Source organism: Nocardioides lentus (assembly GCF_039529515.1).
Classification (GTDB): Bacteria; Actinomycetota; Actinomycetes; order Propionibacteriales; family Nocardioidaceae; genus Nocardioides; species Nocardioides lentus.
Genome location: NZ_BAAAMY010000001.1, coordinates 642,577 through 699,994, shown reverse-complemented (window position 1 = coordinate 699,994; position 57,418 = coordinate 642,577). Strand labels below are relative to the sequence as shown.

The window sequence follows — 57,418 nt, the reverse complement described above, 5'->3', positions numbered from 1 at the left end:
CGCCTGGACGATCGCCGGGTCGACCGAGCCGAGCCCGTCCGCGGTGGTGCGCACCAGCAGCGCGAGGCCGTAGATCGTGAGGGCGATGACGACGTTGTTGGGGTCGAGGATGTTGGTCTGCACGATGCCCGGGATCACGAGGATCAGCGCGAGCGAGGGGATCGTGTAGAGGATGCTCGACAGCGTCAGCAGCGGCACCCGCAGCCAGGCGAAGCGGACCACCAGGAAGCCGAGCGGGAGCGACAGCACGAACGCGATCACGACCGGGACGAGACCGATGTAGAGGTGGTCGCGCAGGGCCTCGAGCACCACCGAGCCGTTGATCTCGAGGTACTCGACGAGGTCGGAGAAGAACTCCACGCCTCAGCCCTCGGCGCCGGCCGTCGAGCGGCCGTGGCTGCGCAGGCGCTCGAGCTGGCGGGTGCGCAGGTGCTCGGCGACGACCGCGTGGCGCACCAGGCCGTCGACCCGGCCGCTCGCGTCGACGCGGACCGCGGCGCCCGCCGGCGAGAGGATCGCGAGGTCGGTGACGCGGCGCATCGTGTCGGAGGCGGTGAAGGTGCCCTCGGTGGGCAGCCGGCCGCCGGTGGAGCCGTCGCCGTCCCAGCCGAGCGCCCGGCCGTCGCCGTCGAGGGCCAGGCGCAGGCCCTCCACCACGGTGTCGGCGGGCTCGACCGGCAGGTGCTCGGCGGAGGAGAAGGACAGGCCCCGGTAGCCGCGGTCGCGCCCGACGAAGCCGGAGACGAAGTCGTTGCCGGGGTCGGCGAGCAGCTGGTCGGGCGGGCAGAACTGCTCGAGCCGGCCGCCCTCCGCGAAGACCGCGACGTGGTCGCCCAGCTTGATGGCCTCGTCGATGTCGTGGGTGACCATCACGATGGTCTTGCCGAGCTCGCCCTGCAGCCGCAGGAACTCCTGCTGCAGCCCGTCGCGGACGACGGGGTCGACCGCGGAGAAGGGCTCGTCCATGAGCATGACCGGCGGGTCGGCGGCGAGCGCGCGGGCGACGCCCACGCGCTGCTGCTGGCCACCGGAGAGCTGGACCGGGTAGCGGTCGGCGAGGTGGGGGGCGAGGCCGACGCGGTCGAGCAGCTCACGGGCCTGCTCGCGGGCCTTCTTGCGCGACGTCCCGGCGAGCACCGGCACGGTGGCGACGTTGTCGACGACCGTGCGGTGCGGGAAGAGGCCGGCGGCCTGGATCACGTAGCCGATCCCGCGGCGCAGCTCGGCGGGGTCGGTGTCGCCGACCGGCTTGCCGTCGATGCGGATCGTGCCCGAGGTCGGGTCGATCATGCGGTTGATCATCCGCAGCGACGTGGTCTTGCCGCAGCCGGACGGGCCGACCAGCACCGTGATCGCGCCGTCGGGGATCGTCAGGTTGAGGTGGTCGACGGCGGTGGTGCCGTCGGGGAACGTCTTGACGACGTCGTCGAACTCGATCACTGCCGTCTCTCCTCGCGTGCACCTTGCTGGGTCACCCGACGAGCGGTCAGCCCGGGCCGGACGAACCGAAATCAAACCACGGTTGTGGTCAATCTAGGCTCGCGCCATGTCCCAGGCCGGTCACGATCCCGCCTCGGCGCGCCCGGCGCACCCGGTCACCGCGCCCGGTCTGACGCCGCGCATGGTCGCGACCTTCGCCCACGGCCTGGCCCACAGCGACACCGTCACCGCCGTCGACCTGACGCTCGACGAGCAGGCGCTCGCGCCGGCCGCCGCCGGCCACGCCGGCCTGCGCGCCGCTCGCGTCGCCGGGGCGGTCTACGGACTGACCACGGGCGTCGGCGCGCTGCGCCACGTCGCGGTCGCCCGCGACGCCGGGGTCGACCTGCCCGGCACCCCCGCCCCGATGACGGACGACGTCGCGCCGGGCGGGATCGGCGTACGCCCGCACGGGACGCACACCCTGCGCCTGTGGCGCAGCCACGCGGCCGGGCTGGGGCCCGAGCTCGACGACGCGACCGCGCGGGCGACGATGCTGATCCGGCTCCACCAGCTGCTCAAGGGCAGCTCGGGCGTCAACCCCGAGCTGATCCGCGGGCTCGGGGAGGCGCTGGCCGCCGGCGCCGTGCCGTCGATCCGGCCCCTGGGTGCGATCGGCACCTCCGACCTGTCCGGGCTGGCGCAGCTGGGCCTGACGCTGGTCGGCGAGCTGCCGTGGCGCTCGGTCGGCCAGGGGGGCGGCGTCGAGCCGGTGATGGCGGGCGACGGCGACGGGCTGCCGTTCCTGTCGTCGAGCGCGGTGACCACCGCCGCCGGGTCGCTGGCCGCGCGGCGGCTGCACGGGCTCTCGCGCACCGCCGAGGTGATCGCGGCGCTCTCGCACCTGGCGCTGCGCGGGGCGAGCGAGGCGTACGACGCCCGCGTCCACGCCGGCAAGGACGACCCGACCGCTGCCGCGGTCGCGGGCCGGATGCGGCGCCTGCTCGGACTCGACGACCCGGCGGTCGCACGACCGCCGAGCCGGCTGCAGGACCCGTTCAGCCTCCGCGCCCTGCCGCAGGTGCACGCGCCGCTGCAGGACGCGCTGACGACCGCGGACCGGGCCCTGGCCGCGGAGATCGGCGCGGCCGCCGAGAACCCGCTGCTGGTCGACGTCTCCGCCCTGCACCACGGGCAGTTCCACACCCAGCGGCTCGCGGCCGCCCTCGACGCGACCCGCGCCGCGGCGTACGGGGTGCTGGGGCTGTCGACCGCCCGCACCTCGGCCCTGCTCAATCCCGACCTGACCGGTCTGCGCGCCTTCCTCGCCGACGGGCCGGCGGATTCGTCGGGGCTGATGATCGTCGAGTACGTGGCCGCCGACCTGCTGGCCCGCGCCCGCGGGCTGACGCTGCCGACGAGCACCGGCCACGCCGTGGTCTCGCTGGGGCTCGAGGAGCACGCGAGCTTCTCCACCCAGGGCGCCATGGCCACCGACGACCTCTCCCGGCTGGCCTCGGACCTGCTCGGCGTCGAGCTGCTGACCGCCGTCCGCGCCCTGCGCACCGACCGCGCCCGCCTCGCCGACTGCCCCGCCCGCGAGCTCTTCGAGCTCGCCGACGACCTGCTCCCCGACGTCGCCGGCGACCACGTCCTCGGCCCCGGCCTCCGCGCCGCCGCCCAGCTCGTCCGCGACCACTCCGACGTCCTCGCCGACACCTGAGCCTCGACCCGGGCCCGCGTCGCCGGTAGTCCCTGACGTCCCGACCACACAACCCCCCGTACGACGGCCACACCGTCACGGACTATCCCCGCCGCCCGGCCCGCACACCCGGGGCGGGGTAGTCCCTGACGTTCCGACCACACAACCCCCCGTACGACGGCCACACCGTCACGGACTATCCCCGCCGCCCGGCCCGCACCCAGGCCCCGGTAGTCCCTGACGTTCCGACCACACAACCCCCCGTACGACGGCCACACCGTCAGGGACTACCCCCGCCGCCCGGCCCGCACGCCCGGGGCGGGGTAGTCCCTGACGTCCCGACCGCACAACCCGTCGTACGACGGCCACACCGTCACGGACTACCCCCGCCGCCCGGCCCGCACGGCGGCGGCGGCGGCGACGACGACGACGACGACGACGACGACGTCAGTCGACCGGGCGCAGCTCGTCGGCGTAGGAGACGGACCAGCGGCGCATGACGCCGTCGGGCGAGATGGCGTACTGGCCCATGCGCCACAGCGGGGGCGAGTAGGCGTGGATGGAGACCGAGCCGTCGACCGCGCCGGACATGCGGTGGATGTGGTCGGGGCCGAAGGCGAAGGAGCGGCCGGCGGGCACGGTCCGCGAGGCGGGGACGCCGCCGAGCCGGGGGCGCTGCTCCACGACCGCGCCGTCGACGACCACGACGGCGCCGGCGGAGGTGTCGTGGTCGTGCCAGCCGGTGTCGTCGGTGGTGTCCCAGCACAGCAGCCACACGTCGACGTCGGTGTCACGGTGCAGGCTCACGTAGTGGCGCCGGCCCGTGCCGTGCGCCACGTGGTCGCGCCACAGGGCGGGACGGGCGGCGAGCTCGGTGACCCAGGCGCGCAGCTCGGGCTCGCTGAGGGTGCGGCCCGGGAGCGGCGGCAGCGCCGCGGCGGGCAGGGTGCCCGACCCGTCGGCAGCAGCGGGGCGGGTCTCGGGGGCGAGGGTCATCGGGGGCCTCCGTTCAGCAGGTGGTGGGGGTTGGTGGCGCGCAGGGCGCGGCCGAAGGCCTCGCCGAGGCCGGGGTCCGTCGCGGTGGCGTAGGGCCGGTCCGACCCGAGGACCAGCGGGTCCACGCCGACCACGCGCGCCATCGCGTCGATCGCGCGCGGACCGTACGACGAGGTCTCGTAGTGGACGCCGGGGTCCACGGCGCCGAGTGCGCCGCCGCGCTGGGCGAGCCGCTCGTGGTGCAGCGGCGCGAGGCCGGCCAGGCCGACGAACGCGATCCGCAGCTCCGGCAGCAGCGCCCGGCCCGCGACGTGCCAGGCGTGCCACGCCGCCCCCTGCTGCCCGACGTACGACGTGAGCGCGGGCCACCAGCCCGGCAGCGGCCGGCCGTCGAGGCCTCCGGCACCGTGGCCCACGGGGGCGGCCGGTCCCGGGTGGACGAGCACGGGCAGGTCGGCGACCTCGGCCGTGCGCAGGACCGGCGCCAGCGCCTCGAGCGCGCCGGGCGTCGCCATCGCGCTCGCGGGGACCTGCAGGCCGGCCACGCGGGGGTGGGCCAGGAGTTCCGCGAGCTCGACGAGGTCGGGCTCGACGAGGCGGGGAGAGGCCCACAGCCCGTGGTGCGACGGGGCTCCCGCGGCCGCGGCCGCGGCCTCGAGGTCGTCGGCCAGCGCGTGCCAGGCCGCGAGCAGCGGGGTCGACTCCTCGGGCGGCATCGACTCGATGCCCAGCGGGGCCGACAGCGACAGCAGCGTCAGGTCGACGGCGTCCGCACGGTCGACGGCCTCGCGCCGGGCCAGGTCGTGGGCGGCCGGGTCGATCCACGTCGTGGGCTCACCGTCGAGGTGCAGCTCCCAGCCGACGAGACGCGGTGGGGCCGTCCGTCGTCGTAGCCCCTCGAGCAGGCCGACGGGCCACAGGTGCTGGTGGACGTCGGTCGTGACCGGGCGCGCGACGGTCTCGACGGGCCGGGTGGGGGACGATAGGAAGCGCTTCACAACATCTCCAGTGAAGCGCTTCACTCCACCCTGGTCAACTCTCGGGCGTGGGCCCCCGATCCGTCGCCCGCAGGTCGCCGTCCTCGATCGGCCCGCGGTCCCGCTCCCGGTCCCGACGCAGCGCCTCCCGCACCCGACGACGTCGGCGCGCGCCCCACCACCGCGCCACGGCCCCCCGCGGCCCGGGACGGTCTCGGTGACGCCAGCCCGCAGGTTCCATCCAGACGCCAACGACCTGCGGCGACACAGGTCACGGCCGCCGCGGCGCCCCTAGGCTGGGTGCGTGCCGAAGCGCCCGACCCTGCAGGACGTCGCCACCGCGGCGGGCGTCTCGCCGGCGACCGCGTCCTACGCCCTGCGCGGTGAGCGGGGCGCGGACGCCACGGTCGAGCGGGTCCGGGCGGCGGCCACGCGGCTCGGCTACGACGCCGACCCCATCGCGCGGGCCCTCGCGACCGGCTCCACGGGCACCGTGGGCGTGCTGTGCGGGTCCACCCGCGACCTGTGGCAGCAGCGGCTCGCCGCCGACCTGTCCCGGGCGCTGCTCGCCCGCGGCCGCCACGCCGTGGTCGCGGACGCCGACGGCGACCCGGACCGTGAGCGGACCCAGCTGGAGAAGCTGCGCGAGCAGCGACCCGACGGGCTCGTGGTCGCCCCGCTCGACCCCGGGGCCGACCACTGGCACGACGTCGCCGAGCGCTTCCCGGTCGTGTGCGTCGGCGAGCGTCTGCCCCGCGCGCCCTCGGCGGGCGCGGTGGTCTTCGACAACGACGCCGGGGCGGCGCTCGTGCTCGACCACCTCGCGGCCCTGGGCCACCGCCGCCTCGTGGTGGTGCTGCCCCCGCGTCCGAGCACGCCCGCCCGGCCGGCCGAGGACCTCGTGCGCCGCCACGCGGCCCGGGTCGGCGCCGAGGTCGTCCTGGTCCGCCCCCCGCCCGCGACCGCCGACGTCGCCGCCCAGCGCGATCACCTCGTCGCCGCGCTGGAGGGGCCGGGGCGCGACGCGACGGCGGTGTTCTGCCTCTCGGACTCCCTCGCGTTCGCCGCGCTGCGCGCCGCGTCCCGGCTCGGGCGGGGGGTGCCCGACGACCTCGCGGTCGTGGGCTTCGAGGACCTCGACCTCGGCGACCTCGTCGGTCCCGGTCTCACCACGGTGGGCTGGGGGCCTCCCACGGACGGCCCCGACCCCGCGGTGGCCGACGCGGTCGTGGACGCGGCCGTCGCCCAGCTGCTGACCAGCATCGAGGCCGGCACGCCGCCCACCCTGACGACCATCGCGCCTCGCCTCGTCGTGCGGGGCTCGACCGCCCGGCGCCGTGTCGGTCCGGACGAGTAGAAGACCCCACGACAGCCCCGATCCGGGGCTGATCGGGGCCTTCTACTCGTCCGGACCGACGGCCGGCGCCGTCAGGGCCGCCTCCAGCAGGGTCTGGAGGTCCTCGCCCCAGGGCCGGTCCAGGGTGGAGGCGGGCAGCAGCGCCGCGAGCCGGTCGAGCAGGCCGGCCAGGGGCGCAGGCGCCTCCGCCAGCAGGTGGGGAGCCAGCAGGCGCGCCTGGTGCACGGCGAGCAGCTCGCAGGCCACCACCTCGTGGGCGGCGGCGACCGTGAGCCGCAGCCGCTCGAGTGCCTCGAGGGCGAAGGTCTGCACGTCCTCCTGACCCCCGGAGGTCTCGGCCGCGCCGAGCGGCGTCGCGGACCAGCCCGAGACCGCGTGCACCGCGGCGACCGCGCGCTTGTGGACCGCCACCAAGCCGCCGTGGGGACCGGGGTCGGCCGAGAGCTGGGCCGGCAGGCCGGAGGTGCGGGGATCGAGCATCCGGTGCAGCCGCGCCGCCCCGACGGTGGCGGCGTGCGCGAGCGCGACCCGCAGGGTGTCCGCCCCGGCCGCGAGCTCCAGGCCGTGGAAGCCGGCGGTGCCCACGAAGACCCCGCCCTGGTAATCCTGGTCGTCCTCCTCGCCCTCGGAGCCGCCGGGCAGCCACGCGGGCGAGTCGCCGACCCCGTCCAGCACGCGGTCGACCGCGCCGTCGAGCGCAGCGACCGCGCGGCGCAGGTGGGCGTGCACGTGGCCGACCACGCGGAAGGACACGGGCGCCTGGAGCCGTCGTACGGGCGCGTCGTCGGTGACCCCGGGCAGCGCCGCGGCCAGGTCCGCGAGCACGCCCGCCAGCACGTCGTCGCCCCGGGCGAGCGCGGGCCGGTAGGGGTCGCGGCTCGCGCCGACGAGGCCGACCTCGGCGGCCGCGGTGGTGAGCCACAGCGTCTCGAGCCGGCGGACGTCGTCGGCGCGGAGCAGGGCCAGCGCCGCGGCGACCGGGGTGCCCTGGAGCAGCGAGAGACCCTCCTTGGGCCCGAGCGGTCCGGGGGCCTCGGGTGGGGCGTGCGTGAGCCACCGGCCCACGCCGGCGAGGTGGCCGAAGGCGTGGGACAGCGGGATGATCTCGCCCGCCGCCCCGGAGCCGGTGCGCGGCACGGCGGGCAGCGCGTCGCTCGCCAGCAGCCCGGCCAGCCAGGCGCAGAGCTCGGCGGACACCCCGGCGTCGCCGGCGAGGAAGGTGCGCAGGCGCACCGCGAGCAGCGCGCGGGTCTCCGTCCCGTCGAGGTACGGCGGGCCGCCGACGGCCCGGGCCAGCATCAGCCGCGCCGAGTGGTCGCCGCGGTCGGTCTCGGCCAGGGCCACGTCGCTCAGCGCCCCCATGCCCGTGGACACGCCGTACGCCGGGACGCCGCCGTCGAGCGCGGCCAGCACCTCGGCGCGGGTCGCGCCCAGGCGCCCGGCGAGCCCGTCGTCGAGCTCGACCGTCGCGCCGGCCGCGACCGCGCGGACGGCGGCCGCGTCGAGGTCCGCCGGGTGCGCGACCACCACGGCACGGGCCGTCATCGGCGACCCGCCGACGTCGTCCCCGTCGGTCGCGGACCCCTCGGCTCCGGTCGCATCAGTGGAAGCGCACCATCGTGCCGAGGTCGGCGGCCTCGGCGCGCTCCAGGAGCAGCTGGCCGACCGCGACGTCGAGGATCGACAGGCCGCGGTGCCAGAACAGGATCCGCTCGGTGTCGGACTCGCGCCCCGGACGCTCGCCGGTGACGACCTGGCCGAGCTCGGCGTGCAGGGACTCGGCGGTCACCGCGCCGGAGCGCAGGTGGGGCCGCAGCGCGCCGAACTCGCCGGACTGCGCCTCCCGCCAGTCGTCGACGACGACCTTGTCGATGACGTCGATCAGGTCGGGCGCGAGCGCCGAGACGGTGCCGTAGGGCACCAGCAGCGCGCCCTCCTTCACCAGGTCGGTGGTGACCAGCGGCGTCGGCTCCGTCAGCCGGGTGGCCTCGACGGCGATGTCGGCGCCGTCGAGGGTGGCCTCGGTGGAGTCCGTGACCACGACGGGGGTGTCGAGCTCGGCGCGCAGCCGCTCGGCGAACGCCTCGCGGGACTCGGGCCGCTTGCTCGTCACCCGGATCTCGTCGAGGTCGAACATCGCGTCCAGCATCACGATGTTCGCGTACGCCGTCCCGCGCGCGCCGACGTGGCCGAGGACCTTGCTGTCGCCCCGCGCGAGGCGCCGGGCGCCGACGGCGGTCATCGCGCCGGTGCGGACCTCGGTGATCCAGGTGGCGTCGAGGATCGCGGCCGGGACGCCGGTGTGCGGGTCGTACAGCGTCAGCAGCGCCAGCTCGCTGGGCAGGCCGACGGTGTAGTTCGGGACGAAGTCGCCGACCACCTTGACCCCCGCGACGCCGTGGTCGCCGAGGCTGGTGACGGAGCCGCGGAGCACGTTGAAGTGGCCGCGCCCGTCGTTGTCGGGCAGCAGGTGGGTGCGCGGCTCGAAGACCGTCTCGCGCCGCCCGTGGGCCGCCACCACCCGCTCGCAGGCGTCGACGACCTCCGCGGGCGTCAGCCCGATCGCGTCGACGTCCGGTCCGCTCACGAACCTCAGCCACAGTCCGTCGCTCATGCCTGGTCCCGCCTCATCCCTGTCTCGTCCCCGGCCCGCGGGGCTGGTCCCCGACGTCCTGACCACGCTGCATCGATCCCACCGGTCAGGACGTCAGGGACTGTCCGACCGGCCAGCCCCATCCGACCAGCCCGACCTCAGCCCCGCGCCATGGGGATGCGCACGCCGCGCTCGTCGGCGACGCGGTCGGCCTCGTCGTACCCGGCGTCGACGTGACGGATGACGCCCATGCCGGGGTCGTTGGTCAGCACGCGCTCGAGGCGGGCGGCGGCCTCGGGGGTGCCGTCGGCGACGCAGACCTGGCCGGCGTGCAGCGAGCGGCCGATCCCGACGCCGCCGCCGTGGTGCAGCGAGACCCACGAGGCGCCCGACGCGGTGTTCACCAGCGCGTTGAGCAGCGGCCAGTCCGCGATCGCGTCGGAGCCGTCGAGCATCGCCTCGGTCTCGCGGTACGGCGAGGCGACGGAGCCGCAGTCGAGGTGGTCGCGGCCGATCACGACGGGCGCCTTCAGCTCGCCGGAGGCGACCATCTCGTTGAACTTGAGCCCGGCGAGGTGGCGCTCGCCGTAGCCCAGCCAGCAGATGCGGGCGGGCAGGCCCTGGAAGTGGACCTTCTCGCCGGCCATCGTCAGCCATCGGCGCAGCTTGTCGTCGTCGGGGAACAGCTCCAGCACGGCGCGGTCGGTCGCGGCGATGTCGGCCGGGTCGCCCGAGAGCGCCACCCAGCGGAACGGGCCGCGGCCGGCGCAGAACTGCGGCCGGATGTACGCCGGGACGAACCCGGGGAACTCGAAGGCCCGGTCGTAGCCGCCCTTGCGCGCCTCGTCGCGGATCGAGTTGCCGTAGTCGAAGACCTCGGCGCCGCCGGCCTGCATCTCGACCATCGCGCGCACGTGGGCGGCCATCGCCTCCTGCGCGCGCTTGGTGAACCCGACCGGGTCCTCGCCGCGCTCGGTGTCCCAGTCCTCGGGGGCGGTGCCGATCGGGAGGTAGGCCAGCGGGTCGTGCGCGGAGGTCTGGTCGGTGACGACGTCGATGGGCGCCTCGCGCTCGAGCAGCGCGGGGAACACCTCGGCGGCGTTGCCGAGCAGACCGATCGACAGCGGTCGACGCGCGTCGCGCGCCTCGATCGCCAGCGCGAGCGCGTGGTCCAGGTCGTCGGCCTGGACGTCGAGGTAGCGGTGCTCGATGCGGCGGGTGATGCGCGCCTGGTCGACCTCCACGCAGATCGCGACGCCCTCGTTCATGGTCACCGCGAGCGGCTGGGCGCCGCCCATGCCGCCGAGGCCCGCGGTCAGCGTGATCGTGCCGGCCAGGGTGCCCCCGAACGACTTCTCGGCCACCGCGGCGAAGGTCTCGAAGGTGCCCTGGAGGATCCCCTGGGTGCCGATGTAGATCCAGGACCCGGCGGTCATCTGGCCGTACATCGTCAGCCCCTCGGCCTCGAGCCGGCGGAACTCCTCCCAGGTCGCCCAGTCGCCGACCAGGTTGGAGTTCGCGATCAGCACGCGCGGCGCGTAGGGGTGGGTCCGCATGACGCCGACCGGCTTGCCGGACTGCACGAGCAGGGTCTCGTCGTCCTCGAGCTGCCGCAGCTCGCGCACCAGCGCGTCGTACGCCGCCCAGGAGCGCGCGGCGCGCCCGGTGCCGCCGTAGACGACGAGGTGGTCGGGGTCCTCGGCGACCTCGGGGTCGAGGTTGTTCATCAGCATCCGCAGCGCGGCCTCGGTCTCCCAGCTCTTGCAGGTGAGCGCGGGCCCGCGGTCGGCGCGCACGGGCCGGGCGCCCTCGGTCGAGAGGAGGCTGTTGACGGGGGGTGTCGCGGACGTGCTCATCGCAGTTCTCCGATCGTGGCGGTGACGGCCTCCAGGACGGCTCCGGAGGCGACGAGGTCGACGCAGGTCTCGATCTCGGGTGACAGGTGGCGGTCGGTGCCGGGGCCCTCGACGCCGGCCTCGCGCAGCAGCCGGACGACGGCGCCGGAGGCCGGGGAGGGCTCGAGCGGGGCTCGCAGGTCGAGCGCCCGGGCGGCGGTCATGACCTCGATCGCGACGACGCGGCCGAGGCCGTCGACGGCGCGCCGCAGCTTGCGGGCAGCGCCCCAGCCCATCGACACGTGGTCCTCCTGCATGGCCGAGGAGGGGATGGAGTCCACGCTGGCCGGCACGGCGAGGCGCTTCATCTCGGAGACGACGGCGGCCTGGGTGTACTGCGCGATCATCAGGCCGGAGTCCACGCCGGGGTCGGCGGCGAGGAACGGCGGCAGCCCGTGGCTGCGGTGGCGGTCGAGGAACCGGTCGGTGCGCCGCTCGGAGATCCCCGCGACGTCCGCGGCGGAGATCGCGAGGAAGTCGAGGACGTGCGCGACGGGGGCGCCGTGGAAGTTGCCGTTGGACTCGACGCGACCCGGCTCGTCGCCCTCCGCGAACAGCACCACCGGGTTGTCGACGACGCTGGCGAGCTCGAAGCCGGCGATCCGCCCGGCGTGGTCGACGGTGTCGCGGGCGGCGCCGTGGACCTGCGGGCTGCAGCGCAGGGAGTAGGCGTCCTGCACGCGGTGGCAGTCGGGCCCGCGGTGGGAGGCGACGACGCCGGAGTCGGCCAGGATCGCGACCAGGTTGGCCGCGCTGTCCGCCTGGCCGGGCTGCGGGCGGAGCCGCTGCAGCTCGGCGGCGAACACCCGGTCGGTGCCCAGCTGGCCCTCGACGCTCATCGCGGCGGCGACGTCGGCGGTGCGCAGCAGCATCCGCAGGTCGGCGAGCGCGAGCACCAGCATCGCGAGCATCCCGTCGGTGCCGTTGATGAGGGCCAGGCCCTCCTTCGCGGCGAGCTCGACCGGCTCCAGGCCGGCCGCGGCGAGGGCGTCGCCGGCGGGCATCGCCGTGCCGGCGGCGTCGCGGACCTCGCCCTCGCCGATCAGCGCCAGCGCGCAGTGGCTCAGCGGCGCGAGGTCGCCCGAGCAGCCGAGCGAGCCGTGCTCGCGCACCACCGGGGTGATGCCGTGGCTCAGCAGGTCGGCGAGCAGCTGCGCGGTCCCCCGTCGTACGCCGGTGTGGCCGGTCGCCAGCGTCGACAGGCGCAGCAGCATCAGGCCGCGCGTCACCTCGCGCTCGACCTCGGGCCCGGAGCCCGCGGCGTGGCTGCGGACCAGCGAGCGCTGAAGGCGGGCCCGCATGTCGGCCGGGATGTGGCGGGTGGCCAGCGCGCCGAAGCCCGTCGAGATCCCGTACGCCGGGGTCTCGCCCGCGGCGAGCTCGTCGACCACGGCGCGCCCGGCGTCGATCGCGGCGAGGGCCTCGTCGCTCAGCCGCACGCGGGCGCCGTGCCGGGCCACGGCGACGAGGTCCTCGGGGGTGACGGGACCGGGGCCGACCTCGACGGTCCCGACCGGGGTGGGGGTGCTCACCCGCCCATGGCACACCCGCGACCGTGCGACCCGCCAGCGATGCGAGCCCTCCTGCGTCTCGGATACGAGACCCGCCGGCCCCTCCCCCGTCGTCGGGGCCGGCGGGAGCGTCAGCGCCGCGGGGCGGGCGCGGCCGTCGGCCCCTCGACGTCGCCCTGCGCCACGCGCCACGCGAGCCGGGCCGCCAGCAGGACCACGACGACGGCGCCCACCACCAGGACCGGGGCGAGCGAGACCTCGAAGACCCACAGCCCGGCGACGACGACGCCGAGGAACGCGAGGTTCGCGAGGTCGGCGCGGACCTCCCGGGCGACGGTGGGCAGGGGCTTGATCCGGTTCATGTCGACGAGGAGGGAGTCCATGGCTCCACCGTCACCCGGTGCGCGCGGCTGCGGCAGGGCGTGGCGTCACCGGTCGGCCATGACGAACCGCACCCGTCGGGGATGCGCCGCGCACCGCCCGCCCGGTCCCCGGGACGGCTGCGCACACACCCGTTCCGCCGGTAGCGTGATCGGGATCACGCCAGGGGGTACCGATCGGTAACCCGTTGGTGTACAACTGATCACCGAACGCCTGAGGAGGCCGCGGGTGAGCGTCCCGAAGATCTTGACGAGAGTGCCCGAGCGGGTCGAGCGGACCGACTGGAAGCGGGTCCGCACGCTGGCCGACAAGCTCACCACGCCGCTGCACCCGGACGACTACCTCAAGCTGGTCAACCCGCTGTGGTCGGCCCGCGAGCTGCGCGGTCGGCTCGAGGACGTGGTCCAGGAGACCGACGACGCCTCGACCCTGGTCATCAAGCCCGGCTGGGGCTGGTCGTTCGACCACGAGGCGGGCCAGTACGTCGGGATCGGCATCGAGGTCGACGGCCGCATCCAGTGGCGCTCGTACTCGCTGACCTCGACCCCGCGCCGCCGCGGTCGCCGGATCACGATCACGGTCCGCGCCATGCCCGAGGGCCTGCTCTCGGGCCACCTGGTCTCCGGCATGCAGCCGGGCGCGATCGTGCGGCTCGCGGCGCCCGCGGGCGAGTTCGTGCTGCCGTCCCCGCCGCCCGAGAAGATCCTGTTCCTCGTCGCCGGCAGCGGCGTCACCCCGGTGATGTCGATGCTCAAGACGATGGACCGGCGCGGCACGATGACCGACGTCAAGGTCGTCTACTCCAGCCCCACCGCGGACCGGATGATCTTCCGCGACGCCCTGCTGGGCCTCGCCGAGAAGCACCCCTCCCTCGACCTGACCCTGCGCTACACCGACGACGAGGGCATGTTCTCCCTCGAGGACGACCTCGACGCGACCTGCCCCGACTGGACCGGGCGTCAGACCTGGGCCTGCGGCCCGGGCCCGATGCTCGACGCGGCGGAGGAGCACTTCCGCGCCCACGACGTCGAGGACCACCTGCACCTCGAGCGCTTCACCCTCGAGCTCGGCGAGAACACCGGCGAGGGCGGCACGGTCAGCTTCCAGAACTCCGGCCGGACCGCCGAGGTCGACGGCTCGACCACCATCCTCGAGGCCGGCGAGAAGGCCGGGATCGGGATGCCGTACGGCTGCCGGATGGGCATCTGCCACACCTGCACGCTGACGCTCGTGTCGGGCTCGGTGACCGACGTGCGCAACGGCGACCAGTTCGCCCAGCCCAACGAGCAGATCCAGACCTGCGTCACCGTCGCCAACGGCGACTGCACCCTCAACATCTGACGGCACCACACCCGCTCGGCCCAGCCCCACACCACCCGGAGGACACGTATGGCGATCGCCGACGTCAAGGAGTACACACACCTGTCGAAGGAGGACGTCGAGGCGCTCGGCGCCGAGTTCGACGCCATCCGCACGCGGATCGAGGAGTCCCGCAACGCCGACGACGCGGCGTACATCAAGCGGATGATCAAGATCCAGCGGGGCCTGGCCTTCGCGGGTCGCGTCACGCTGTTCGCCAGCCACAAGAAGCCCGCCTGGGCCGCCGGCGCCGCGCTCCTGGGGATCGCCAAGATCCTCGAGAACATGGAGATCGGCCACAACGTCATGCACGGCCAGTGGGACTGGATGAACGACCCGGAGATCCACTCCTCCAACTGGGAGTGGGACACGGCGCAGCCGGCCGAGCAGTGGAAGCACAGCCACAACTACGTGCACCACCAGTTCACCAACGTGCTGGGCTACGACAACGACATCGGCTACGGCATCCTCCGCATGGCCCGCGAGCAGAAGTGGTCGCCGGTCAACCTGGGCCAGCCGGTCTACAACGCGGCGCTGGCCACGCTGTTCCAGTGGGGTGTCGCCCTCCACGACCTCGACATCGAGCGGATCATGAAGGGCGAGAAGGACCCGAAGGAGATGAAGCGACAGCTCAAGCAGATCTTCCGCAAGGGCCGCAACCAGATCCTCAAGGACTACGTCGTCTACCCGGCGCTCGCGGGGCCGAACTGGAAGACGACGCTGAGCGCCAACGTCGCCGCCAACCTGACCCGCAACCTGTGGTCGTACGTGATCATCTTCTGCGGCCACTTCCCCGACGGTGCGATGCACTTCACCGAGGAGGAGCTCGAGGACGAGACGCGCGCCGAGTGGTACCTGCGCCAGGTGCTGGGCGCCGCCAACTTCGAGGGCGGCGAGCTGCTGCACATCATGTCGGGCAACCTCGGCTACCAGATCGAGCACCACCTCTTCCCGGACCTGCCGTCTAACCGGTACGGCGAGATCTCGGTCGAGGTCAAGGAGATCTGCCGGCGCTACGGGATCCCCTACACGATCGGCCCGCTGCACCGTCAGTACGGCCAGGCGCTGCGCACGATCATGAAGCTGTCGCTGCCCAACGGCTTCACGCAGCCCGACGGCACCCCGCCGCCCGACGAGCTCCCGCGCCAGCGCCGCAAGCGCCGGACGGACGCGGAGCGCGAGCCGCGCCGCGCCGAGCTCGGCAGCTGGTCCCGAGGTCGTACGGCGTGAGCTGGAGGCCGACCGTCGTGGACCCTTCGACGGGCTCAGGACGACGCGGCGGCCTCGCCCCTCGTGGAGCCGACGAGGTGACGTGGCCGACCGACCTGGCCGAGCGACGCCTCGACGAGGAGTCGGGGTTGCCGCTGCCGTTCGTGTGCGAGCACGACGACGGCAGCGGCGACCTCGCCCACCTGTCCAAGAAGCGGGTGCTGCAGTGCGCGCTGAGCCGGGTCTGCGCCGCCTGCGGCCTGTCCGGCCTGCCGAACCCGCTGCCCCTGCTCGGCACGGAGGACGAGGTCGAGGACAACGGCTTCCGGATCCCGCCGATGCACGACGCGTGCCTGGCCGCGGCCCTGGCCTGGACCCGGCTCGGCCGCCCCGTGCTCGGCCAGACCGTCGCCCGGCCCGCCTGGCGCGTCGTCCGCACCGGCGGCTTCGACCTCGACCGCCCCGACGGCACCGGCCACCCGGCGTACCCGACGTTCCGGCCGCACTCCGTCGTGTCCGTGCGCGAGGTCGTCTGAGGCCCGCCCGGCGCTCGCCCGGGTGTCGGCGTAGTCCCTGACGTTCCGACCACGGCGGCGTAGTCCCCGACGTTGCGACCACGGCGGCGTAGTCCCTGACGTTGCGACCACGAGATCACCGATCCGGTGGTCAGGACGTCAGGGACTATCCCGCCTGCCGTGCGTGCCGCGCCTACGCTGGACGCCGATGAGCCAGGTCCCCGCTGCGACGCGAGCGCTGCGGGTGCTCCGCTTCCTGGCCACGCAGCCCGGACCGGTCCCCGTCGACCGGGTGATGCGGGCCTGCGACCTGCCCCGCAGCTCGGCGTACCACCTGCTGCGGGCCATGGCGGACGAGGGATTCGTCGTGCACCTGCCCGAGGACCGCACCGTCGGGCTCGGGGTCGGGGCCTTCGAGGTCGGCAGCGGCTACGCCCGCTCCGTGCCCCTGGCGCGGCTGGCGCGGCGCCCGCTGGCCGACCTCGCCGACGGCACCGGCGCCAGCGCCCAGCTGGCCGTGCTGCACGGCCGCGACGTGCTGTACGTCGTGCAGGAGCGCGCCCCCGGCCGCCCCCCGCTCGTCACGGGCGTCGGCGTGCGGCTGCCCGCGCTCGGCACCGCCAGCGGGCGGGCGGTCCTGGCGGCGCTGCCCGGACCCCAGGTGCGGGCGCTGTACGCCGACGCCGAGGCGTTCCCCGTCACGGACGGCACCGGTCCCCGCAGCCTCAGCGAGCTGCGGACGGTGCTCGCCGAGACCCGGCAGCGCGGCCACGCCGTGGAGCACGAGGAGGTCAGCGAGGGCCTGGCCAGCGTCGCCGCCGCCGTCCTCGACCACACCGGCCACCCGGTCGCCGCCGTCGCGGTGACGCTCCCCGTCGGCGAGGACGTCGGCCCGGCCGTCGCCGGGGTGGTGCGGACGGCAGGCGTGCTCAGTGCCCGGATCGGCGGTCGCGGGTAGCCTCGGGCCCACACGACGAGGGGTACGGCGGCATGGACGCAGCGACACCGACCGCGGCACGCGGCACGGCGCTCGGCCTCGTGACCGCCGCGGGTGCCACCTGGGCCCACCACGCCGCGGGCGGCACCGTCGGCCCGGGCGCGTTCGGCCTCGCCGTCCTCGTCTCCGTCGCCGCCGGCCTCGCGCTGACCCCCACCCGCGGCACCTCGCCCCTGCGGGTGCTGGCCCTGGCCGCGGCCACGCAGGGCGCCTGGCACCTGCTCCTCGCCACCGGGCCGCCGACGTCCCACACGGGCGCCGCCCACGGCGAGCCCGGACCGATGCTGCTCGCCCACCTCGCGGTCGTGGTGGTCACGACCGCCCTCGCGCTCGGCGCCGACCGCGCGCTGCTCGCCCTCGCCCGCGAGGCGCTGGACCGGCTCCGCGTGCCCGCGCCCGGTCACCCGTCGTACGACGTGACGAGCGTCGCCCCGCCGGCACCCACCGTCGGCGCTCCCCGACCGCCCGCGCCGGGTACCGCTCCCGTGAGGGGCCCGCCGAGCACCCGAGCCCTCGTGCCCCTCGCCCCCGCAGCAGCCTGACCGGCGCGCCGCGGCGGCGCACCACCCAGCAGCTCGGAGGTAACCGTGACCACGTCCCACCCCACCCCTCAGGCCCCCGCGGCCCGGCGCCTGCGGCGTCCCGCCACCGCGCTCGCCGCGCTCGTCGTCGCCACCCTCGGCTCCTTCGTCGGCGGGACGCTCGCCCTCGGCGTGCCGACGGCCGCCGCCCACGCCTCGCTCGTCTCCGCCACCCCCGCCGACGGCGCCGTCGTCGACACCCCGCCCTCGGAGGTCGCGCTCACCTTCAGCGAGGAGGTCCGCGACCCTGCCTTCGTCTCCGTCAGCCACGACGGGCAGCGGGTCGGTGCGGACGGCCGGGCCGAGGTCGACGGCGCGACCGTCTCCGTGCCGCAGACCGGCACGGAGGCCGGTGCCTACACCGTCGCCTACCGCGTGGTCTCCGCCGACGGCCACCCGATCGAGGGCGAGTACACCTTCGAGGTCCGCAACGCCGCGCCGTCGCCGTCGCGCGCCGCGGAGCCCTCGACCGCCCCCGGGACGGCGGCCGACCCGGGGGCCGACGCCACCCCCGAGGCGGGCACCGACGCGGGCACCGACGAGACCGGCACCGACAGCACGAGCGACACCACCGAGGACACGACCGAGGCGGCCTCGCAGCAGTCCGAGGGCGGCTTCTGGGCCACCAACGGCACCGTCGTCGTCATCGGTGTCGGCGTCCTGCTGGCCGTCGTCGCGCTGCTGCTCGTCGGTCGCCGGAGGGGGAACGACGCCGGGTGACCGACACGCAGACGCCCCAACGGACCGACCCGCGCCCGCCCGATCCGGCGCCGGGTCCGTCGTCGACCCCGCAGCGGCGCGCCCAGGCCCTGGCCGCCGCGCTCGCCGCGGCCGGTGCGCTCGTCGTCCTGCTGGTGCTGGCCGGCGGGGCGCCGCGGCCGGCGCCGGCCGGCCTGCCCGACCCGGGGCCGTTCGTGGGCTGGGCCCTGCCCGCGCTCGACCTGGCCGGCCAGGTGCTGGCCGTGCTGGTCGTCGCCGGGCTGCTGGTGCCCCTGCTGACGATGCGGACCCTGCGCGACACCGTCGGCGGCCCGTCCGGGTCCCGCGGGGCGCTGCTGACGGTGGCCACCGCGGCCGGGCTGTGGGCGCTCGTCGCGCTCGTGCAGGTCGTGCTCACCTACGCCGACCAGGCCGCCGTGCCGCTCGGGGGCCTCGACGGCGGGGGCCTGCTCGACGCCCTCGGCTACTCCACCCAGGCGCAGGCCCTGCTGGCGCAGGCAGTCGTGGCGCTCGTCGTCGCGGCCGCCGCGACCCGCACCCGCACCGCCGGCGGCGCGGCCTGGCTGCTCGGCGCCGCCCTCCTGGCCGTCGTCCCACCGCTGCTGACCGGGCACGCCGCGTCCTCCGGCGGCGCCGGAGGTCACGGGCTCGGCGAGATCTCGCTGCTCTGGCACGTCCTCGGCGCCTCCGTCTGGGCGGGCGGGGTCGTCGCGCTGTGGTGGCACCTGGCCGACCGCCCCGAGCTGCGCGTCCGCGCCGCCCGCCGCTTCTCCGGTCTCGCGGCGTGGGCGTTCGGCGTGGTCGCGGTCTCCGGGGTCCTCACCGGCGTCGCGCGCCTCGGCGGGCTCGGCGAGCTGACGTCGCCGTACGGGCTCGGGGTGCTGACCAAGACCGTCGTCCTCGGGGCCGTGGGCCTGGTGGCGATCCGCCTGCGCCGGCTGGTGCGCGCGACCGGCTCCGGCGAGCTCGGCGCGGCCCGCTTCGCGGGGCTGACCGGGCTCGAGGTGACGCTCATGGGCCTGGCCTTCGGGCTGGGCGCCGCCCTGTCGCGCACCCCCACCCCGGCCGGGGAGCTGCAGACCCCGGCGGAGCTCCTCGTCGGCGGCGCGCTGCCGCCGGACCCGACGTTCGGCCGGCTGCTGTGGACCTGGCAGCTGTCCGGCGTGGGGCTGATGGTGGTGCTGCTCGGCGGCGTCGCGTACGCCGTGGGCGTGCTGCGGCTGCGTCGCCGCGGCGACCGGTGGTCGCCGTGGCGCACCGCGTCGTTCGCGTTCGGCCTGCTCGTCGTGCTGTACGCGACCTGCGGCGGGCTCGGGGTCTACTCCGAGGTGCTCTTCAGCGTCCACATGGTCGCCCACATGGCCCTCGCCATGCTCGCGCCGATCTTCCTGGTCCTCGGGGCCCCCACCACCCTCGCGCTGCGCGCGCTGCCCGGTGCCGACGTGCCCGGCGGCACCGGCCCGCGCCAGATGCTGTCCGCGGCGCTGCGCTCGCGGGTCGCCGGTGTCGTGACGCACCCCGTCGTCGCCGGCCTGCTGTTCGTCGGCAGCCTCTACGTCGTCTACCTCGGCGGTCTGTTCGGCGTCCTGATGGACCACCACCTCGGGCACGCCGCCATGGAGATCCACTTCCTGGCCTCGGGACTGCTGTTCTTCGAGATCATCATCGGCGACTCGCCCGTCCGGCGGCTGCCCCACATCGCCCGGCTCGGCCTGCTGATGGTCACGATCGCGTTCCACGCGTTCTTCGCCGTCGCGGTCATGTCGACCGAGGGCGTCATCGGCGCCCGCTACTACGAGACGCTCGCCTACGCCCGGGACCCGCTGGAGGACCAGTACCTCGCCGGCTCCGCGACCTGGGCGCTCGGTGAGGTGCCGATGGTGCTGCTCATCGTCGTCCTGCTGCTGCAGTGGTGGGGCGACGACAGCCGCGAGGCGAGGCGCCGCGACCGCGGTGGCACCGCCGAGGCCGAGCTCGCGGCGTACAACGAGATGCTGTCCCGCCGCTCCGCCGCCGACCGGGCCACCTCCGAGCGCTGAGCGTCGGCGCGGCGCCGGCTAGAGCGCGACCGTGCCGGCGACGACGGTGCGGGTGGCGCCGCCGACCCAGGTGGTGCGGCCCGAGCCGTCGGGGGCGTCCTCGGCGACGACGTGGACCCGGCCGTCCCGGCCCAGCGCGGTGCCCTGGCGGGCGGTGTACGCCGGGGGCAGGACGCCGGTCTCGACCAGCCACACGCCGAACCCGGCGTTGAGGCTGCCGGTGACCGGGTCCTCCGTGACGCCGAGGTCGCCGGCGAACGCGCGGACCTCGGCGTCCGCCGGGCCGCCCGGCTCGTGCAGGCCGATCACGCCCACGTCGCGCCCCGCGAGCGCGACCGGGTCGGGGCGCACCGCCAGCACGGCGTCCGCCGACACCAGCCGCAGGCCGAGCCAGCCCGGGCCGTTGTCGAGCCAGTGCGCGTCGAGGACCTGCTCGGGGAACAGCCGCAGCGCCCGGGTGGCCCACTCCCGGGTCTCGGCGTCGACCTCCCCGTAGCGCAGGAAGCCGGGTGCCGCGAAGGCGAGCGTCGCCTCGCCGCGTCGTACGACGACCGGTCCGGCGCCGCACTCCTGCACGACCACTCCGTCGGTCCGGGGCCGCCCGCCCGCCTCGAGCCAGGCGTGGGCCGAGCCGAGGGTGGGGTGGCCCGCGAAGGGCAGCTCGCGGTCCGGGGTGAAGATCCGCACCCGGTAGTCGGCGCCCGCCGCGACACCCTCGGCGCTCGGGGTCAGCAGGAAGGTCGTCTCCGACAGGTTGGTCCAGCGCGCGAACGCCTGGAGGGCGGGCTCGTCGAGGTCGTCGGCGTCGTGGACGACCGCGACCGGGTTGCCGGTCAGCGGGCCGGTGGTGAACACGTCGACCTGGGAGAAGCGCCGCTCCACCGGGCCCCGGGCGGTCGCGGCGGTCATCGCAGCCTCACGTCGAGGCCCATGGTCAGCACGCCGGTCGGCGCGACGCCGACCGCGCTGAGCAGGCGCGTGAGCAGCGGCGGCCCCTCGCCGAACGCCAGCCCGGCCGACGCCGCGGCGGGGACCTCGCTGTTCTCCGGCTGCTGCAGGGCGGCGAACGGGCTGACCCGCGGATAGGTCCGCACGTGCACGTCGCCGCGCTCGACGCCGCCCAGGCCGCAGGCCACGTCGACCGCGCGGGACAGGCCGCCGAGCTCGTCGACCAGACCCCGCTCGAGGGCGTCCGCGCCCGTCCAGACGCGGCCCTTCGCGACCTCGCGGAGGTCCCCCAGCCCCAGCCCCCGGTCGGTCGCGGCCTTCGCGGTGAAGTCGTCGTACACGCGGTCGAGCCAGCCCTCCAGGCGGGCCCACTCCTCGTCGTCGAAGGCCCGCTGGGTGTCGAACATGTCGGCGTAGCGGCCGACCGACACCGTCTCGCGGGCGATGCCGACCTTGTCGAGCAGCTCGCGCAGCACCTGCTTGCCGGCCAGCACCCCGATGGACCCGGTGATGGTGCCGGCGCTCGCCAGGACGCGGTCGCACGGCATGGCGATGAAGTAGCCGCCGGAGGCGGCGACCGAGCCCATCGAGGCCACGACGGGCGTGCCGGACTCCCGCAGGGCGTGGACCTCGCGTCGCACCGCGTCGGAGGCGGCGTAGGAGCCGCCCGGGCTGTCGACCCGCAGCACGACCGCCTTCACCGCGTCGTCGCGCCCGGCGGCGCGCAGCGCCGCGCCGAGGGTCTCCGAGCCCACGGAGGGCCCGCCGAGCGGGTTCGCGCCACCGGAGCGGCCGAGGTGGATCGCGCCGTGGGCGCCGACGACCGCGACGACCGGGGTGTCGGCCGTGCCGGGCACGCTGCCGGCGAGACCGCTCAGGACGCCGCCCAGGCCGCCGGTGCCGGCGTGCTTCTCGACGAAGCGCAGCGCCGGCGCGTCCGCGCGGTCCTGGTGGCCCGCGCCGACGCCGAGGTCGTCGTAGACCTCGTCGCGGTAGCCGAGCCGGTCCACCAGCCCGCGCTCCAGCGCCTCGTCGGCGGTGAGCGGGCCGGCCTCCAGGGCGGCGCGGACGGCCTCGCGGGTCAGCCCGCGCCCCTGGGCGACGTCCGCGACCAGCGTGTCGGTCGCCGAGGTGACCAGGCGGGTCAGCATCTCGCGCACCGGGTCGGTCATCGCGGAGCGCAGGAAGGTGTCCGCGGCCGACTTGAACTCGTGGCGCTGCGCGATCTGGGGCTCGACGCCGAGCTTGTCGAGGGCGCCGCGGAGGAAGGTCGCCCGGCCGGCCATGCCGACCAGCCCCACGTCGCCGCTCGGCTGCAGCCAGACCTCCTCGAACGCGCTCGCCAGGTGGTACGGCGTGTTGCCCGGACCGAGCTCGCCGTACGCCTCGGACCACACGACCGTCCGCGTGCCGGCCGCCCGCAGCCGGCCCACGGCCTCGCGCAGCTCCGCCGACTGCGCCAGCGTCGGCTCCCAGCCACCGACGTGGGCGACCAGGCCGACTACCTCCTCGTCGTCGCAGGCCTTCTCGAGCGCCTCCACGACCGTCCGCAGGGAGGGGCGGTTGAGTGACCGCACGGCCTCCAGCGGTGACGTGGGCGGCGCCTCCACCAGCCCGCGGCCCAGCTCCAGCTCGAGCACCACCCCTCCGCGCGGACCGGCGCCCACCAGCGTGCGCAGCCGGGCGGGCAGCCGTGAGGCCAGGGCGTGGGGCAACGTCGGGACCATGCGTCCACGCTAGCCGCGCCCGCCGACCACGTTTGGCGGTCGACCTGCCGGGCAGGGTCACCGCGTGTCCCGGTCCCGGCCCCTGCGCCTGCTGCTCACCGCCGCGCTGACGGCCGGCCTGGTGGGCGCGTGCGGAGCCGAGGAGGTGGACGCCGAGCTCGGCGTCGGCGACCTGCGGGGGCTGTACCCGGCGCCCGCCCCGCCGGTCGCGACGGCGACGGAGCTGCCCGGGGAGGCGGCGTACGCGTCGTCGGTCGGCCTGCTCGCGGGCGGCGGGAGCGTCAGCGCCGACGCCGACGCCGACGCCGACGGGACGACGCTGCTGGCGACCGACCGCGGCCTGGTGGCCTACGACCCGACCACGCACGAGGAGCGCTGGCGCACCGACGTCGCGGGCGGCGTGTGCGCGCTGTCCGAGGTCGTCGACGGCCGGGTGGCGCTGCTGCTGGACGCGCGCGGGACGTACGGCCGCTGCGACCGGGTCGGCGTCGTCGACGTCGACCGCGGAGCGCTGCGGTGGAGCCGACCCCTCGGCGACGCCGAGTACCTGTTCGACCGCTCCGTCGCCCTCGGCCGTGACCGCGTGTACGCCGGCGGCGAGTGCGGGGCGGTCCTCACCTTCGCCGTCGACTCGGGGGCGCCCCGCACCCCCCTCCTGGCGCGGGACGTGGTGTGCGGGCACGCCAACGCCATGGCCGGCGGGGTCGTCGCGCTCTACGAGGACGGGGAGACGCCGGACACCCCGGACGACGCCGGCACCGGCTGGATCCCGCCGTCCGACGGGGCGGCGCGGCTGCGCGTGCTGGACGCCGCCGACGGGTCCGAGCGGTGGTCGACCACCGTCGAGCGCCGCGGCGCCGACCTCCACGGCATCGTGTCGGCCGAGCCCCTCGTGCTCGACGTCAGCCAGCGGGGCCACCGGACCATGCGCCGCTACGGCCCGGGCGGCCGGTTCCTCGGCCACCTCGGCGCCCAGCTCGGCCCCTCCGACGGCTTCACCGTCGTCGCCCGCTCCGGCGACGTGCTGGTCGGGACCTACGAGGCGATCGGCGGCTACCGGGCCTACGACCTGCGCACGGGCCAGGAGCTCTGGCGGGTCCCGACCACCGACCGCTGGCTCGCCGGCGCCGACGACGACGGCCTGGTCTGGACGCAGCCCGCGCGGGTCCGGGGGGACCCCGACGGGCCGACGTGGGCGATCCAGTCCCAGGTGGTCCGCACCAGCGCCACCGACCCCGCCGACGCCGTGCTCGTGGGTGCGTTGCCCGGCGACGACGTCACCGCGGGCTCGGTGCTCGGCGACGACCTGCTCGTGCGCGACGCGGGCCGCACGGAGGTGCTCCCGCTCGGGGCCGGCGTCGGACCCGCGCCCGAGCCGTGGACGTACGCCGCGGGCGCCGTCCCCTGGGCGGACGGCGACGTCCGGCCCGACGGCCTCGCGGACGTGTGCGCCTCCGTCGGGCGCGGCGCGCTGGCGACGGTCGGCCTGCGCACCGACCTGCCCGCGCCGGTCGACTGCCACTGGCTCGAGACCGCCGACCCCGCCTACCTCGACGCCGAGCTGCAGGTCGACGTCGAGGCCGTGGCCCCCGAGGCCGGGATCGAGGGCTCCCAGGAGGCCGTGACGGCGGCGGACGCGGCCCGGGCCCGGTACGACGACACCCACCGCCGCTGGCCCGACCTGACCGGTCTCGGGGACGCCGCCCGGACCCGCACCACGCAGTCCGCCGACGCCCGACGGTCGTCGGCCGGCGTCGAGGTCCTCGCCGGCAACGTCGTCGTCCGCGTCGGCGCCCGGGTGGAGGCGCAGATCTCCGACACCCTCGACGGCGTCGTGCCCGCCGCCGACCTCCAGCGGGTCGTGACCCGGGTGGCCGAGGACGTGCTGGCCGACCTCGACCTGCCCGGCGCCACCCCCGACCTCCCCGGGCCCGGCGCGCCCGGCCCCGTGGGCGCCGCCCCGGACGTCTGCCGGCTCCTCGCCGACGCGCTGCCGGCGGCCGTGCCCGCGGACCGTCGTACGGACCTCTCGGCCGGCGAGGCGGTGTCGACCTGCCGCTGGGAGGTGCCGTCCGGTCGCAGCGGCACAAGCCTGACGGTGACCGCGTTCGCTGTGCCGGCGGCCCGCGTCGCCGACCGGCAGGGGCGGGTGAGATCGGCCGTCGCCGTGGCCCGGGGCCTGCCGGGGGCCGGCGAGCGCTATCCCGCCGGCGGCGCGGGGGCCTGGTTCAGCGACACCAGCGACCCGGGCGAGTACGTCTCCCAGGTGCTCACGCTGCGTCGCGCGAACCTCGTGGTGACCGTCGACGGCACGGCCTTCGAGGAGCCCCTCCCCACCGACCTCGGGGCGGACCTGGTGCGCGTGGGCCGCCGGGTCCTGGACGGCGCCTCCCGCGATGTGCCCGACGCCACGCGCCGCTGAAGTTACCCACGGGTAGGGTGTGCGGGTACCGGATCACCGCCTGACGCGTGCGTGAGCCGTCCCTAGGCTGCGCAGAGCCCGCACCGGGTCGTCCGGCGGGAGCAGAGGAGACCACCCCCATGCAGATCGCCGCCATCGTCATCTCGCTGGCCTTCACGGTCGTCGGCATCGCGCTGTTCGTCCGCGCGGTGAGCGAGATCCTCGGTGTCGTGCGGGCCGGTCAGCCGGCCTCGCGCACCGACGCGCCGGCCGCCCGCACCGTGACCCTGCTCAAGGAGTCACTGGGCCACACCCGGATGCTGCAGTGGGGCGTCGTCGGCGCGGCGCACTGGATCGTCTTCGTCGGCTTCGGGCTGCTGTTCTTCACGCTGCTCACGGCGTTCGGGCAGCTCTTCGACGCCCACTTCGCGCTGCCGCTCATCGGCCACTTCCCGCCGTACGAGTGGGCGAGCGAGGCCTTCACCTGGCTGATGACGTTCGCGATCCTCGGCTTCATCGGCTACCGCGCGACGCGACCCAAGGAGCGCGTCCGCGGCGCCCGCGGGCGCTTCTACAAGTCGACGATGTGGCAGGGCTACTTCGTCGAGGGCGTCATCCTCGGCGTCGGCCTGTGCATCATCACGCTGCGCGGCCTCGAGTACGCGCTGTTCACCACCGACGAGCCCGACCTGGCCTCCCCGCTGCACTTCCCGCTGACCTTCTGGCTCGGCGAGCTGTTCGCGGGCCTGTCGGTGCCGACCCTCGAGAACCTGATCTACCTCGTCGCCGCGCTGAAGATCGTCATCTCCTTCACGTGGATGATCGTGCTGTCGCTCAACACCACGATGGGCGTGGCGTGGCACCGTTTCACGGCGTTCTTCAACATCTGGTTCAAGCGCGAGAGCTCCGGCCGTACGGCGCTGGGCGCGGTGAAGCCGCTGACCAGCAAGGGCCAGCGTGTCAGCCTCGACGACATCGAGGAGCTGGACGAGGACGCGGCGCTCGGCGTGGGCCGGGTCGAGGACTTCTCGTGGAAGGGCATCCTCGACTTCACCTCCTGCACCGAGTGCGGCCGCTGCCAGAGCCAGTGCCCGGCCTGGAACACCGAGAAGCCGCTGAACCCCAAGCTGATCATCACCCAGCTCCGCGACCACGCCTACGCGCAGGCGCCGTACCTGCGCGCCGCCGAGGGCGACCGCGAGGCCCTCCTGGCCGGCAGCGACACCCTGACCAAGGAGGTCGAGCGGCCCCTCATCGGCGACGAGTCGGTGTACGGCGTGATCGACCCCGAGGCGCTGTGGTCCTGCACCTCCTGCGGCGCGTGCGTGCAGCAGTGCCCGGTCGACATCGAGCACGTCGACCACATCATCGACATGCGGCGTCACGCGATCCTGGTCGAGAACAACTTCCCGGCCGAGCTCAACCAGCTCTTCAAGGGCATGGAGAACAAGGGCAACCCCTGGAACCAGTCGCCCAAGGCGCGGATGGACTGGGCCAAGGGCCTGGACTTCGACGTGCCCGTGGTCGGCGAGGACATCGAGGACCTGGACTCCGTCGAGTGGCTGTTCTGGGTCGGCTGCGCCGGCGCCTACGAGGACCGCGCCAAGAAGACGACCCGCGCGGTCGCCGAGCTGCTCCACATGTCCGGCACCACCTTCGGCGTGCTCGGCAACGGCGAGACCTGCACCGGCGACCCCGCCCGGCGTGCCGGCAACGAGTTCGTCTTCCAGGGGCTGGCCACGCAGAACGCCGCGACCCTGACCGAGGCGAGGGCCAAGAAGGTCGTCTCCACCTGCGCCCACTGCTTCAACACGCTCAAGAACGAGTACGCCGAGTTCGGCGTCGAGCTCGAGGTCGTCCACCACACCCAGCTGCTCAACCGCCTCGTGCGCGAGGGCAAGCTGACCCCGGTCAAGGACGGCGTGGGCGCCGCGAAGCGCTCGATCACCTACCACGACCCCTGCTACATCGGTCGCCACAACGGCGTCTACTCGCCGCCGCGCGAGCTCCTGCAGGTGCTGCCCGGCGCGAAGATGGCCGAGATGGAGCGCAACTCCGAGCGTTCGTTCTGCTGCGGCGCCGGCGGCGCGCGCATGTGGATGGAGGAGAACACCGGCGAGCGGATCAACATGAACCGCACCGCCGAGGCCGTGGGCACGGGCGCCGACCAGATCGCCGTCGGCTGCCCCTTCTGCCGCGTGATGCTCTCCGACGGGCTGACGATGATGCAGTCCAAGGGCGAGGCCCGCGAGGAGGTCGAGATCCTCGACGTCGCGCAGATGCTGCTCGCGTCGGTCAAGGGCGAGTCGGCCACCAAGGCCATGGCCGGCACCACCGTCGGCGCCGCCCACTCCCCCGCCCCCGCCGCGCGCGCGGACGAGGCCACCCGTGACGAGCCCGCCGTCGGCGACGACACCCAGAGCGGCAGCACGATCACCGAGACCGCCGACGCGGGACCGCTCGCCAAGGCCTCGGGCGGCACCTCGCTGTTCGACGACCCGGCACCCGCCGAGAGGACGCCGACCACGTCGCAAGGCGACGCCCCCGCCGCCGAGGCGAGGGCCGCGACCCCGGCCTCCTCCGGCGGCTCGCTGTTCGACGTGAGCGACCCCGCCCCCGAGGCGAAGGCCTCCCCGGCGGCGTCGGGCGGCTCCCTCTTCGACACCCCGGCGCCCGAGCCGGCGGCCGAGCCCGAGCCCGAGCCGACCCCGGACGCCGGGTTCGGTGGCTCGATGTTCGACATCCCCGCGACGGAGCCGGCCACGAAGGCCGAGCCCGAGACGAAGGCCGAGACGAAGGCCGAGTCGACGACGGCGCCGACGGCCGAGCCCGGCGCCGGGTTCGGCGGCGGCTCGATGTTCGACATCCCCGCCGCCACCCCCGAGCCCGCCACGTCGGAGCCCGAGGCCGAGCCCGAGACGAAGGCCGAGTCGAAGGCCGAGTCGACGCCGGCGCCGACGGCCGAGCCCGAGCCGGCCCCGGGGCCGGCCGCGACGATCCCGTCGGGTGGCTCGCTGTTCGACATCGCCGCTCCGGAGCCGACGGCGACCACCCCGGTGGCGAAGGCCGAGACCGAGCCCTCCCCGGAGCCGGCGGCCGAGCCCGGGCCGACCCCGGAGCCCGGCCTGACACGGGCCACCGGCTCGGCGTCGACCCCGGCGGCGTCGATCCCGACGGGCGGGTCGCTGTTCGACATCCCGGCGCCGGAGCCGACCGTCGCCGCGATCGAGGAGGAGACGCCCGCCGCACGGTCGGACGGGGACACCCCGGCGCCCGCCGTGCCGTCCGGCGCGGAGGTCACCGCCGCCGCGACCGCCCTCACCGCGGACTCCGAGCCCTCGACCGCCGAGGAGTCGGCCGCGGACGTCGCGACCGAGGAGGCCGACGCGATCGTCGAGGAGACCCCCGCCGAGACCCCCGCCGAGACCCCCGCCGCGAGCGCCGGCGACGCGCCGGACGAGACGCCCGACGAGTCGCGGGCGCGGTCCCACGGCCAGGCCAACCGGCCCAAGACCGACGTCGACATCAGCGGCGCGGGCTCGTTGTTCGACCTCTGAGGCCCGACCTCGCACCCGCACGACGGAGGGTGCCGGTGTGACGGCCTGTGGAGGACCGTGTGGAGAACAGACCGGTGAGGGTCAGCCGCGCATGGCGACGCCCTCGCGCCAGTAGCCCATGAAGGCGACCTGGCCACGGTCGACGCCGAGGTCCTTCACGAGGTGGCGCCGCAGGCCGGTGACGACCTTCGCCTCGCCGGCGATCCACGCGTAGAGCCCGGAGTAGGGGCCTGCGTCGGGGGTGTGGGCGGACGCGGGGGTCTCCCAGACGAGGTCCTCGACCTCGTCGTCCGCGACCACCGGCGGCGCCTGTCGCCAGTCGTCCTCGCCGAGCCGCCGCAGGGTCGCCGTCCACAGCTTGGCGCCGCGGTCGGCGCCGTCGCGGGGCAGCCACTCGACGTCGACGCCCTCGGGGCCGCGGAGGTCGTCGAGCACGTCGCCGGCCGTCGGCACCTCCAGCAGCACGCAGCCGCGCGCGTCGGCCGGCAAGTCGCGCAGGATCCCGTACGCCGCGGGGACGGCCGTCTCGTCGCCGACGACGAGGACGCGCTCGGCGTCGCCGGGCCGGAACTCGATCCCGCCCCACCCGGTCCCGCGCCGCGGGCCGATCAGCACCACCCCGTCACCCGGCTGCGCGGTCAGCGCCCACGCGTTGCCGGGGCCGGTCGGCCCGTGCTCGTGGACCACGATGTCGATGACGACCTGGGTCCCGACCCCCGACCCGACGACGTCGCGGGGCGTGTAGGTGCGCATCGACCCGCGCCGCTCCTCCGGCAGCGCCAGCCAGTCGGCGTACCAGTCCCGGGCCGGGTCCAGCGGCGGCAGCGTGCCGTCCGCCGCGGGGAAGATCAGCTTCACCCGCTGGTCGAGCATCGGGCCGTCGGTGCCGAAGTCGGCGAGGCAGTCGCCGCCGAACCACAGCCGCACGAACGACGGCGCGACCCGCTCGACGCGTCGTACGACGATCTCGTCGACGACGCTGCGGGGCTCGGCTTCGACCGTCTCGGCGCTCATGTTAGGCAAGCCTAACTTAAGCGCGCCTCCCTGTCAGATGTGCGTGCGGTGGAAGTTGGCGGCGGAGCGCGACGGGGTCGGGCCGCGCTGCCCCTGGTAGCGCGAGCCGTACTTGTCCGAGCCGTAGGGGTGCTCGGCCGGCGAGGAGAGCCGGAAGAAGCACAGCTGCCCGATCTTCATGCCCGGCCACAGCTTGATCGGCAGGTTCGCGACGTTGGCCAGCTCGAGCGTGACGTGGCCGCGGAAGCCGGGGTCGATGAAGCCCGCGGTGGAGTGGGTGAGCAGGCCCAGCCGGCCCAGCGACGACTTGCCCTCGAGCCGTGCGGCGACGTCGTCGGGCAGCGCCACCGCCTCGTACGTCGAGCCGAGGACGAACTCGCCCGGGTGCAGGATGAACGGCTCGTCGCCGACGCAGCTGACCTCGCGGGTCAGGTCGGGCTGGTCCTCAGCCGGGTCGATGTGGGGGTAGCGGTGGTTCTCGAAGGTGCGGAAGATCCGGTCGAGGCGCACGTCGACCGAGGACGGCTGCACCATCGCCGGGTCCCAGGGGTCGAGCCCGATCCGCCCGGCGTCGGCCTCGGCGAGGATGTCGCGGTCGCTCAGCAGCACGAGCCGCACCCTATCCGTCCGAGCGACCCCCGGCTCCGTCCCGGGCCGGCCGCTCCTGCGTGGGCATCACCGGCATCCCCGCCACCTCGCTGAGCTCGGCGGCCAGCGCGGGCGAGGGCTCCGACCCCTCCCCGGCGAGACCGACGACGAGACCGGACCCGTCGGCGCAGCCGGCGGTGCCGGTGCCCGCGGGGCGGCCGTCCTCGGCGAGCCACGCGTCGACCGCGTCACCGGCGGCGGCGATCTCGTCGCGGGAGTAGCGGGTGCCCTGCACCACGACCCCCACGCCATCGGGCCGGACGCCGGCGAGCCGCGCCACCGACGCCGGCACCGGCTCCTGCCACTGCACGACCACGGCTCCGGCCTCGGCCCACACGACCCGGCCGACGTCGCCGTCGCGCTCCTCGTCGGCGACCGTCCCCGCGAGCGTGTCGTCGAGGTCGTCCACCACCGCGAGCAGGCGCGCCCCGACGACCTCCCGGGCCTGGGCGGCGGGCCCGAAGCCGGCGTCGGGCTGCGGCTCGCGCCACCGACCGACGAGGACGGGCACGTCGACCTGGTCCGCCAGCAGGCGCCGCGCCAGCCCGACGTCGCCGCGGACCAGCGCGACCACGCCGAGCGCGCTCGGCGCGGCGTACGCCACGGAGAACGGCGTGCGCCCGCCGGTGCGCCCCTGCAGCACCTCCGCGGCCGCCTCCTGCGCCGCGAGGTCCTCGATCGGCGGGGCGTCGTCGGCGCCCCAGGGCTCGAGACCCACCGGGCAGGCGAAGGAGTCCGTCACCTCGCCCGTGGGTCCCTCCGCCGTGGATCCGGACCCGCAGCCCGAGACCGTCGTCCCCAGGGCGACCAGGGCGAGGGCGGCGACGCGGCGGCGGGAGGTCCTCATGACGCTGCGACGCGGTCCGGCGCCGGGCGGTTCCGTCCGGGTCCGCGCGGGGCGGGAGGATGGCGCCGTGAGCTACCACCGCTACGTCGCGCTGGGCGACTCCTTCACCGAGGGCGTCGGCGACCCCGACCCCGACCGCCCCAACGGCCTGCGGGGCTGGGCCGACCAGGTCGCCGAGGTGCTGGCGGCGCGGACCGACGACTTCGCCCACGCCAACCTCGCGATCCGCGGCCGCAAGCTCGACCAGGTGATCGCCGAGCAGCTCGAGCCCGCGCTGGCGATGCGCCCCGACCTGGTGACGGTGTACGCCGGCGCCAACGACATCCTGCGGCCCTCCGTCGACCTCGACGCGCTGGCCCACCGCTACGAGGAGGCGATCGGGCGCCTCGTCGGTGTCGGCGCCCGGGTGCTGGTGTGGACGGCGTTCGACCCGGGCGGCTCGGCCGTCTACCGGCCCGTGCGGGGCCGGTTCGCGCTCTACAACGAGCTGGTCCGCGAGGCCGCCGACCGCCAGGGCGCCGACGTCGTCGACTTCTGGCGGCTGCGTGACTACCGCGACTGGCGGATGTGGGACACCGACCGGATGCACATGGGCCCCGCCGGTCACCGTCGGATGGCCGTCGAGGTGCTCTCCGTCCTCGGCGTGGAGCACGACCTGGCCGCGCTGGAGCTCCCCGAGCAGGCGTCCGCGACGCGCCGGCAGGCGGTGGCGGCGGACCTCGACTGGGCCCGCTCCTTCGCGCTGCCGTGGGTGCAGCGCCGCCTCACGGGCCGCTCCTCGGGGGACACGGTGAACCCGCGGCGCCCGACCCTCGGCCCCGTGACGTAGCATCTGCGTCGACCCACGGGTCACCTGCGGACGTAGCTCAGTTGGTAGAGCGCGACCTTCCCAAGGTCGATGTCGCGAGTTCGAGTCTCGTCGTCCGCTCCACGTTCACCGGTTTGGCCCGGTCCGCCGCCGGGTAGGCCCGGGCCATGACCCTCCGTCGACTCCTCGCCGCGGCCGTCGCCGTGCCCCTGATCGCCGTCACGCCGTACGGCGCCGCGACCGCCGCTCCCGCGGTCCGCACCGCCGACGGGCCCACCACCGAGGCGGTCCACCGCTCCGCCCGGGGCGCCCTGTTCAACGAGGCCGGCGAGACCGGCCTCCGCCGAGCGCTGCTGTCCAACGTGAACGCCGCCCCGCGCGGCAGCACCATCCGCGTCGTCACCATGAGCTACACGGACCCCAAGGCGACCGCCGCCCTCACCCGGGCCCACCGTCGCGGTGTCGACGTCCAGGTGCTCGTCTCGAAGCAGAAGACCGAGGGCGTCGGCACCGTCGCCGGTCTCGGGCAGGTGCTCAACCGCAGCTCGCGCGACGGCTCCTTCCTCGAGCGCATCGACCACTCCGCACGCGGCCCGTCGCGCTACCGGGGGAGGGGCACGACGCTGCACCAGAAGTCGTGGACCTTCTCCCGGACGGGGTCGTCGCGGTGGGTCACGATCATCACCTCCGCCAACATCACCAACGAGGCCGTCGACCTGCAGTACAACGACGGCTACGCCTGGGTCGGCGAGAAGGCCCGCTACGACGCGATGTCCGCGATCTTCCGCGCCCAGCGCCGCGACCGGCCGATCAGCTCGCCGTTCCGCTCCGCCCTCGGGGGTGCGCTGCTCTTCGGGCCCCACAACCCCGGGATGAGCGACCCCGTCGTCAACCGCATCGACGCCCTGCCGACCCGCGGACTGCAGATCCGGATCGGCGTCGCCGCCTGGTCGGGCGGGCGCGGGGAGGCCATCGCCCGCGCGCTGGCCGCCAAGGCACGCGCCGGCGCCTCGATCAACGTGCTCGTGCCCGACCCCCTCTCCGACAACGTCCGTGCCGTGCTCGAGAGCGCCGGGATCACGCTGCTGCGCGGGGACTGGACCCGGCCCGGCAACGGTGGCCAGTACCTGCACGCCAAGTTCATGACCGCGCAGTGGCGGACGGACGCTGGCCGCGTGACCCGCGTCTGGTTCGGCTCCGAGAACTGGGGCGACGCCCCGCGCGGCAGCGACGAGATCACGGCGCGGATCGACCGGCCCGCCGCGCACGACAGCTGGGTCCGCTGGTTCCGGGAGATTCGCCTCTGAGGGCTGCCTGGCAGGATCGTGGGCGTGAGCCGGACCGACACGCGCATCGACGCGACCCGACTGATCCCCGCCCCGGCCGCCGACGTCTTCGCCGTGCTGTGCGACCCGCAGGGCCACGTCGCGATCGACGCGACCGGCATGCTGCAGGACGCCACCGGGGAGCCGGTGTCCGCCGTCGGCGACGCGTTCGTCGTGCACATGGACCGCGAGGCCCTCGGCGACCGCCCCGACATGGGTCGCTACGACGTCGACGTCACCATCCACGACCTCGAGCCCGACCGCCGGATTTCCTGGACCATCGTCGGCACGGTCAGGCCCGGCATCGGGCACGTCTGGGGCTACGAGCTCGAGCCCGCCGAGGGCGGCACCCGCGTCACGTCGTACTGCGACTGGAGCGAGGCCCGCGAGGACTGGAAGCACGTGTTCCCGGTCGTCTCCGAGACCGCCCTGCGCGGCACGCTGGGGATCCTCGACCGCACCGTGCGGCGCGGCTACCCGCGGGCCGCCGACCGCCCGTGAGCTTCGCCGGCTTCCCCGTCGCCGCCCTCGACTTCTACGACGACCTCGAGGTCGAGAACACCCGCGCCTTCTGGGAGCAGCACCGCACGACCTACGAGGAGTCCGTGCGGGCGCCGATGACGGAGCTCTGCGCGGAGCTCGCCGACGAGTTCGGCGCCGCCAAGATCTTCCGGCCCTACCGCGACGTGCGGTTCGCGAAGGACAAGACGCCGTACAAGACCCACCAGGGGGCGTTCGTGGCCGCCGGGCCGTCGTGCGGGTGGTACGTGCAGGTCGGGGCCCCCGGCGTCCGCGTCGGCGCCGGTTTCTACCACGCCGAGCCGGGCGACCTGGCCCGGATCCGCGACGCCGTCGACCTCGACCACTCCGGCCGCGAGCTCGAACGGCTGCTCGCCGGGCTGGAGGCCGACGGCTTCGAGCGCGCGGGCGACCGGCTCAAGACCACGCCGCGCGGCTGGTCGAAGGACCACCCGCGCATCGATCTCCTGCGCCACCGCTCGCTGTCCATGGGCCGCTCCTACGGCTTCGAGCCGGTGATTCACTCCCCCGACCTGGTCGCGCGGGTGCGGGCCGACTGGCGCCGGCTGCGACCGCTCGTCGACTGGGTCGTGCCCCGCCTGGAGCAGCTGGCCTGATCCGACGGGCCCCCGCGTCGAGGACGCGGGGGCCCGTCGGCTCAGCGGGTGACGCGGATCGTCGTCCGGCCGCGGGAGGCCGCGAACCCGGTGGCCGGGTCGTAGACCGCCGCGACGGGGACCCGTCCCGTGCGCGCCCGCGCCGGCAACCGGAACCGCGCGACCCCGCGCTCGTCGAGGCGCAGGCCCTGCCGCACCACGCGCCCGGCGTAGCGGACCAGCACCGCGCCGCGAGGCGTCAGGGCGTCGGCGGCGACCCTGATCGTGGCCACCGGGCGACGACCCATGCGCACCGTCGGGGTCGTCGACACCGTGGTGCGGGTGGTCAGCGCCCGCACGGCCCGGCCCGTCGAGGTCGCCGTCCCCGGCGCGCTGCCCGGGACCGTGCCGGTCACGCGGACCGCCAGCCGCGCGCCCGCCTCCCGCGCGCTCACCCGGTACGTCGAAGAGGTCGCACCGTCGACCGGCTCACCGTCGAGGAGCCACTGGTAGGTCTCCTCGACGTCGGCGAGGTCCCACGCGGCGCCGTCGGTGCGCACGGTGCGGCCGGGCTCGACCGTGCCGATCACCCGGGGCGTCGCCGTGGCGACCGGGGCGTCGGCGAGGTCGACCGTCACCGCCGCGCTGCCGAGCGCGGTGCCGGTGGCCTCGGCGAGGTCGGACCCGACCTGCGCCAGCGACAGCGCCTCCACCTCGGTGGCACCGGCGCCCACGGCCTCGAAGGTGAGCGTCGCGAGCACCGCCTCCCCCGTCAGCGCCGGGGAGGAGCCCAGGCGGGTGTGGGCGACCTCCACGCCGGACTCACCGGCGCGGGCGTACGTCGCCCCGCCTTCGTCGGCGTCGACGCTGCCGTCGACGAGGCTCAGGACCTCGGGGTCGACACCGAGGTCGAGGTCGTAGGCGTAGAGGTCCGCCACGCTGTCGGCGGCGACGGTCACGGTGACCTCGTCGCCGACCTGCAGGGCGTCGTCGGAGACGCTCACGCTCACACCGGACACCTCCGGGTCGGCGGCCGACCGGGCGCCGCCCGCCGTCCCGCCCGCGGCGCGGGCCGGGGCGTCGTCAAGGGCGGGGTAGAGCGCCGGGGTGGTGCGGTGGCCGGTGGCCTGCTCGTAGTCGTAGGTCAGCCCGAGCAGGTCGCCCTCGCTGTAGTTGCGGCCCAGGAACTCGAGGTTGACCCCGGCGCCCGGGATCGCCTCGGTCGCGCTCGCCTGGCCCATCGGCACCGTCACCGACGGCATCCCGGTGTTGGGGCCGAGCCGCAGGTTGGTGCCCTGGGTGCCGTAGGGGTTGCCGCTGGGGTAGACCAACGCGTCGAGGTCGTTGTCGTCGAGCAGTCCCGTGGTGACCTGCTCCCCCGTCGCGATGGCGGCGGAGTGGCTCGTGATCCACGCGTCGTACTGCTCGGGGGTCACCGCGTCGCGGGTGCGGTAGGTCCCCTCACGTCCCGGCACCAGCCGGCCCGAGGCGATGATGTCGGCGAGGGTCCGGGTGGTCACGTCGGGGTCGAGGTGCGCGGCGACGTACTCCTGCAGGTCGTGCTTGAACTCGTTGGTGCTGCCGCTCGGCTCGGCGAGGGTCGGCCCGAGCACGGTCGTGTCGACCGGCACGACCGTCGCGCCCTGCGCGGTCAGGTCCGCGACCGCCGCCTCGAACAGCCGGACGGTGGTCGCGTTGGTGCCGACCATGCTCGGCACGTAGCCGATGCGGGCGCCCTCGAGCGCGTCGTCGTCGAGGAAGCGGGTGTAGGAGTCCGGCACCCGCCCGTCCTGCTCGGCGGTGACCGGGTCCGCCGGGTCGACCCCCACGACCTCGTCGAGGGCGATCGCGGCGTCGGAGACGCTGCGGGTGATCGGGCCGCCGGTGTCCTGGCTCAGCGCGAGCGGCACGATGCCGTCGCGGCTGGCGAGCCCGACGGTCGGGCGGACGCCGACGAGCTGGTTGTAGGAGGCCGGGACGCGGATCGAGCCGCCGGTGTCGGTGCCGAACCCGATGGCCCCGAGGTTGGAGGCGATCGAGGCGCCCGTGCCGCCGCTCGAGCCGCCCGCGGTCCGGGTGAGCGCGTAGGGGCTCGCGACGGGCTCGGAGGAGCCGGCCGCCACGCCGGTCGTGTACGCCGAGCTGAAGCCGAGCGCCCACTCGTCCATCGACGCCTTGCCGAGCAGCACCGCGCCGCCCTCGCGCAGGCCCTCGACCATGGACGCGTCGGTCGCGGTCTGGTTGGTCTCCCAGCTGCCGTGACCGGCGCTGGTGGGCATGTCGACGGTGTCGAAGTTGTCCTTCACCAGCACGGGGATGCCGTCGACCATGCTGCGCGGCCCGCCGTCCCGGGCGCGCAGGGCGTCGCTCTCGGCCGCCGCCGCCAGCGCGGCCTCGCCGCCGGTCGTGAGGACCGAGTTCAACGCCCGGGCGTGCGCCTCGTCGGCCAGCCCGTCGTACGCCGCGATGCGGTCGAGGTAGGCCCGGGTGAGCTCGACCGACGTGACGGTGCCGGCGTTCATGGCCCGCTGCATGTCGAGCGCGGTGGCCTCCACCAGCTCGAAGGGCCCGTCGTCGTAGAGCACCCGCTGGGCGAGGTCGGCGAGGTCGCGCAGCTCCAGCTCCCCGTCGGCGTCGAGGTCGGCGGGCGCGAGGCCGGACCATCCCGCGTCGGTGTCGGTGGTCCCGAGCGCCGGACCCACCAGGTCGAGGTCGTCCAGCGAGACCGCCTCGTCGTCGGTCAGGTCGCCCTCGGTGAAGTACGGCGCGAGGTAGCCGCCGCCGGTCACCTCCGGCGCGGCGTCGCTCGCCGCCGCGGGCGCGGCGGCGCTCGGGGCGGCCTGGGTCGTGGTCAGCGCCGTGGCGCCGACGACGGCGGCGACGGCCGCGGCCACCCGTCGGCGTCGGTCCCGGGTCGGCCCACTCGGGGTCCGTGCACTCATGCGTTCCTGCTCTCTCGCGGGTCGGTCTGCGGTTCCGAGACGCGAGAAAGGTAGGAACGGCGTGTTTCGGGCCGGGGTCGGCGACCGACCCACGGCGTTACGTCGAGGTCTCTATTCGTGCTCGGGCAGCACGGGGCTCGACTGGCCGTGGTCGCGACCCAGCTGGGTGGCGCGCGCGACCGAGGCCTGGCCGTAGCGGTCGCGGACCGCGTCGAGGGCACTGTCGAGCTCGGCCCGACGGGGGCCGCGCTCGTCGCGGCGCGCCGGGTCGGCGGCCGGGCGGCGCCGGCCGGGGTCGCGGTCGGCCGCCCGGTCGTCGAGGGCCAGCTCGAGCTGCTCGCCGGCGCCGCGGGCGAGGTTGCCGAAGGAGACGCCGAGCAGCGTGAGCCCCCGCACGGTGATCTGCTCCTCCTCCGCGACGAGCAGGCCGCGGGCGACGTCGAGCAGCGCCGTCGTCCGACGGGTGGGCACGACGAGGGTGTGGGAGCGCGTGGCGCGGGTGAAGTCGCCGTACCGCAGCCGCAGGACGACGGTGCCCGCGTCGCGGTCGCCCGCGCGCAGCCGGTGGGCGAGCCGGTCGACGATCGTCGACAGGATGACGTCGAGCTCCTCGGGGCTCCGGCGCCGGCGCCCGAGCGCCCGCTGGGAGCCGATGGACCGACGCGCCGGGCCGCCGTCGACGGGACGCGGGTCCTGGTGGCGCGCGAGGGCGTGGAGGTGGCGCGCGGCGGCGGGCCCGACGATGCCGGCGAGCGCCGCCTCGTCCATCGCGACCACGTCGCCGACGGTGTCGATGCCGAGGCGGTGGAGCTTGGTGGCGGTCTTCTCCCCCACCCCCCACAGCCGCTCGACGCGCATCGGGCGCAGGAACGCGTCCTCGCCGTCGGGGGGCACCAGCAGCAGCCCGTCCGGCTTGGCGCTGCCGGAGGCGACCTTGGCGAGGAACTTCGTGCGCGCCACCCCGACGCTCACCGCCAGGCCCGCCTCCTCGTGGACCCGCCGCCGGAGCCGCTGCGCCACGGCGACCGGGGACCCGACGCTGCGCCGCAGCCCCCCGACCTCGAGGAACGCCTCGTCGATCGACACCGGCTCGACCATCGGCGTGACGTCGCGGAACACCGCGAACACCTCCGCGCTCGCCGCGCTGTAGGCGTCCATGCGGGCGGGCACGACCAGCGCCTCGGGGCACAGCCTCAGCGCCTCCCGGCCGCCCATCGCCGTGCGGACGCCCGCGCGGCGGGCCTCGTAGCTCGCCGCCAGCACCACCCCGCCCCCCACGATCACCGGCCGCCCGCGCAGGCGCGGGTCGTCCCGCTGCTCGACCGAGGCGTAGAACGCGTCGAGGTCGGCGTGCAGGATCGTCGCCTCCCCCACCGCCGCGTCCGCCACACCCCCAGGTTCCCACCCGGCGCCGACACCCGCCCTGCTCCGGCTCCGGCCTCCCGCGTCCCCCACCCCCTCCCGACCGCGCGGGGTAGTCCCTGACGTCCGGACCCTCCCGGGGCCCGATCGGGGGTCAGAACGTCAGGGACTACCCGTCGCGACGTCAGACCGCGTACGCCGTCAGTTCACCCGCGCCCGTCACGGTGGAGCCATGGCCCGCCGTACCGCGCACCTGTGCATCGGCCTCCCGGGCGCCCTGGGCGCCCGCACGACGGCCGACCTCCTCGCCGGTCACGCCGACACGCTCGCCGTGGCCGGGCACCACCTGCCCGCCTCCCCCGAGACCACCCGACGCGCCGCGTGGGAGATCACCCGCGACCGCGAGGCCCTCGCCGGGGCGGGACTGACCCGCCGGGACGTCGAGGGCACCTGGGAGGGGATCTGGCGCGACGCCTACCGCGCGCGGCCGCGCGACGTCGTCCTCGCCGAGGACGGGTTCGCCGGCGCCACGCCCGAGCAGGCGGCGCTCGCCCTCGACGCGCTCGCGGGCTTCCGCACCCACCTCGTCGTCGTGGCCGCGGACCCCGCCGACCTCCTCGCGCGGGCCTGGACCGACGCGGTCGTCCAGGGTCGCTCGATGCCCGTGCTGCGCTTCCGCGACCGCATGCAGGACGCCGGGCCCGGCCACGAGGCCGCGCGCCGCTGGTGGGCGGTGCAGCACCTCGAGGAGATCCTGGAGCGCTGGACCGTCCACGTCCCCGACCACTGGGTGCACGTGGTCGTCGTCTCCGGCGACGAGCAGGACCGCGCCGCCCAGGCCGGCCGCGCGCTCGGCACCATGCTCGGCACGCGCCCGCTCGTCGCCGCGCCCGAGACCGCTCCCCGCCCCGTCGCCGCCCGCGCGCTGCCCTCCACGGTCCACTCCGCCGTCCGCGACGAGGCCCGACGCTGGGCCGACCTGCTCCGCGCCTCGTCGTACGACGTGCACGGCGACCCCGACGACCTCGTGCCGCCGCTCGCCGCGGGCCCTGCGGGGGCCGAGGTCCCCGCCGAGCTCTCGCTCGACGACCGGCTCCGGCTCACCGGCGGCGCGCTCGCCGACGCCCTGGCGCAGCTCGAGGGCCTGCGCCGCGAGAACGCCCGCCTCCAGGACCGCGTCCCCCACCAGCCCACCCGCGCCCGCCGCGGACGCTTCGCCTTCGCCGGGCGCTCGTCGAGGTAGGGCGGGTCCCGGGTGCGTCGGGGTCGCCGCTCACCTCACCGGGTCTCGACCCGTTGGCGCGACCTCGGTCGCTCGGGGGGGGGAGGGTCGGCGCTCACCTCACCGGGTCTCGACCCGCTGACGCGACCTCGTTCCTCGGTCGCGTCGCTCGCTCGACCTCCCTGACGTCGCACCCTCGCTCCGCTCGGGTGCGGTCAGTGAGGCTGCCAGGCGTCCTCGTCGGCGGTGCGGGCGGTGACCGCCTTGGGCAGCCGGCCGGCCGCGAGCTGGTCGATGCTGACCTGCTCGAAGACGTCGCGCAGCGAGCGGCGCGCGGCGATCCAGACGTGCTGGAGCACCTCGGCGCTCTCGTTGTAGGTGACCGCCTCCGGCCGCAGGCCGTAGACCGAGACCAGGGGCCCGTCGACGGCGCGGATCACGTCCGCCACCGAGACGGTGTCCGGGGTGCGCGCCAGGCGCCAGCCGCCGGACTGGCCGCGCTGCGACATCACGACGCCCGCGCGGCGCAGGTCGGCCAGGATCGCCTGGAGGAACCCGTGGGGGATCTCCTGGCGGCGCCCCAGCTCCTCCGCGCTGACGGGGCGGCCGTCGTCGCTGCGCGTCATCTCGATCAGCGCCCGGAGGGCGTAGTCGGCCTTGGCGGAGACACGCATGTCCTCATCCTGTCAGAGAAGTCCACCGGACCCCTCGACCAACTCCCCCGGAGCGCCGGGGCGAGCCGTCAGGACGCGGCGTACGACTCCTCGAGACGGGCGACCTCGCGGGCGACCCGCTCCTGGCGGACGGCCCACACGATGCCGGTGATCCACAGCACCGCCAGGAAGGCGAGCACCGACCAGACGGTCGCGGGCGCGCCGCCGACCGCCTCGATCAGCGTCTTGACGTTGGTGATGACGATCAGGCCGCCGGCGGCGACGCCCAGCACGCGGGCCGCGAGGTGCTTGACCAGCCAGGCGGCGACCGGCGCGGCGATGACGCCACCGACGAGCAGCGCGGCGGCGTACTCCCACGGGATGCCCTGCGAGCCGAGCGCCAGGATGAAGCCGAGCGAGCCACCGACGGCGACCACGAACTCGGAGGTGTCGATCGAGCCGACGACCTTGCGGGGCTCCAGGCGCCCCGAGGACAGCAGGGTGCTCGTGCCGACCGGGCCCCAGCCACCGCCGCCGATGGAGTCCAGCGCCCCGCCGAACAGACCCATCGGGGCCAGGAAGAACGCCGAGGGCCGGGTCTTGAACTGCGGGCGCCGGCCACCGAGGGCCAGGAAGCGGTAGATCACGTAGACGCCGAGGCTGAACAGGATGATCGACACGAGCGGCTTCGCCGCGTCGCCGTCGAGGCTGGACAGGAACGTCGCGCCGGCGAACGCGCCGATGAAGCCGGGCGCGGCGAGGATGCCGACCGTGCGCCAGTCGACGTTGCCGAACTTGGCGTGCGAGACGCCCGAGACGAGCGAGGTGCCGATCTCGGAGAAGTGGACCGCGGCCGAGGCGGCGGCCGGGGCGATGCCCACCGCCAGCAGGATCGTGGTGGAGGTGACGCCGTACGCCATCCCCAGCGATCCGTCGACGAGCTGGGCGAGGAGGCCGACGACGGCCACCACGATGATCTTCCGCATGCGCGCTGCACCCTTCAGGAACGGGCCCGACCACCGGCGCTCGGCGCCAAAGTCGATCGGCTAGGTCAAAGTACTGACTTAGTAGAGATTAGCCGGATACGCGGTGTCAACTCTGACCGTGCGCGTCGCGCCTCGCACCGGGGTCGGCGGTCCCTCTTGCCGCGAAGTTACTCATGGGTAGACTCGTCGGTAACAAAGGCACGGCACGTGCGCACCACGAGGGAACGGGTGGACCGTTGAGTCACTACAAGAGCAACCTGCGCGACATCGAGTTCAACCTCTTCGAGGTCTTCGGCCGCGACGAGGTCCTGGGCACCGGGCCCTTCGGCGAGGTCGACGGCGAGACCGCGCGCACGATCCTGGCCGAGGTCGACCGGCTCTCCCGCGAGGACCTCGCCGCGTCGTACGTCGACTCCGACCGCAACCCGCCGGTCTTCGACCCGGCCACGAGCACCGCGCCGGTGCCGGCGAGCTTCGCGAAGAGCTACCACGCCTGGATGGACGCCGAGTGGTGGCGCCTCCAGCTGCCCGAGGAGCTCGGCGGCCAGCCCGCCCCCTCGTCGCTCAACTGGGCGCTGGGCGAGCTGATCCTGGGCGCCAACGCCCCGATCTGGATGTACTCGGCCGGCCCGAGCTTCGCCGCGGTCGTGCACCGCAACGGCACGGCCCGCGACAAGCGCATCGCCGAGATCATGGTCGAGCGCGGCTGGGGCGCCACGATGGTGCTGACCGAGCCCGACGCCGGCTCCGACGTCGGCGCGGGCCGCTCGAAGGCCACCCCGAACGAGGACGGCACCTGGAACATCCAGGGCGTCAAGCGCTTCATCACCTCGGCCGAGTCCGACCTGCAGGAGAACATCGTCCACCTGGTCCTCGCCCGCCCTGCGGGCGTCGAGGGCGTCGGCGGCCCGGGCACCAAGGGCCTGTCGATGTTCATCGTGCCGAAGCACCACTTCGACCCGGAGACCGGCGAGCTCACCGGCGAGCGCAACGGCGCCTACGTCACCGGCGTCGAGCACAAGATGGGCCTGAAGGTCTCCAACACCTGCGAGGTCACCTTCGGCGACCCCGGTGTCGGCGGCGGCGAGCCCGCCCGCGGCTGGCTGGTCGGCGAGGTCCACCAGGGCATCGCGCAGATGTTCCAGGTCATCGAGAACGCCCGGATGATGGTGGGCACCAAGGCCATCGCCACCCTCTCGGCGGGCTACCTCAACGCGCTGGACTACGCCAAGAGCCGCGTCCAGGGCGCCGACCTGACCCGCGCCGCGGACAAGACCGCGCCGCGCGTCACGATCACCCACCACCCCGACGTACGCCGCTCGCTGATGACGCAGAAGTCGTACGCCGAGGCGATGCGCGCGCTGGTGCTCTACACCGCGACGTGGCAGGACAAGGTGCAGGTCGCGGCCCACACCGGCGTGCGCGACGAGCTCGCCGAGGCGGTCAACGACCTGCTGCTGCCCGTGGTGAAGGGCTACGGCTCGGAGCGCTCGTGGGTCCTGCTCGGCACGGAGTCGCTGCAGACGCTCGGCGGCTCCGGGTTCCTGCAGGAGTACCCGATCGAGCAGTACGTGCGCGATGCCAAGATCGACACCCTCTACGAGGGCACCACGGCGATCCAGGGCCAGGACTTCTTCTTCCGCAAGATCGTCAAGGACCAGGGCCGCGCGCTGGGTCACGTGGCGACCGAGATCGGCGCCTTCGTCGCCTCCGAGGCCGGCAACGGCCGCCTCAAGGTCGAGCGTGGCCTGCTGGCCACGGCGCTCGACGACGCCAACGCGCTCGTCGGCCACATGATCAACGACCTCATGTCGGCCGACCCCAACGCCGAGGGCGGCGACCTGCGCAACGTCTACAAGGTCGGCCTCAACACCAGCCGTCTGCTGATGGTCCTCGGCGACGTCGTCTGCGCCTGGCTGCTCCTCCGCCAGGCCGACGTGGCCCTGGCGGCGCTGGGCGGCGACGTCTCGGCCAAGGACCGGGCGTTCTACGAGGGCAAGGTGGCGGCCGCGAAGTTCTTCGCGACCACCGTCCTGCCCAAGGTCTCCGCCGAGCGCGCCGTCGCCGAGTCGGTGGACCTCGACCTGATGGACCTCGACGAGGCCAGCTTCTGACGCAGGAGCGCCACGACGCACGACGGCCCCGGGCGCTCCGCCCGGGGCCGTCGTCGTCCCCGGAGCCGTCGTCCGGCGGGACGACGACCCACTGAGGATCCGTGCGCCGATGACGCCGCAGGATCCTGCTGCGGTGCCGGCACCACCGCGTGACACGGCGGGCAGCGGGCGACCGTCAGCCGGTGGACGCCGCCCGGAGGACCGCGGTGGTGAGGTCGTCGAGGAGCGGGGAGTCGACGCGCCAGCGCTGCCAGTGCAGCGGCACCAGGACGGGGTCGGGGCCGAGGCGGACGAGGCGGCCGGCCTCGAGGTCGTCGCCGAGCTGGCCGTCGAGGAGCATGCCCCAGCCGAGTCCGCAGCGGACGGCCTCGGCGAGGTCGGCGGTGGTGGGGACCCGGTGCACGACCTCGGGCACGGGGTGGCCGCGGGCGGCGAGCCAGTCGTGCTGGAGGGCGTCCGCGGCGTCGAAGTGCACGAGCGGCAGCCGCGACCAGTCCACGCGGCCCGCCGGTCCCGCCGGTCCCCGGGAGCCCGGGGACCCGCCGACGCGCTCGAGCAGCGGGCGCGCGACGACCGGGTGGTAGCGGATCGTCCCGAGGGGCCGCACCGCGCAGCCCTGCACCGGCGCCGGGTCGGAGGTCACCGCCGCCAGCACCCGGCCCTCGCGCAGCAGTCGTGTGGTCACGTCCTGGTCGCGCACGTGCAGCTCGAGCGCCACGTCCTCCCAGCGCGCCACCTCGGCCACCACCGCCCGGAACCACGTCGCCAGCGAGTCCGCATTGACCGCCACCGCGGCCCGGCGCACCCCTGTCCGCCCGCCGAGGCGCTGGGCCGTCTCGGCCGCGAGGAGTGCCGTCTGACGCCCCAGGGCCACGAGCACCTCGCCGCTGGCGGTCGCCCGGCACGGTGCCGCTCGGGTGACCAGCACTTGCCCGACCTGCGACTCCAGGGCGCGGACCCGCTGGCTCACCGCGGAGGGGGTGACGTGCAGGGCGCGGGCGGCGGCCTCGAAGGTGCCACCGTCGACGACGGCGACGAGCGCGGCGAGCTGCGCGGGGGCGTACACCCGGCCAGGCTAGTGAAGCATCGCTACGGCATCCACAGATTGTTTCGCTTCCCTGCACAGGCGCACGCTCCTAGCGTCGCCGCCGTGCTCCTCTCCCTCGCCACCGGCTACCTCGCGCTGCTCGCCCTCATCGTCGCCGTCGGGGCCCAGAACGCCTTCGTCCTGCGGCAGGGCGTGCTCGGTCGCCACGTCGGCGTGGTCGTCGTCGTCTGCGCCCTCTCCGACGCCCTGCTCATGATGCTCGGCGTCGCGGGCCTCGGCGCGGTGCTCACCTCGGCGCCGCTCGCCCTGCTCGCCGTGCAGTGGCTCGGCGTCGCGTTCCTGGCGACGTACGGCGTCCTGGCGCTGCGCCGCGCGGCCCGGGGCGACGCGCTCGACGCCGCCGAGCAGAGCGCCGTGTCACTGCGGGGCGTCGTGCTGACCACCCTCGCGCTGACCTGGCTCAACCCGCACGTCTACCTCGACACCGTGCTCCTGCTCGGCTCCCTCGCGCAGGCGCACGGACCGGAGGGCCGCTGGTGGTTCGGCGCCGGGGCGGCCCTCGGCAGCCTGACCTGGTTCACGGTGATCGGGTACGGCGCGGGCCGGCTGCGGTCGTTCCTGGCCCGGCCCGTCACCTGGCGCTGGGTCGAGACCGGCGTCGGCGTGGTGATGCTGGCGCTGGCCGCCGGCCTCGCCCTGCACGCCCCGGCCTGAGCCGCCTCCCCCGGTGGCCGGCGTCAGGCCTGGACGACCTGGGAGCGGTAGCTCTCGATGATCGCCATGAACTCGGAGCGCTCCGCGTCGGGCACCCCGAGGAAGTTCAGCGTCGCGTCGATCTCGGTCCACACGGCGTCGAACCCGGCCGTGTCGATGTGCAGGTGCTCGTGGCCGGTGACCATGTCCTTGCCCGGGTAGCACTTCGGCCCGCCCGCCGCCTCGATCGACCACCCGGTGACGAGGAACTTGTAGCCGGCCGCGTTGGCCGGGTCCCCGTGGTGTGCGTGGACCGCGGGGTTGGCGTTGACGGCGATGTTGTCGAAGAGCCGGTCGACGAGGATGTCGACGGCGCCGGCGATCCCGTAGGTGCCGCCGAGCCGCTCGTAGAGCGACGCGGCGTCCGACGCCTCGTGGGCCGCCTCGGCGAGGTTCGGCTCGGGCCGGGTGGTGGTCATCGGCTGCTCCTGTCACGGAAGTCGCGGGGTGGTGTGACCCAGGTCACGGAGGTGACGTCATCACGCGACGGATGCTCCGTCAAGGCTCCGCCCGCGTCCTGGACGTGACCGGCCGACCCGGTCAGGCGCGAGCCGATAGAGTTCGTCGTGCCGACCTCCCCTGCCCTCCGAGAGGCCGTCCGTTGCTCGCGATCGTCGTCGCCCACTTCGTAGCAGCGGCGTTCGCTCCGCTGCTCGTACGTCGTACGGGCCGCTGGACCTTCGCCGCTCTCGCCGTCGTGCCCGCCGTCGCCCTGGTGTGGGCCCTGCTCGGCTCGGGCACCGTCCTCGACGGCGGCGCGGTCACCCAGGAGGTCACCTGGATCCCGGCCCTCGGGATCGAGCTGGCCCTGTCGATGGGCCTCCTGCAGTGGGTGATGACGCTCGTCGTCGCCGGCATCGGCGTGCTGGTGCTGCTCTACTGCAGCTGGTACTTCCACACCGGCGAGGACGGTCTCGTCGCCTTCGCGACGGCGTTCATCGCCTTCGTCGGCGCGATGCTCGGCCTGGTGGTCGCGAACGACCTGCTGGTCCTGTTCGTGTTCTGGGAGCTCACGACGATCTTCTCCTACCTGCTGATCGGCTTCGACCCCCTGAAGCGGGCCAATCGCCTCGCGGCGATGGAGGCGCTGATCGTCACGACGCTCGGCGGGCTGGTGATGCTCGTCGGCATGCTGGTGCTCGGCGCCGAGGCGGGCACGCTGCGGATCAGCGAGATCCTCGCCGACCCGCCCGCGGCCTCGACCTCGCTGACGGTGGCCGTGCTGCTGATCCTGGTCGGCGCGCTGAGCAAGTCGGCGCTGTTCCCGTTCCAGTTCTGGCTGCCCGGCGCGATGGCCGCCCCCACTCCGGTCAGCGCCTACCTGCACGCCGCCTCGATGGTGAAGGCCGGCGTCTACCTCGTGGCGCTGCTCGCGCCGGCGTTCTCCGACGTCCCCGGCTGGCACCTCGTCGTCCTGGGCCTCGGCACCCTGACCATGCTGGTCGGCGGCTGGCGGGCGCTGCGCCAGATCGACGTCAAGCTCCTGCTGGCCTACGGCACCGTGAGCCAGCTGGGCTTCCTGATGGTGCTGTTCGGGATCGGTACCCGCACCGCCGCGCTCGCGGGCCTCGGCCTGCTGCTGTCCCACGCGCTGTTCAAGGCGACCCTGTTCCTCGTCGTCGGCATCGTCGACCACCAGACCGGCACCCGCGACCTGCGCGAGCTGTCCGGCGTCGGTCGCGCGATGCCGGTCGTGGCCGCCGCCGCCGTCCTCGCCGGGGCCTCGATGGCCGGGGTCCCGCCGCTGGTCGGCTTCGTGTCGAAGGAGACCGTGTGGGCCGCGGTCCTCGAGCTCACCGAGGGCGAGGTCGCCGGCATCCCGCCGTGGGCCGGCTGGCTGGTCACCCTGGGCCTGCTCGCGGGCTCGGCGTTCACCGCGGCGTACACGCTCCGCTTCCTGTGGGGCGCCTTCTGGCCCAAGCCCGGCGTCCCGCCCACCCCGGTCACCCCGGTGCCCGCGCCGTTCGCGGCGTCCCCCGTCGTGCTGGCCGTCCTCAGCCTCGGCTTCGGCTTCGCCGGCGCGGCCCTGACCAGCGCCTTCGACCTGTACGCCGGGGCGCTGCCGGGCCCCGCGGAGGAGTACCTCGCGCTGTGGCACGGCCTGGAGCTGCCGCTGGCGTTCTCGGCGTTCACGCTGCTCGCCGGCGTCGGGCTCTTCGCGGCCCGCGAGGCGGTCTGCCGCTTCGCGGCGCTGTTCGCGACCCGCTACTCCGCGGAGGCGGCGTACCGCGTCGCGATGCGCTTCGTCGACCGGGCCGCTGTCGAGACGACCGGCCAGTTCCAACGCGGCTCGGTGCCCGTCTACCTCGGGGTGATCCTGGTGGTCGTGCTGGCCGCGCCCGGCGCCGCGCTGGTCGTCAGCCTGGACCGCGACCTCGACGTCATCTGGTGGGACCGACCCGCGCAGGTGATCCTCGGCGCGATCTCGATCCTCTCCGCGCTCGCCGCCGCCCGCTCCCGACGCCGCCTGCGCGCCGTCGCGCTGGCCGGCGTGACCGGCTACGCGACGGGCGTGCTGTTCCTCGTGCACGGCGCCCCCGACATCGCCCTGACCCAGATCCTGGTCGAGACGGTGAGCCTGGTCGTCTTCGTGCTCGTGCTGCGCCGGCTCCCCCCGTTCTTCTCCGACCGCCCGCTCTCGCGCACCCGCTACTGGCGCGCGGCGCTCGGGGCGGGCGTGGGCACCGCCGTCGCGGGCTTCCTGGTCGTCGCGGCCAACGCCCGCTCCTCGACGCCGATCTCCGAGGCGTTCGCCGACGCGGCGTACGACTTCGGCTACGGCCGCAACGTCGTCAACATCACCCTCGTCGACATCCGCGCCTGGGACACGATGGGCGAGATCGCCGTGCTGGTGGCCGCCGCGACCGGCGTCGCCAGCCTGATCTTCCTCGACAGCCGCACCGCCGGGATCCGCCGCGTGCGCGACATCCCCTACCCCGAGGGCGTCGAGAAGCTGCCCTCCCAGCAGGGCCGGCGGGTCTGGCTCCCCGGTCCGCGGACCCTGAGCCCGGACCGCCGCTCGATCGTCTTCGAGGTCGTGACCCGCCTGATCTTCCACACGATCATGGTGTTCTCGATCTACCTGCTGATCGCGGGCCACAACCTGCCCGGCGGTGGCTTCGCCGCGGGCATGGTCACCGGGCTCGCGCTGATGGTGCGCTACCTGGCCGGTGGTCGCTACGAGCTCGACGAGGCCGCCCCGGTCGACGCCGGCGTGCTGATCGGCACCGGGCTGTTCATCGCGGCGCTGGCGAGCCTCGGACCCTTCGTCATCGGTGGCGAGGCGCAGCGGACCTACGACTTCTACCTCTACCCGCCGCTGATCGGCGAGATCCACGTGGTCACGTCGATCTTCTTCGACGTCGGGGTCTACCTCGTGGTCGTCGGCCTGATCCTCGACCTGCTGCGGACCTTCGGCTCGCGCCTGGACCGCCACATCCTCCGCGAGGAGCGCGGCGGCGACGTCGACGCCGAGCGCGGCGACCGGGAGCGGGTGGCCTTCCGATGAGCGTCAGCCTCACCCTCGTCGTCACCGCGGCCGTGCTGGTCGGCACCGGGGTCTACCTCATGCTCGAGCGCAGCCTGACCCGTGTGCTGGTGGGTCTCGTGCTGCTCTCGAACGGCGTCAACGTCGCGTTCCTCATCGCCTCCGGGCGGGCCGGCGAGGCCCCTCTGGTGGTCGACGGCCGCGACCCCGCCGACATGGCCGACCCGCTGCCGCAGGCGCTCGTCCTGACCGCCATCGTCATCACCCTCGGCACCACCGCCTTCCTGCTCGCGATGGCCCACCGCAGCTGGCAGCTCAACGGCAACGACGACGTCCAGGACGACATCGAGGACGCCACCATCCGGCGCCTCGCGCTCGCCGACGACGTCTCGGAGGGCTACGAGATCGAGGGCCACGGCGACGACGACGCCGACGCCGCCGACCACCCCGAGGAGGACCGCGGATGACCTCCCTCGGCCTGACCGCGCTCGTGCCCCTGCCCGTCCTGCTCTCGCTGCTCGGCGCGGGCGCCGCGCTCGCGCTGTCGGGCAAGCCCGCGCTGCAGCGGACCGTCAGCGTCGTCGTGCTGTCCTCGGTGGTCGTCATCGCCGGCGTGCTGCTGGTGGCGGCCGACCGCGAGGGCCCGCAGGTGATCACGCTCGGCGGCTGGCCCGCCGGCCTGGGCATCTCCCTCGTCGCGGACCGGCTGGCGGCGCTGATGCTGCTGGTCTCGGCCATCGTGACCCTCGCGGTGCTCCTGTACTCGCTGGGGCAGGGCATCACGGAGGAGGACCGGGAGGCCCCGGTCTCGATCTACCACCCGACGTTCCTGGTGCTGGTGGCCGGCGTCTCCAACGCGTTCCTGTCCGGCGACCTGTTCAACCTCTTCGTCAGCTTCGAGATGCTGCTGTTCGCCAGCTACGTGCTGCTGACCCTCGGCGGCACCGCGGCCCGGGTGCGGGCCGGCACGATCTACGTGGTCGTCAACCTCGTGTCCTCGATGCTGTTCCTGATCTCGATCGCCGCGGTGTACGCCGCGGTGGGCACCCTGAACCTGGCGCAGATCGCGCTGCGGATGGACCAGCTGCCCGACGACGTCTCACTGGTGCTGCAGCTGCTGCTGCTCGTGACCTTCTCGATCAAGGCCGCGGTCTTCCCGCTGTCGCTGTGGCTGCCCGACAGCTACCCGACCGCCCCCGCCCCGGTGACCGCCGTCTTCGCGGGCCTGCTCACCAAGGTCGGCGTCTACGCGATCCTGCGGATCCAGACGCTGGTGTTCCCCGACAGCCCGCTGACGGACCTCCTGCTGTGGGCCGCGCTGGCCACGATGCTGATCGGCATCCTCGGCGCCATCGCGCAGTCCGACATCAAGCGCATGCTGTCCTTCACGCTGGTGAGCCACATCGGCTACATGATCTTCGGGATCGGGCTCGCCTCGGCCGCCGGTCTGTCGGGCGCGATCTTCTACGTCGCGCACCACATCACGATCCAGACCTCGCTGTTCCTCGTCGTCGGTCTGATAGAGGCGCGGGCCGGGAGCACCGCGCTGCTGCGGATGGGCGGCCTCGCGCGCCTCGCTCCCGTCATCGGGGTGCTGTTCTTCATCCCCGCGATGAACCTCGCCGGCATCCCGCCGATGTCGGGGTTCATCGGCAAGGTGGGGCTGATGCAGGCCGGCCTGGCGGACGGGTCCTGGCTGGCGCTCGTGCTGGTCGCGGGCAGCGTGCTGTGCAGCCTGCTGACCCTGTACGCCGTGGCGAAGACCTGGGGCCTCGCCTTCTGGCGCAGCCCGGAGCAGGCCCACGCGATGGCCGCGGCGCTGCCCGACCCCGACGACACCACCGCCGTCCTGCCCGCGCCGGGCGGCGAGGCCCCCGGCGGGGAGCGGCCCACGATGGTCCACCACCGCGGCCACGTCCACGTCGGCCCCGCGACCTTCGGCGACCGCGACCTGGAGTCCGCCCGCGCGCTGCGCGACGACGACGACGCCGCCCGCGACCTCTTCCAGCTGCTCGAGGCCGACGCCCTGCCGAAGCGGCTGCCGGCGCTGATGGTCGCCCCGGCCGCCGCGCTGGTGGGCGTGAGCCTGCTGATCACCCTGGTGGGCGGGCCCCTCTACGGCTACACCGACCGCGCCGCGGTCGACCTGCTCGAGCGCACGCCGTACCTCTCGGCGGTGCTGGGCGACGAGGGGAACCGATGAGCACCCGGGACGACGCCGCGGGCGCGGCCGCCGACGTGCCGGTCGACGCCGGCGCCGCCGCCGCGGGCACCTCCGGTTCCGGCACCGCCTCGCGGCTCGGGCCGCTGCGGCTGCTGCAGTGGCCGATGATCCTGTGGCTCACGGTGGTCTGGACGGCCCTGTGGGGCAACCTGTCCGTGCTGGTGGTGCTGTCCGGCGTGCTGGTCGGCGTCGGGGTCTGCCTGGTCTTCCCCCTCCCACCGCTGCGCCTCGGGCTCGCGCTCCGGCCGTGGCCCGCGCTGGTCCTCGCGGCGCGCTTCCTCGCCGACATCGTGGTCGCGAGCCTGGAGGTCGCCTGGGTGACCCTGCGGCGCCGCCGTCCCACGAGCGCGGTCATCGAGGTCGACCTCGCCTCGGACTCCGACTTCGTCATGACCGTGGTGGCCGAGATCGTCTCGCTGATCCCCGGCAGCGTCATCGTCGAGGCGCGACGCTCGACCCACACCCTGTTCCTCCACGTGCTCGACGTCGACGACGACGCCGACGCCGAGAGCGCGCGTCGACGGGTCCTGGCCCAGGAACGGCGTGTCCTGCGGGCGTTCAGCCCCGACCCGGTCCCCGCCCCGCGCGAGAGCCGCGGGTCCACGACGCACGAGGAAGGTGACGCATGAGCTGGCTCCTCGCCGCGGCGGCGGTGCTGTTCGGGATCTCGGCGCTGCTGGTCGTCATCCGGGTCACGATCGGCCCGACCATGCTGGACCGGGCGATCTCCTTCGACGTGCTCGTGTCGATCGCGATCGGCGGCATCGCCGTCGACGCGGCGGTCGACCGCAACACCGAGTCGGTGCCGATCCTGCTCGTCGCCACCCTGCTCGGCTTCGTCGGGTCGGTGAGCATCGCGCGCTTCACCCCCGGCAGCGACGACGTGGACGACGAGCACTCCGCGGAGCCCCGCCGCGGCACCAGGACGGGAGGACGGCTGTGAGCTGGACCGACCCCGCCGCCTGGGCCGACCTCGCCGCCGGCGTCCTGATGGTCCTCGGCGCCCTCCTGAGCCTGGTCGCCGCGATCGGCGTCCTGCGCTTCCCCGACGTGCTGACCCGGATGCACTCGGCCACCAAGCCGCAGGTCTTGGGGCTGCTGCTCGTGGTGCTCGGGCTCGCGCTGCGGCTGCGGGACCCGTCCTCGATCGCGGTGCTCGGGCTGGTGGTGCTCTTCCAGATGACTACCGCGCCCGTCGCGAGCCACATGATCGGACGTGCGGCGTTCCGCGCCGGCCAGGTCCGCGACGACCTGCTGGTCACCGACGAGCTCAGCGACCGGCTGCCCAGGCTCGACGAGCCGCGCGGCGCCCCGTAGCCCCCTTCGTCGTACGCCCTCACTCCCCTGCCGCTACGGTCGGCACCAATTCACCACCTCGAAGGAGTCACCATGGGTATCGGACTGGGCATCGTCCTGCTCGTCCTCGGACTGATCCTCGTCACCGGCGCGGTGGACCTGGGCGTGCTCGACGGCTTCATCCTCGAGCCCGAGGCGCTCGGCTGGATCTTCATCCTGGTCGCCATCATCGCCATCGGCCTCAGCCTCGCGATGAACCGCCAGCGCTCCAAGACCACCCACGTCGAGGAGCGCCGCTACGACCGCTGAGGTCGTCGTGCCCCTCCGCGCCGGGATCGCGTCGTCGGGATGGTCCCCGACGTGGCGACCACGGCGGGGTAGTCCCTGACGTTCCGACCACGGCGGGGTAGTCCCTGACGTAGCGACCGTGATCCCGGCGGATCCGTGGTCAGAACGTCAGGGACTATCCCGGCTCGGCGCCCGGCGCCCGACCCCGGCCCCGGTCCGGGCCAGGCCCTGCTCAGCGCGTGCCGCGGGGCCGGTACGCCGGCTCGAGCCGCGCGGTGGCGGCCTTGCGGGCCACCTTCGTGTTGGCGCGGGTGAACAACCAGGCCTGCTCGAGCCGCTCGCGGGCGAAGGTGCGCCGCGGGCTCGACGTCCAGGTGGTCTCGAAGAGCCGCTTGGCGGCGGCGAGCTGGTCGGGCGAGCGGGTGCGCAGGGTCGCGACGAGCGCGTCGGCCGCGGCGAGGGGGTCCTCGACCGCCTCCGTGGCCAGGCCGAGGCGGGCGGCCTCGGTGCCGCTGATCGTCTCCGCCGTCATCGCGAGGCGCTTGGCGACGTCCATGCCGACCTGGTCGGCGAGCGCCCGGACACCGCTCATGTCGGGGATCAGCCCCCACTTGGCCTCGAGCACCGACCACTGCGCGTCGGGGGTCGTGAAGCGGAAGTCGGCGCCCAGCGCGATCTGCACACCGCCACCCAGGCAGTGACCGTGGACGGCCGCGACCACCGGCACCGGCAGGCGGCGCCACGCCCAGCACGCCTCCTGGAAGACGTTGGTGCCCGTCCACGGTCGCGGGACGAACGCCGCCGCGATCCGACGGGGCTCACGCCCCACGGTCGCGAAGTCGAGGCCCGCGCAGAACGAGCGCCCCTCCCCGCTGACGACCACCGCACGGAGGTCGCGGTCCGCCCGCAGGGCCCGCGCTGTACGGATCAGCGAGTCGAGGGTGTCCAGGGTCAGCGAGTTGAGCTTGTCGGGCCGCGACAGCACCACCCGCGCGACCCCGTCCTCGACCGTGCACCGCACCCGGCCGTCGGCCCGTGCCGGGGTGCCGTCGACCGCCTGCTGGACCGGCTTCTCCACTGCGCTCACCCGGGGATCGTACGGCGGGCCCCGCCGCCGTCGTCAGGCGTACAGCACGACCTGTGGCTCGCCGTCGACCTCCACCTCGACGAGCAGGCCGCCGTCCACGGTCCGCAGGCCGAGGACGTCGCCGACGACGACCAGCCGTCCGACCTGCCGGGCCGTGTCCCGGTCCAGGACGACCACCTCGTCCGTCCCGTCGTCCTCGTCGTCCTCGTCGTCCGCGTCGTCCGCGTCGTCCGCGTCGTCCTCGTCCGCCGGCCCCTCGCCGTCGTCGACGAGGGCGTACACCGCGCCGTCGCAGGTCGCCGCGTCGGCGAGCTCCAGGTCGTCGAGGAGGTCGTCGGCGTCGCCGAGGCGTTCCCGGAGCCGGCTCTCCAGGTCGTCGGGGTCGGACCCGACGGTCTCGGACCCGATCGGTCCGGTCCTGTCGTACACCGTCACGACCGCGCCGTCGTCGGTCGCCTCGTCCAGCGTCAGCGTGCCGTCGGGCCCGCGCCGACCGAGGCTCAGCGTGCCGCCGAGGCCCTGCTCGGTCCGCCACAGCTCGTCACCGTCGTCGAGGTCCAGGCCGACGACCGTGGGCAGGGCACCGGTCTCACCGAGGGCGAGCATGCCGTCGGTGAACAGCGCCGCGACGCCGGAGGAGACGTCGACCTCGGCGGGTCGCCGCACCCAGCGCTCGCTGCCGTCGAGGCCCACCAGCCGCACACCGTCGCCGTCCGCCGTCACCAGGACCAGGTCGTCGTCGGCACCGACGAAGCCGCCGTCGAGCTCGCGCTGCGTCTCGCCGGTGTCGGCGTCGACGACGGCCGCGGCCCCCTCGGCCGTCTCGACCACGAGCCGGCCGTCGTGCTCGTGACGCACGACGGCGCCGGGCGAGCGCCAGGACTCCCGGCCGTCGGCGTCCAGACGCACCAGGTCGCCGGCGTCGGCGGCGAACAGACCGTCCTCGTCCCCCGGGAGGCCCGGGACCAGGTCGAGGCCCGGTCGGCTCCACACGACCTCACCGCCGCGCACGCCCACCAGGTCGCCGTCGGTGCTCTCACCCTGCACGTCGGACCCGTCCACACCCGTCGCGACGGTGCGGAGGACGACCGTGGACCCCACCCGGGTCGCGGCGACCAGGCCGTCGTCGCCGTAGGCGCCCGACTCGCCGAGGGGCACCGCCCACCGCGCCTCCGCGCTCGGCCCCAGGCAGTCCTCGCCACCGTCGTCCCCGGCCCCGGCGCCACCGACCGCGATCAGGACGCCGCCACCGATCATGACGGCTGCTGCGGCTCCGAGGGCTGCCCGCACGGCGCGCGGGCGGTCGGGGGCGGTCATCCTCCGAGGTTTCCCGGCCCCGCGCCGGACCAAACCGACCCGTTCTCCGTGGGTGCCCGCACCTCCCTCGCGGAATGGTGACGTGTCAACTAGGGTTGGGTCACCATGAAGAAGAACATCGGGTTCCTGAACTTCGGCCACTGGACGCCCTCGCCGCACTCCCAGGTGCGCACGGCGTCCGACACGCTGCTGCAGACGATCGAGCTGGCCGTCGCGGCCGAGGAGCTCGGGGTCGACGGCGCGTACGTGCGGGTGCACCACTTCGCCCGCCAGCTCGCCTCGCCGTACCCGCTGCTGGCCGCCATGGGCGCCCGCACCTCGCGCATCGAGCTCGGGACCGGCGTCATCGACATGCGCTACGAGAACCCCCTGCGGATGGCCGAGGACGCGGGCGCCGCCGACCTGATCTCCGGCGGGCGCCTCCAGCTCGGCGTGAGCCGCGGATCACCGGAGCAGGTGATCGACGGCTACCGCCACTTCGGCTTCGAGCCCGCCGACGGCGACCACGCCGCCATGGCGCGCGAGCACACCCGCCGGTTCCTCGAGGTCATCGAGGGCGACGCGTTCGCCGAGCCCCACCCGCGCCCGATGTTCCCCAACCCGCCCGGCCTGCTGCGCGTCGAGCCCCAGTCCCCCGGCCTGCGCCGTCGGATCTGGTGGGGTGCCGGCACCCGCGCGACCGCCGAGTGGACCGCGCAGCAGGGCATGAACCTGATGAGCTCCACGCTGCTCACCGAGGACACCGGCGTGCCGTTCCACCAGCTCCAGGCCGAGCAGATCGCCCGCTTCCGCGACACCTGGGCCGCGGCGGGCCACGACTGGGAGCCGCGGGTCTCGGTGAGCCGCAGCATCTTCCCGATCACGAACGACACCGACCGCGCCTACTTCGGGACCGCCACCGGCGGGTCCGACCAGGTGGGCCGGATCGACGGCGGCATCGCCCGCTTCGGCAAGACGTACGCCGGGGAGCCCGACGCCCTGGTCCGCGAGCTCGCCGAGGACGAGGCGGTCGCCGCCGCCGACACGCTGCTGCTGACCGTGCCCAACCAGCTCGGCGTCGACTACAACGCCCACCTGCTGGAGTCCCTGGTCCGCGACGTGGCCCCGGGCCTCGGCTGGCGCTGACGCTCGGCGGGTCTCGTGGCTCGGGCCTGGCGGCCCTCGCACCTCGACCTCCGGGCGACCCCGGAGGTCGAGGTGCGCCCGGGCGAGGCACGAGCCGCGGCAACCGTCCCGGAGGTCGAGGTGCGCCGGGGCGAGGCACGAGCCGCGGCAACCGTCCCGGAGGTCGAGGTGCGCCGGGGCGAGGCACGAGCCGCGGCGCCACGAGACCCGGTGACCGACCCGGAGGTCGAGGTGCGCCGGGGCGAGGCACGAGCCGCGGCGCCACGAGACCCGGTGACCGACCCCGCAGGCCTGTGGAGAGTGCGTTGCCGGGTCGTGCCCGCGACCGCAGGATCGGGCGCATGCCCTACGCCTACATGCTCCGCTGCCGCGACGGCTCGTACTACGTCGGCAGCACCTGGGACCTCGACCGCCGTGTCGCCGACCACAACCTCGGCCAGGGCCTCGGGGCGGCCTACACGAGCTCGCGCCGGCCCGTCGTCCTCGTGTGGTCCCAGCACTTCGACCGCATCGAGGACGCCTTCGCCTTCGAGAAGCGGGTCCAGGGCTGGGGACGCGCCAAGCGGGAGGCCCTGATCCGCGGGGACTGGGACGCCATCTCCGCGCTGGCGCGACGACGGTCGGTCCGCGAGCGAGAGGCCGTCGACCCGGGGTGAGCGGCGCGCGTCATCGGGTCTCGTGGCTCGGGCCTAGCGGCCCTCGCACCTCGACCTCCGGGCGACCCCGGAGGTCGAGGTGCGCCGGGCGAGGCACGAGCCGCGGCGCCACGAGACCCGGCGACCGCCCCGGAGGTCGAGGTGCGCCGGGGCGAGGCACGAGCCGCGGCGCCACGAGACCCGGCGACCGGGCCTCGGACGCGACGACGGGCCGGCC

General features: G+C 74.9%; 49 protein-coding genes and 1 tRNA gene (1 of these 50 cut by a window edge). 28 read left to right on the top strand and 22 right to left on the bottom strand.

Annotated elements, in window-relative coordinates; translation table 11 throughout:
* On the bottom strand, positions 1 to 360 hold the 5' portion of the coding sequence (locus ABD158_RS03385; RefSeq protein WP_344003677.1) for an ABC transporter permease. It extends 309 nt beyond the left edge of the window; the window shows 360 of its 669 coding nt (coding positions 1-360); it begins with the start codon at positions 358 to 360; its stop codon lies off the left edge, out of view.
* A 3-nt stretch (positions 361 to 363) separates the two neighbouring features.
* Positions 364 to 1,440, bottom strand: coding sequence for an ABC transporter ATP-binding protein (locus ABD158_RS03380; protein ID WP_344003674.1), 1,077 nt, complete (start codon positions 1,438 to 1,440; stop codon positions 364 to 366).
* A gap of 106 nt (positions 1,441 to 1,546) precedes the next feature.
* On the opposite strand from ABD158_RS03380, the gene ABD158_RS03375 reads away from it, so the two are divergent.
* Entirely contained in the window at positions 1,547 to 3,142 is a 1,596-nt protein-coding gene (locus ABD158_RS03375) for an aromatic amino acid lyase (protein WP_344003671.1), read from the top strand.
* A gap of 426 nt (positions 3,143 to 3,568) precedes the next feature.
* Here the strand turns inward: ABD158_RS03375 and ABD158_RS03370 are convergent, their stop codons facing one another.
* Positions 3,569 to 4,117: a cupin domain-containing protein gene (locus ABD158_RS03370; RefSeq protein WP_344003668.1), complete on the bottom strand. Its 549-nt coding sequence runs from the start codon at positions 4,115 to 4,117 to the stop codon at positions 3,569 to 3,571.
* The gene (locus ABD158_RS03365; protein ID WP_344003665.1) at positions 4,114 to 5,139 is read right to left on the bottom strand and encodes an amidohydrolase family protein; all 1,026 of its coding nucleotides are present in this window, start codon (positions 5,137 to 5,139) and stop codon (positions 4,114 to 4,116) included. The genes ABD158_RS03370 and ABD158_RS03365 overlap by 4 nt, the downstream gene beginning before the upstream one ends.
* Positions 5,140 to 5,398: 259 nt before the next feature.
* Here ABD158_RS03365 and ABD158_RS03360 point away from each other — a divergent pair, with 259 nt between their 5' ends.
* A complete protein-coding gene (locus ABD158_RS03360; protein WP_344003662.1) occupies positions 5,399 to 6,451 on the top strand; it encodes a LacI family DNA-binding transcriptional regulator in 1,053 nt (350 codons plus the stop codon).
* Between the two features lie 42 nt (positions 6,452 to 6,493).
* Here ABD158_RS03360 and ABD158_RS03355 read toward each other — a convergent pair whose 3' ends face one another.
* The 5 genes from ABD158_RS03355 to ABD158_RS03335 form a co-directional block, all read right to left on the bottom strand.
* The gene (locus ABD158_RS03355) at positions 6,494 to 7,996 is read right to left on the bottom strand and encodes an aromatic amino acid lyase (protein ID WP_344003660.1); all 1,503 of its coding nucleotides are present in this window, start codon (positions 7,994 to 7,996) and stop codon (positions 6,494 to 6,496) included.
* Between the two features lie 55 nt (positions 7,997 to 8,051).
* Positions 8,052 to 9,065, bottom strand: a complete 1,014-nt coding sequence (locus tag ABD158_RS03350; protein ID WP_344003658.1) for an ornithine cyclodeaminase family protein — start codon at positions 9,063 to 9,065, stop codon at positions 8,052 to 8,054.
* A 137-nt stretch (positions 9,066 to 9,202) separates the two neighbouring features.
* Entirely contained in the window at positions 9,203 to 10,900 is a 1,698-nt protein-coding gene (hutU, locus tag ABD158_RS03345) for a urocanate hydratase (RefSeq protein WP_344003655.1), read from the bottom strand.
* Entirely contained in the window at positions 10,897 to 12,471 is a 1,575-nt protein-coding gene (hutH, locus tag ABD158_RS03340) for a histidine ammonia-lyase (protein WP_344003652.1), read from the bottom strand. The genes hutU and hutH overlap by 4 nt, the downstream gene beginning before the upstream one ends.
* Positions 12,472 to 12,581: 110 nt before the next feature.
* A complete protein-coding gene (locus tag ABD158_RS03335) occupies positions 12,582 to 12,833 on the bottom strand; it encodes a hypothetical protein (protein WP_344003649.1) in 252 nt (83 codons plus the stop codon).
* Between the two features lie 226 nt (positions 12,834 to 13,059).
* On the opposite strand from ABD158_RS03335, the gene ABD158_RS03330 reads away from it, so the two are divergent.
* From ABD158_RS03330 to ABD158_RS03300, 7 genes are all read left to right on the top strand, one after another.
* Complete coding sequence (locus tag ABD158_RS03330; RefSeq protein WP_344003646.1) at positions 13,060 to 14,172, top strand: ferredoxin reductase; 1,113 nt, start codon at positions 13,060 to 13,062, stop codon at positions 14,170 to 14,172.
* Between the two features lie 48 nt (positions 14,173 to 14,220).
* Positions 14,221 to 15,420 (top strand): fatty acid desaturase family protein, encoded by a 1,200-nt coding sequence (locus ABD158_RS03325; protein ID WP_344003644.1) that lies wholly within the window; start codon positions 14,221 to 14,223, stop codon positions 15,418 to 15,420.
* Positions 15,421 to 15,497: 77 nt separating this feature from the next.
* A complete protein-coding gene (locus ABD158_RS03320; protein ID WP_344003641.1) occupies positions 15,498 to 15,935 on the top strand; it encodes a hypothetical protein in 438 nt (145 codons plus the stop codon).
* Between the two features lie 187 nt (positions 15,936 to 16,122).
* Positions 16,123 to 16,872 (top strand): IclR family transcriptional regulator, encoded by a 750-nt coding sequence (locus ABD158_RS03315; protein ID WP_344003639.1) that lies wholly within the window; start codon positions 16,123 to 16,125, stop codon positions 16,870 to 16,872.
* Positions 16,873 to 16,904: 32 nt separating this feature from the next.
* Entirely contained in the window at positions 16,905 to 17,453 is a 549-nt protein-coding gene (locus tag ABD158_RS03310) for a hypothetical protein (RefSeq protein ID WP_344003636.1), read from the top strand.
* Positions 17,454 to 17,498: 45 nt separating this feature from the next.
* On the top strand, positions 17,499 to 18,212 hold the full coding sequence (locus ABD158_RS03305) for a copper resistance CopC family protein (protein WP_344003633.1): 714 nt from the start codon (positions 17,499 to 17,501) through the stop codon (positions 18,210 to 18,212).
* Positions 18,209 to 20,251 (top strand): bifunctional copper resistance protein CopD/cytochrome c oxidase assembly protein, encoded by a 2,043-nt coding sequence (locus tag ABD158_RS03300; protein WP_344003631.1) that lies wholly within the window; start codon positions 18,209 to 18,211, stop codon positions 20,249 to 20,251. The genes ABD158_RS03305 and ABD158_RS03300 overlap by 4 nt, the downstream gene beginning before the upstream one ends.
* An 18-nt stretch (positions 20,252 to 20,269) precedes the next feature.
* Here ABD158_RS03300 and ABD158_RS03295 read toward each other — a convergent pair whose 3' ends face one another.
* Positions 20,270 to 21,160, bottom strand: coding sequence for a PhzF family phenazine biosynthesis protein (locus ABD158_RS03295; protein ID WP_344003628.1), 891 nt, complete (start codon positions 21,158 to 21,160; stop codon positions 20,270 to 20,272).
* A complete protein-coding gene (sppA, locus tag ABD158_RS03290; RefSeq protein ID WP_344003625.1) occupies positions 21,157 to 22,926 on the bottom strand; it encodes a signal peptide peptidase SppA in 1,770 nt (589 codons plus the stop codon). Before sppA ends, ABD158_RS03295 begins: the two co-directional genes overlap by 4 nt.
* A gap of 64 nt (positions 22,927 to 22,990) precedes the next feature.
* On the opposite strand from sppA, the gene ABD158_RS03285 reads away from it, so the two are divergent.
* The gene (locus tag ABD158_RS03285; protein WP_344003622.1) at positions 22,991 to 25,348 is read left to right on the top strand and encodes an outer membrane protein assembly factor BamB family protein; all 2,358 of its coding nucleotides are present in this window, start codon (positions 22,991 to 22,993) and stop codon (positions 25,346 to 25,348) included.
* Between the two features lie 119 nt (positions 25,349 to 25,467).
* A complete protein-coding gene (locus ABD158_RS03280; RefSeq protein ID WP_344003620.1) occupies positions 25,468 to 28,884 on the top strand; it encodes a heterodisulfide reductase-related iron-sulfur binding cluster in 3,417 nt (1,138 codons plus the stop codon).
* An 81-nt stretch (positions 28,885 to 28,965) separates the two neighbouring features.
* On the opposite strand, the gene ABD158_RS03275 is transcribed toward ABD158_RS03280, so the two are convergent.
* From ABD158_RS03275 to ABD158_RS03265, 3 genes are read right to left on the bottom strand one after another with little or no spacing between them, the layout of a single operon-like run.
* Positions 28,966 to 29,898, bottom strand: a complete 933-nt coding sequence (locus tag ABD158_RS03275; RefSeq protein ID WP_344003617.1) for a siderophore-interacting protein — start codon at positions 29,896 to 29,898, stop codon at positions 28,966 to 28,968.
* Positions 29,899 to 29,931: 33 nt separating this feature from the next.
* Positions 29,932 to 30,507: a dCTP deaminase gene (dcd, locus tag ABD158_RS03270; protein ID WP_344003614.1), complete on the bottom strand. Its 576-nt coding sequence runs from the start codon at positions 30,505 to 30,507 to the stop codon at positions 29,932 to 29,934.
* A gap of 10 nt (positions 30,508 to 30,517) precedes the next feature.
* Positions 30,518 to 31,393, bottom strand: a complete 876-nt coding sequence (locus tag ABD158_RS03265; RefSeq protein ID WP_344003611.1) for a hypothetical protein — start codon at positions 31,391 to 31,393, stop codon at positions 30,518 to 30,520.
* Between the two features lie 67 nt (positions 31,394 to 31,460).
* Between ABD158_RS03265 and ABD158_RS03260 the strand changes: the two genes are divergently transcribed.
* The 5 genes from ABD158_RS03260 to ABD158_RS03240 all read left to right on the top strand — a co-directional run bounded on the left by ABD158_RS03260 (position 31,461) and on the right by ABD158_RS03240 (position 34,662).
* Entirely contained in the window at positions 31,461 to 32,222 is a 762-nt protein-coding gene (locus ABD158_RS03260) for an SGNH/GDSL hydrolase family protein (RefSeq protein ID WP_344003609.1), read from the top strand.
* Between the two features lie 26 nt (positions 32,223 to 32,248).
* Positions 32,249 to 32,324 (top strand) — tRNA-Gly (locus ABD158_RS03255).
* Positions 32,325 to 32,368: 44 nt separating this feature from the next.
* Positions 32,369 to 33,508 (top strand): phospholipase D-like domain-containing protein, encoded by a 1,140-nt coding sequence (locus tag ABD158_RS03250; RefSeq protein ID WP_344003606.1) that lies wholly within the window; start codon positions 32,369 to 32,371, stop codon positions 33,506 to 33,508.
* Positions 33,509 to 33,532: 24 nt separating this feature from the next.
* A complete protein-coding gene (locus tag ABD158_RS03245) occupies positions 33,533 to 34,027 on the top strand; it encodes an SRPBCC family protein (RefSeq protein ID WP_344003603.1) in 495 nt (164 codons plus the stop codon).
* A complete protein-coding gene (locus ABD158_RS03240) occupies positions 34,024 to 34,662 on the top strand; it encodes a DUF2461 domain-containing protein (RefSeq protein ID WP_344003601.1) in 639 nt (212 codons plus the stop codon). Before ABD158_RS03245 ends, ABD158_RS03240 begins: the two co-directional genes overlap by 4 nt.
* Before the next feature lie 41 nt (positions 34,663 to 34,703).
* Here the strand turns inward: ABD158_RS03240 and ABD158_RS03235 are convergent, their stop codons facing one another.
* On the bottom strand, positions 34,704 to 37,583 hold the full coding sequence (locus tag ABD158_RS03235) for an amidase family protein (protein ID WP_344003599.1): 2,880 nt from the start codon (positions 37,581 to 37,583) through the stop codon (positions 34,704 to 34,706).
* 111 nt (positions 37,584 to 37,694) lie between these two features.
* Positions 37,695 to 38,972, bottom strand: a complete 1,278-nt coding sequence (dinB, locus tag ABD158_RS03230) for a DNA polymerase IV (protein WP_344003596.1) — start codon at positions 38,970 to 38,972, stop codon at positions 37,695 to 37,697.
* A 205-nt stretch (positions 38,973 to 39,177) separates the two neighbouring features.
* Here dinB and ABD158_RS03225 point away from each other — a divergent pair, with 205 nt between their 5' ends.
* Positions 39,178 to 40,188 (top strand): hypothetical protein, encoded by a 1,011-nt coding sequence (locus tag ABD158_RS03225; protein WP_344003593.1) that lies wholly within the window; start codon positions 39,178 to 39,180, stop codon positions 40,186 to 40,188.
* A gap of 194 nt (positions 40,189 to 40,382) precedes the next feature.
* Here the strand turns inward: ABD158_RS03225 and ABD158_RS03220 are convergent, their stop codons facing one another.
* Both ABD158_RS03220 and ABD158_RS03215 read right to left on the bottom strand, forming a co-directional pair.
* Entirely contained in the window at positions 40,383 to 40,841 is a 459-nt protein-coding gene (locus tag ABD158_RS03220; protein WP_344003590.1) for an RrF2 family transcriptional regulator, read from the bottom strand.
* Between the two features lie 68 nt (positions 40,842 to 40,909).
* On the bottom strand, positions 40,910 to 41,806 hold the full coding sequence (locus tag ABD158_RS03215; RefSeq protein ID WP_344003587.1) for a sulfite exporter TauE/SafE family protein: 897 nt from the start codon (positions 41,804 to 41,806) through the stop codon (positions 40,910 to 40,912).
* Between the two features lie 236 nt (positions 41,807 to 42,042).
* Between ABD158_RS03215 and ABD158_RS03210 the strand changes: the two genes are divergently transcribed.
* On the top strand, positions 42,043 to 43,920 hold the full coding sequence (locus ABD158_RS03210) for an acyl-CoA dehydrogenase (protein ID WP_344003584.1): 1,878 nt from the start codon (positions 42,043 to 42,045) through the stop codon (positions 43,918 to 43,920).
* 175 nt (positions 43,921 to 44,095) lie between these two features.
* On the opposite strand, the gene ABD158_RS03205 is transcribed toward ABD158_RS03210, so the two are convergent.
* Entirely contained in the window at positions 44,096 to 44,986 is an 891-nt protein-coding gene (locus ABD158_RS03205) for an ArgP/LysG family DNA-binding transcriptional regulator (protein ID WP_344003580.1), read from the bottom strand.
* Between the two features lie 84 nt (positions 44,987 to 45,070).
* On the opposite strand from ABD158_RS03205, the gene ABD158_RS03200 reads away from it, so the two are divergent.
* Complete coding sequence (locus tag ABD158_RS03200) at positions 45,071 to 45,682, top strand: LysE/ArgO family amino acid transporter (protein ID WP_344003577.1); 612 nt, start codon at positions 45,071 to 45,073, stop codon at positions 45,680 to 45,682.
* 23 nt (positions 45,683 to 45,705) lie between these two features.
* On the opposite strand, the gene ABD158_RS03195 is transcribed toward ABD158_RS03200, so the two are convergent.
* Positions 45,706 to 46,140 carry a group I truncated hemoglobin gene (locus ABD158_RS03195; protein ID WP_344003574.1) on the bottom strand — a complete coding sequence of 145 codons (435 nt, stop codon included), beginning with the start codon at positions 46,138 to 46,140 and terminating at the stop codon, positions 45,706 to 45,708.
* Between the two features lie 182 nt (positions 46,141 to 46,322).
* On the opposite strand from ABD158_RS03195, the gene ABD158_RS03190 reads away from it, so the two are divergent.
* The 7 genes from ABD158_RS03190 (at position 46,323) to ABD158_RS03160 (ending at position 53,037) form a co-directional block, all read left to right on the top strand.
* Positions 46,323 to 49,229, top strand: coding sequence for a Na+/H+ antiporter subunit A (locus tag ABD158_RS03190; protein WP_344003571.1), 2,907 nt, complete (start codon positions 46,323 to 46,325; stop codon positions 49,227 to 49,229).
* Complete coding sequence (locus ABD158_RS03185) at positions 49,226 to 49,675, top strand: Na(+)/H(+) antiporter subunit C (protein WP_344003568.1); 450 nt, start codon at positions 49,226 to 49,228, stop codon at positions 49,673 to 49,675. Before ABD158_RS03190 ends, ABD158_RS03185 begins: the two co-directional genes overlap by 4 nt.
* Positions 49,672 to 51,411: a Na+/H+ antiporter subunit D gene (locus ABD158_RS03180; RefSeq protein ID WP_344003566.1), complete on the top strand. Its 1,740-nt coding sequence runs from the start codon at positions 49,672 to 49,674 to the stop codon at positions 51,409 to 51,411. Before ABD158_RS03185 ends, ABD158_RS03180 begins: the two co-directional genes overlap by 4 nt.
* Positions 51,408 to 52,061 (top strand): Na+/H+ antiporter subunit E, encoded by a 654-nt coding sequence (locus ABD158_RS03175; RefSeq protein WP_344003562.1) that lies wholly within the window; start codon positions 51,408 to 51,410, stop codon positions 52,059 to 52,061. The genes ABD158_RS03180 and ABD158_RS03175 overlap by 4 nt, the downstream gene beginning before the upstream one ends.
* Positions 52,058 to 52,375 carry an MrpF/PhaF family protein gene (locus ABD158_RS03170; protein WP_344003559.1) on the top strand — a complete coding sequence of 106 codons (318 nt, stop codon included), beginning with the start codon at positions 52,058 to 52,060 and terminating at the stop codon, positions 52,373 to 52,375. The genes ABD158_RS03175 and ABD158_RS03170 overlap by 4 nt, the downstream gene beginning before the upstream one ends.
* Positions 52,372 to 52,749, top strand: a complete 378-nt coding sequence (mnhG, locus tag ABD158_RS03165; RefSeq protein WP_344003557.1) for a monovalent cation/H(+) antiporter subunit G — start codon at positions 52,372 to 52,374, stop codon at positions 52,747 to 52,749. Before ABD158_RS03170 ends, mnhG begins: the two co-directional genes overlap by 4 nt.
* Before the next feature lie 72 nt (positions 52,750 to 52,821).
* On the top strand, positions 52,822 to 53,037 hold the full coding sequence (locus ABD158_RS03160; RefSeq protein ID WP_344003554.1) for a DUF6458 family protein: 216 nt from the start codon (positions 52,822 to 52,824) through the stop codon (positions 53,035 to 53,037).
* Positions 53,038 to 53,248: 211 nt separating this feature from the next.
* Here ABD158_RS03160 and ABD158_RS03155 read toward each other — a convergent pair whose 3' ends face one another.
* Together ABD158_RS03155 and ABD158_RS03150 are read right to left on the bottom strand one after the other, a co-directional pair.
* Positions 53,249 to 54,103: a crotonase/enoyl-CoA hydratase family protein gene (locus ABD158_RS03155; protein WP_344003552.1), complete on the bottom strand. Its 855-nt coding sequence runs from the start codon at positions 54,101 to 54,103 to the stop codon at positions 53,249 to 53,251.
* A gap of 33 nt (positions 54,104 to 54,136) precedes the next feature.
* Positions 54,137 to 55,420, bottom strand: coding sequence for an outer membrane protein assembly factor BamB family protein (locus tag ABD158_RS03150; RefSeq protein ID WP_344003549.1), 1,284 nt, complete (start codon positions 55,418 to 55,420; stop codon positions 54,137 to 54,139).
* 105 nt (positions 55,421 to 55,525) lie between these two features.
* Between ABD158_RS03150 and ABD158_RS03145 the strand changes: the two genes are divergently transcribed.
* Entirely contained in the window at positions 55,526 to 56,545 is a 1,020-nt protein-coding gene (locus tag ABD158_RS03145; RefSeq protein WP_344003546.1) for an LLM class flavin-dependent oxidoreductase, read from the top strand.
* A gap of 341 nt (positions 56,546 to 56,886) precedes the next feature.
* Entirely contained in the window at positions 56,887 to 57,201 is a 315-nt protein-coding gene (locus ABD158_RS03140) for a GIY-YIG nuclease family protein (protein WP_344003544.1), read from the top strand.
* Positions 57,202 to 57,418 lie beyond the last annotated feature (217 nt).

Coding starts and splice junctions, on each gene's coding strand:
- ABD158_RS03375 (WP_344003671.1), top strand. CDS start 1,547: ATGTCCCAGGCCGGTCACGATCCCGCCTCGGCGCGCCCGGCGCACCCG.
- ABD158_RS03370 (WP_344003668.1), bottom strand. CDS start 4,117: ATGACCCTCGCCCCCGAGACCCGCCCCGCTGCTGCCGACGGGTCGGGC.
- ABD158_RS03355 (WP_344003660.1), bottom strand. CDS start 7,996: ATGACGGCCCGTGCCGTGGTGGTCGCGCACCCGGCGGACCTCGACGCG.
- ABD158_RS03350 (WP_344003658.1), bottom strand. CDS start 9,065: ATGAGCGACGGACTGTGGCTGAGGTTCGTGAGCGGACCGGACGTCGAC.
- hutU (WP_344003655.1), bottom strand. CDS start 10,900: ATGAGCACGTCCGCGACACCCCCCGTCAACAGCCTCCTCTCGACCGAG.
- ABD158_RS03335 (WP_344003649.1), bottom strand. CDS start 12,833: ATGGACTCCCTCCTCGTCGACATGAACCGGATCAAGCCCCTGCCCACC.
- ABD158_RS03325 (WP_344003644.1), top strand. CDS start 14,221: ATGGCGATCGCCGACGTCAAGGAGTACACACACCTGTCGAAGGAGGAC.
- ABD158_RS03315 (WP_344003639.1), top strand. CDS start 16,123: ATGAGCCAGGTCCCCGCTGCGACGCGAGCGCTGCGGGTGCTCCGCTTC.
- ABD158_RS03310 (WP_344003636.1), top strand. CDS start 16,905: ATGGACGCAGCGACACCGACCGCGGCACGCGGCACGGCGCTCGGCCTC.
- ABD158_RS03295 (WP_344003628.1), bottom strand. CDS start 21,160: ATGACCGCCGCGACCGCCCGGGGCCCGGTGGAGCGGCGCTTCTCCCAG.
- sppA (WP_344003625.1), bottom strand. CDS start 22,926: ATGGTCCCGACGTTGCCCCACGCCCTGGCCTCACGGCTGCCCGCCCGG.
- ABD158_RS03280 (WP_344003620.1), top strand. CDS start 25,468: ATGCAGATCGCCGCCATCGTCATCTCGCTGGCCTTCACGGTCGTCGGC.
- ABD158_RS03275 (WP_344003617.1), bottom strand. CDS start 29,898: ATGAGCGCCGAGACGGTCGAAGCCGAGCCCCGCAGCGTCGTCGACGAG.
- ABD158_RS03265 (WP_344003611.1), bottom strand. CDS start 31,393: ATGAGGACCTCCCGCCGCCGCGTCGCCGCCCTCGCCCTGGTCGCCCTG.
- ABD158_RS03250 (WP_344003606.1), top strand. CDS start 32,369: ATGACCCTCCGTCGACTCCTCGCCGCGGCCGTCGCCGTGCCCCTGATC.
- ABD158_RS03235 (WP_344003599.1), bottom strand. CDS start 37,583: ATGAGTGCACGGACCCCGAGTGGGCCGACCCGGGACCGACGCCGACGG.
- ABD158_RS03225 (WP_344003593.1), top strand. CDS start 39,178: ATGGCCCGCCGTACCGCGCACCTGTGCATCGGCCTCCCGGGCGCCCTG.
- ABD158_RS03220 (WP_344003590.1), bottom strand. CDS start 40,841: ATGCGTGTCTCCGCCAAGGCCGACTACGCCCTCCGGGCGCTGATCGAG.
- ABD158_RS03215 (WP_344003587.1), bottom strand. CDS start 41,806: ATGCGGAAGATCATCGTGGTGGCCGTCGTCGGCCTCCTCGCCCAGCTC.
- ABD158_RS03195 (WP_344003574.1), bottom strand. CDS start 46,140: ATGACCACCACCCGGCCCGAGCCGAACCTCGCCGAGGCGGCCCACGAG.
- ABD158_RS03185 (WP_344003568.1), top strand. CDS start 49,226: ATGAGCGTCAGCCTCACCCTCGTCGTCACCGCGGCCGTGCTGGTCGGC.
- ABD158_RS03180 (WP_344003566.1), top strand. CDS start 49,672: ATGACCTCCCTCGGCCTGACCGCGCTCGTGCCCCTGCCCGTCCTGCTC.
- ABD158_RS03175 (WP_344003562.1), top strand. CDS start 51,408: ATGAGCACCCGGGACGACGCCGCGGGCGCGGCCGCCGACGTGCCGGTC.
- ABD158_RS03170 (WP_344003559.1), top strand. CDS start 52,058: ATGAGCTGGCTCCTCGCCGCGGCGGCGGTGCTGTTCGGGATCTCGGCG.
- ABD158_RS03160 (WP_344003554.1), top strand. CDS start 52,822: ATGGGTATCGGACTGGGCATCGTCCTGCTCGTCCTCGGACTGATCCTC.
- ABD158_RS03150 (WP_344003549.1), bottom strand. CDS start 55,420: ATGACCGCCCCCGACCGCCCGCGCGCCGTGCGGGCAGCCCTCGGAGCC.
- ABD158_RS03145 (WP_344003546.1), top strand. CDS start 55,526: ATGAAGAAGAACATCGGGTTCCTGAACTTCGGCCACTGGACGCCCTCG.
- ABD158_RS03140 (WP_344003544.1), top strand. CDS start 56,887: ATGCCCTACGCCTACATGCTCCGCTGCCGCGACGGCTCGTACTACGTC.